The sequence below is a fragment of the Actinacidiphila paucisporea genome, from assembly GCF_900142575.1.
GTDB lineage: Bacteria > Actinomycetota > Actinomycetes > Streptomycetales > Streptomycetaceae > Actinacidiphila > Actinacidiphila paucisporea.
Genome location: NZ_FRBI01000033.1, coordinates 1 through 57671, shown reverse-complemented (window position 1 = coordinate 57671; position 57671 = coordinate 1). Strand labels below are relative to the sequence as shown.

The window sequence follows — 57671 nt, the reverse complement described above, 5'->3', positions numbered from 1 at the left end:
GTGCCGGCCCGCACCTCCTGCCGCGTCCTGGTCTCGGTGATCCAGCTGAGGATCGCCCCGGTGCTCAGCAGACCGCCGGCGTCGTCACTGCACGAGCGCAGCAGCGCGTTGCGGAAGTCCTGCCCCGGGAAGGGGAAGGAGGCCGCGAGCCCGGCACCGGAGAAGGGCAGGCAGGACAGCACCGTTCTGGCGTCCATGTTCACCACCGCGTCCCTGGCCAGCAGCAGATGGATCTGCCCGAGGGTGAACCAGGCGAATCCGTCGAGGACTTCGACGTCCTCCTCGGTCTCCACGACGATGTTGCGGTTGCGCTTCTGGAAGAACCAGGCACCCTGCTCCGACTGCAGCACATCAGCGACGACCCGGTGCCGGCCGGCGGCCCGCCCGGAGCCGCTCCCGGAGTCGCGGAAATACTCCAGGTAGGGCACCGGATTTCCGCGGTGCACCTGCGTGTAGTTGCTGCGGGTCGCCTGCACGGTGGGCGATATCTCGACACCGTCGAAATTCCCCGGTTCGTTCTTCGCCTGCATCAGGAAATGCAGGATGCCGTCGAACTCCTTCGCGAGAATTCCGAGGATTCCGATCTCCGGCTGGTTGACGACCGGCTGGGTCCAGGCCGGCACGGCGGCCCCGCCGACCTGCGCGGAAAGCCCTTCGATGCGGAAGAACTTCCCGGTGTCGTGCACGATGTTCCCGGTGCCGGGATCGGTGTGCCAGCGCTCCAGGTCGTCGAGCGGCACCCGTTCCACGGCTGCCACATCGGTCCTGCGGCGTTCGGCGAGCCAGGCCTGCAACTCCGCGAGGCTCGCCACCCCCGAGGTGGCGAGCGCCGATTCGGTGATCCGCACGGCGGTGAGCCGGTCCGCGGTCGGCGTGGTCAGGATGCCGGACATCGAGCCTCCAAGAGAAGCCGGACAATGTCGCCCACTATGCCTGCGGCGGCATTTCCGAAGTCCGCGGAAAAGTAAACTGAGGGGCCGTTTAGGGGGGTGGCGCCGGGTTTCACCGCAGCCGGGAGGGGGTTGACCTGCCTGGAATTCCCTTCTTACCTTCGATGTCGTCCGGTACACCCCGGACGCATCGGCCAGGGGAAATCCGGAGGTCAAGCAGTGGGCACGGAACGCCTGAGTCTGCAGGAAAGCCGTTCTGCGAGCGGCTCCCCGGCGCGACGCCTGCGGATCGGCGTGGTCGGGTGTGCGGGAATCGCCTGGCGGCGCATGCTGCCGGCGCTGACCGCGAACCCCGACGTGACGCTGGCCGCCGTCGCCAGCAGGGACGCGGACAAGGCACGGGTCTTCACCGACCGCTTCGGCGGCGAGCCGGTCGCCGGCTACGACCGGCTGCTTGCGCGCGACGACCTGGACGCGGTCTACGTACCGCTGCCTGCGCTGCTGCACGCCGAGTGGATCGAGCGGGCGCTGCTGGCCGGCAAGCATGTGCTCTCGGAGAAGCCGCTGGCGGCGACGTACGGGGAAGCCGCCGCGCTGGTCGCGCTCGCCGAGGCGCGCGGCCTGGTGCTGCTGGAGAGCTTCATGTTCCTGTGCCACCCGCAGCACGCCCGGGTGCGGGAACTGGTCGCCGAGGGTGTCATCGGCGAACTGCGCACCCTCACAGCCGAGTTCGCGTTCCCCTCCAAGGGCTACGGCGACATTCGCTGGCGGCCGGACATCGGCGGCGGCGCGCTCACGGACATCGGTGTCTACCCGGTACGCACCGCGCTGCTGCACCTCGGCCCCGAGGTCGAGGTGGTCGGCGCCGCGCTGGACGTCGACCGGGAGCGGGCGGTGGACACCGCGGGCGCCGCGCTGGTCACCGGGCCCGGCGGCGTCACCGGCCAGCTCAGCTGGGGCATGCGGCACGCGTACCGCTCGCAGTACGCCCTGTGGGGCAGCGCGGGCCGGATCTCCGTGCAGTGGGCGTACACCCCGCCGCCCACCCACCAGCCGGTGATCAGAATCGAGCAGCAGAGCCGCGTCGAGGAGCTGACGCTGCCCGCCGAGGACCAGTTCGCCCGGGTGGTGGCGGCGTTCGTCGCCCGGATCCGGCACGGCGAACCCTCGGGACTCGAAGGCGAGTCCGTGCTCCGCCAGGCCCAACTCGTCGACCGGGTACGGGAGCTGGCGCTCCTGCTGCCCGACGGCCGACCCCGTGAGCGGATGGGATCAGTATGAGCGCGACCGACAAGGACCTGATACTCGAACTCGTCCGCAAATACCACCGCGAGGAGGAGGCGCAGCAGGAGTTCGTCCCCGGGCGTACCCCGATCCTGCCCTCCGGCGCCGTCTTCGACGAGGACGACCGGGCGGCGCTGGTGGAGGCCGCGCTGCTGATGCGGATCGCCGCGGGACCGGCCGCGACGCTCTTCGAGCGGAAATTCGGCAAGCTGCTCGGCCGCCGCAAGGCGCATCTGACCAACTCCGGCTCCTCGGCGAACCTGCTGGCGCTGACCGCGCTCACCCAGCCGGAGACCGGCAAGCGGCGGCTGCGGCCGGGGGACGAGATCATCACCGTCGCGGCCGGCTTCCCGACCACCGTGAACCCGATCGTGCAGAACGGCCTCGTGCCCGTCATGGTCGACGTGGACCTGCGCACGTACAACACCACGGCGGACCGGGTGGCCGAGGCCATCGGGCCGCGCACCCGGGGCATCATGATCGCCCACGCGCTGGGCAACCCCTTCCCCGCCGCCGAGGTCAGGCAGCTCGCCGACGAGCACGGTCTGCACTTCGTGGAGGACAACTGCGACGCGGTCGGCTCGACCTACGCCGGCAGGCCCACCGGCAGCTTCGGCGACCTGGCCACCGCCAGCTTCTATCCGGCGCACCACCTCACCATGGGCGAGGGCGGGTGCGTGGTCACCGACAGGGTCGCGCTGGCGAAGATCGTCGAGTCGCTGCGCGACTGGGGCCGGGACTGCTGGTGCGAGCCGGCCGCCAGCGACACCTGCAACAAGCGCTTCGGACACCAGCTGGGCGGACTGCCCTTCGGCTACGACCACAAGTACACGTTCTCCCGGGTGGGTTACAACCTCAAGGGCACCGATCTGCAGGCCGCGCTCGGCCTTTCCCAGCTGGACAAACTCCCCGAGTTCGGGGCGGCGCGGCGGCGCAACTGGCAGCGGCTGCGCGAAGGGCTCGACGGCGTACGCGGGCTGCTGCTGCCCGAGCCGACGCCCGGCAGCGACCCGAGCTGGTTCGGCTTCGTGCTCACCGTCGCCGAGGACGCACCCTTCACCCGGTCGGAGATCATCGCCCACCTGGAGTCACGGAAGATCGGCACCCGGATGCTCTTCTCCGGCAACCTGGTGCGCCAACCGGCGTACCGAGAGGTCAATTTCCGGGTCGTCGGCGATCTGCGGAACAGCGACGCCATCACCGAGCGGACCTTCTGGATCGGCGTCTACCCGGGCATCACCGGTGAGATGACCGACTACATGACGGCGACCATCCGCGACTTCACCGCCGGCCGCCGCTGAGGCCGCCGGCCGCGCACCGCCCGAAGTGAGGGCGGATACAGGGGGGTGCTCAGGGGGTCGCAGCGGCCCCGGCACCGAAAGACTTTTCCGGGATGGCAGGCAGGGCCGGCAGGCAGGCCGTCCGCCACAACCCACCGACCCCGTATCGCACCCGCACCGCATCCCACCGCACCGCACTCGCACCGCACCGCACCGCACCGCACCGCACCGATCAGGAGAGGCCGTGACACTGCGCCCCGATTCCGCGCCGAGCCCGGCGTCCGCGCCGGACGCGGGCACCGGCGCAGAAGGCCGCCCCGCCGCCACCGCGCAGGCGGCCACCGGCGTCCGGGTGCCCGACCTGGCCGACCTGGCCGACCTGCCCGCCCTGCCCGGTGCCGCTCCGGACGCGGGCGGCGAGGACGGTGGCCAGGCCCGGGACCGGGGCGTGTGGCGGCGCGGGTGGAGGGCCGCGGCCGGCGAGCGGGTCGCCTTCGTCGTGCGGCGGCCGGGCCTGGTGGTCGCCGTCGGGTGGCTGCTGGCGGTCGTCGCCGCCGGCGCCGCGCCCCGGCTGTTCAGCTCGCGCGACCCGCTGGGCGTCGATCCGGCGATCAAGCTGCACGGCCCGTCGGGGGCGCATCCGCTCGGCACCGACGCGCTCGGGCGCGACCTCTACACCCGCCTGGTGCACGGCACCGGGATCTCGTTGCTGTCGGCGTTGACCGCGACAGCTGTCGGCCTGCTGGCCGGTTCCGTGCTCGGGCTGCTCGCCGGGTTCCTCCGGGGGGCCGCCGACCTGCTGATCATGCGGATCGTCGACATGCTGCTGTCGATCCCCGCGCTGCTGCTCTCCCTCGCGCTGATCGCCGCGCTCGGCCCCGGCACCCGCAACGCGGCGCTCGCGGTCGGCGTGACCAGCATCGCCACCTGCGCGCGCATCATGCGGTCCGAGGTGTTGCGGATCCGGGAGAGCCGCTACGTGGACGCCGCCCGCTCCAGCGGCGCCCGCTGGCCCCGCGTGCTGCTGCGGCACGTGCTGCCCAACGCTCTCGGCCCGGTGTGGGCACTGGCGGCACTGGAGTTCGCCGGTGCCATCCTCGCGGTCTCCGCGCTGAGCTTCCTCGGCTACGGCGTCCAGCCGCCCACCCCCGAGTGGGGCTCACTGGTCTCCGAGGGCCGTGACTCGCTGCGGGTCGCCTGGTGGCTGACCACCTTCCCGGGGCTGGCCGTGGCCGCGACGGTGGTCGCCGCGAACCGCCTGTCGAGGGCCTTCGACGGTGAACGGAGCATCCAGCGATGAACCTCCCGCCCCCCGAGGGTGCTTCCTACGCCGCCGGCCGCCCGCGCCCCGGCAGCGCGTCGTCCCCGGGATCAGGCTCCCCGGCCGGCGGCGCCCCGCGCCCGGTCACCGCACCGGGCCGGCAGCTGGGCGACGGCGGACCGCTGCTCGTCGTCGACGACCTCGCCGTCGACTACCGGCTGCGGCGTGGCCGGCTCGCCGCGGTGCGCGGAGTGAGCCTGAGCGTCGCCGCGGGCGAGACGGTCGCCGTGGTCGGCGAGTCCGGTTCCGGTAAGTCGACCACCGCGCACGCCGTGCTCGGGCTGCTGCCCGAGGCGGCGCGCATCGGCGGCGGCCGGATCACCTTCGACGGCCGGGAACTGACCGGCCTCGGCGAGCGCCGTAGGCGCGCGCTGCGCGGCCGGGACATCGCACTGGTCCCGCAGGACCCGGGCACCGCGCTGAACCCGGTGTGGCGGGTGGGCAGGCAGGTCGCGGAGGCACTGACCGTGCACGGGCTCGCCGACCGCCGCAGCGCGCCGGCCGCCGCGCTCCGGCTGCTCGCGGACGCGGGCGTACCCGACCCGGAACGGCGGGCCCACCAGTATCCGCACGAGCTGTCCGGCGGGCTGCGCCAACGCGTGCTCATCGCCATCGCGATCGCCGCCAGGCCCCGGCTGATCGTCGCGGACGAGCCGACCAGCGCCCTCGACGTGATCGTGCAGCGCCAGATCCTCGATCACTTCGGCGAGTTGACCCGCGCGTCAGGCGCGGGGGTACTGCTGATCACCCATGACCTGGGCGTCGCGGCGGAACGTGCCGACCGCATCGTGGTGATGGCGCACGGCGAGGTCGTCGAGGAGGGCCCGGCAGAAACTGTGGTGAGTGCCCCGACGCACCCGTACACCCGGCAACTGATCGCCGCGGCACCGTCGTTCGCGACGTCACGGCGTCCGGTGGCGGTCCGGGACCGCACCCCCGCCCCGGACGGTGCGAAGCGGGCGGACACGCCGGTCGCTGCCCGGGCCGTGGAGCTGGTCAAGGACTTCCGCCTGCCGCGCACCGCGGAGGCGCTGCGTGCGGTGGACGGCGTCAGCTTCGATGTGCCGCGGGGCGAGACCTACGCGCTGGTCGGCGAGTCGGGGTCAGGCAAGTCCACCGTCGCCCGGCTGCTGCTGCGGCTCGCCGAGCCCACCGCGGGCCGGGTCCACATCGGTGGCGCGGACGTCACCGACCTGCACGGCCGTGCGCTGCGCCCGCTGCGCAGGCGCGCCCAGCTCGTCTACCAGAACCCGTACGAATCGCTGAACCCGCGGATGACCGTGGCCCGTATCGTCCAGGACCCGCTGGCCGCGCACGGCGTCGGCACCCGGCGGGAACGTGCCGCGAGGGCAGCCGAGCTGGTCGACCTGGTGGCGCTGCCGGCGGCCGTACTCGGCCGCAGGCCCGCGGAGTTGTCCGGCGGGCAGCGGCAGCGGGTCGCGATCGCGCGGGCACTGGCGCTGGGCCCCGACCTGCTGGTGTGCGACGAACCGGTGTCCGCGCTGGATGTCTCCGTCCAGGCGCAGATCCTCGACCTGCTCGCCGATCTGCAGCAACGGCTGGGCCTGAGCTATCTGTTCATCTCCCACGACCTGGCCGTGGTGCGGCAGATCGCGCACCACGTCGGCGTGATGCTCCGGGGGCGGCTCGTGGAGAGCGGCCCCGCGGACGAGGTGCTCGGCTGTCCGAGCCACCCGTACACCCAGGCACTGCTGGCCGCCGTTCCCGGTGCGCCCGCGGGCAGTGCCCGGTCCTGAAGCACGACCCTCCGAACCCTTCTGCACGACCCCCGTTCTTTCGCGCACCCGCATGCGGTGCCACCGCAAGGAGAGACCGAACCATGAATACCAGGGCACACAGATCCCGGACCGCGCTCGCCGCGGCCACCGTCACCGCGGCACTGCTGCTCGCCGCCTGCGGTGGCTCGGGCGACGGCGCGAGCGGGGGCGGCACCGGCGCGAAGGGCGGCGGCAAAGCCCGGCAGGGCGGCACGCTGACCATCGCGCTGCAGTCCCCCGCGCAGAGCGCCAACCCGCGCGCCTTCACCGACACCGCGGCGGTCTACGTCAACCGGCAGATCTTCGACTCCCTGGTCGACCAGGACCCGGCCACCGGCAAGATCCTGCCGTGGCTGGCGAAGTCCTGGGAGGTCAACGCCACCGCGACCCAGTTCACCTTCCACCTGCGCGCCGGTGTGACCTTCTCCGACGGCACCCCGCTGACCGCGCAGGTCGTGAAGGCCAACTTCGACGACATCCTCGCCAACAAGGCCAAGCTCAACCCGGGGATCGTGCCCGCGGTGCAGGCACTCACCGGCGCGAAGGCCACCGACGCGCAGACCGTCACCCTCACCTTCGCCAAGCCGCACGCGTCCTTCCTGGTGGAGGCCGCCCGGGTGGGCCTGTCCATCGAGGCGCCGGCGACGCTGGCGCTGCCGTGGGACAAGCGGGTCGACAAGGTCATCGGCTCGGGTCCCTTCGTGCTGGACTCCTTCGCCCCCGGCCAGATCTCGCTGCACAAGCGCACCGGCTACGCATGGGCCGCCGACAGCCTGCACCACACCGGGGCGGCCTACCTCGACAAGGTCGTCTTCAAGGTGGTGCCGGAGTCCAGCGTCCGCACCGGCAGCCTGCAGTCGGGTCAGGTCAACGCGATCAGCGACGTCCCGGCCGCCGACATCCAGTCGGTGCGCGACGGCGGGCAGCAGGTGATCAGCACCCCCAACCCCGGCCTGGTGTGGGGGCTGGTGCCGATCGAGTCCCGCAACCCGCTGAACGACGCGAACGTCCGCAAGGCGCTCAACCTGGCCATCAACCGCCCCGAGGTGCGTGACGCGGTCCTCACCAAGGACTTCGCGGTCGCCACCAGCGTGCTCGCCCACACCACCCCCGGCTATGTGGACCTCGGTTCATCGCTGGCGTACGACCCCGCGCAGGCCGGCCAGTTGCTGGACGCGGCCGGCTGGACCCGTACCGGCGACGGCGTCCGGCAGAAGGACGGCAAGAAGCTCACTCTGGTCGCCGCGTGGTTCCGGGACTCCAGCTCCAACCAGAAGGCGCTGGAGCTGATCAAGGCGCAGCTCGCCAAGTCCGGGGTGGACCTGCAACTGCTCGAGCAGACGGGGCTGCAGATCCTCGACGGCCTGAAGAAGGAGAAGTACGACTTCTTCTGGACCAACGCCACCTCCGCCGACGGCGACGTCCTGCGCTCGTCCTTCTCCAGTGCACCGCCGAACTACTACCGCGTCCAGGACCAGCCCCTGCAGCCGCTGCTCGAGCAGCAGTTGGCGACCGGCGACCCGGCCGCCCGCAACAAGCTCCTCGCCCAGGCGCAGCAGCGGGTCGTGGCGCAGGCCGACTACCTGCCGGTCTTCGAGCAGACCACGGTGCTGGCCGCGGCCGGCAAGGTGCACGGCCTCTCGCTCGGCGCCGGCGCGGGCCTGGCCCCGCTGGCCGGCGTATGGCTGTCCTGACCGAATCAACCGTATCCACCAGGAGGTGACCACCGCCGTGCCGGTGCCACTCGACGCAGCAACCCGAGCTCTCTTCGACGGGCGCAACTTCCCCGTGGTCTCCACCCTCAGGGCGGACGGCAGCCCGCAGACGTCGGTGGTGTGGATCAAGCGCGACGGTGACACGCTCCTGTTCATCGCCCCCGCGGGTCGCGGCAAGACCGCCAATGTCGCCCGCGACCCGCGGGTCAGCGTGACCGTCTTCGACGCGCAGAACCCCTACCGGTCGGTGGAGTTGCGCGGCACCGCGCACCTGACCGACGACGACGTGAAACTGCTGTCCGACGAACTCTCCGTGAAGTACATCGGCGAGACACACGAGCAGACCGACGGCGTCGTGCGGGTCGTGGTGCGGGTGGTGCCCGACACCGTCATCGCCTTTCCCCGGCAGTGAACCCAAGGAGATCACCCATGCCGTCCCGGATCCTGGTCATCGACATCCCGTCCAACGGGCACCTCTTCCCCAAACTCGCGGTGGTCGCCGAACTGGTGGGCCGCGGCCACCACGTCACCTACGTCACCATCGAGGACTTCGCCGAGAAGGTCCGCGGCACCGGCGCCGAGGTACTCGCGTACGCGTCGGTCGACCCGCTGCGCAGCCTCGCCGGCGGGGACGTCACCCCCACCGAGGCCTTCTTCCGGGAGAACGTCGCGATCCTGCACGCGATCGAGGCGCACTACGGCGACGAGCGGCCGGACCTGATCGCGTACGACGAGGCGGCTTTCCAGGCCGGGCGGATCCTGCGGGAGGTGTGGGGACTGCCGGCCGTCCACCTGGCGCCGAGCTTCGTGTCGAACGCCCACTACTCGTACTTCGAGCGGATCTTCGCCCTCGCCCCCGACTTCCGTCTCACCGACCCGGTCGAGGAGATCAGCGCCTTCCTGGAGGGCTACGGCCTCGCCGAGAAGGTCCAGGACTTCCTGTGGACCAAGCGCGAGCCCGACGAGCTGACCATCGTCTTCATCCCGCGGCGGCTGCAGCCCGCCCACGAGACGTTCGGCGACCGCTTCGTCTTCATCGGGTCGAGCGTGGGCGAGCGCTCCTTCCTCGACGGCTGGCAGCCGTCGGGCGACGGCCTGCCCGTCGTGCTGATCTCGCTGGGCACCGTCAACAACCAGCACCTGGACTTCTTCAGGACCGCCGTCGAGGCCTTCCGCGACCAGCCGCTGCACGCGGTCATCTCGGTCGGCGACGGCGTCGACCCCGCGGATCTCGCCCCGCTGCCGCCCAACGTCGAGGTCCACCGCTGGGTGCGCCATCTCCACGTGCTCGAACACGCGGCCGCGTTCGTCACCCACGGCGGAACCGGCAGCCTGGCCGAGGCCCTGCACACTGGCACGCCCCTCGTCGTCGTGCCGCAGGGCGTCGACATCCTCCCCTACACCGAGCGGATCACCGAACTGGGCCTCGGCACTGTCCTGCCCCCCGGTGAGGTGACCGTGGACAGCCTGCGGGCCGCACTGCTCACCGTGACGCAGGACCAGGCGCTCGCCGCCACGGTCGCCGGATTCCGGCAGCACACCCATGAGTCGGGCGGTCCCCGCCGCGCGGCCGACGCGATCGAGAACTACCTCACACAGGAACAGCGATGAAATTCCTTCTGCTCCCCCACCTGCCCCGGCAGGACAAGCCCGACCACGTCCAGATCAGGGAGTTGGTGGACTACGCCGTCTTCGCCGAGGAACTGGGCTTCGACGGCTACGGCATCGGCGAGCGCCACGACCGGCCCGCGGTGTCCTCCGCGCCGCCGGTCATCCTCGCCCACATCGCCGCGAAGACCTCCGGCATTCGGCTGTTCACCGCCGTCACGACCCTCGGCATGCTCGACCCGCTACGCGCCTTCGAGGACTACTCGACGCTGGACAACATCTCCGGCGGCCGACTCGAACTGATCATCGGCAAGGGCGGATACCCCCGCTCAGCCCAGCTGTTCGACGTGACCCCCGAGACCCAGTGGGCCCGGCTGCAGGAGAACTACGCGATCTTCCGCCGGCTGTGGACAGAGGACAAGGTCACCTGGCAGGGCACGCTCTCCCGGCCGCTGACCGACGCCGAGCCGCTGCCGCGCCCGTACCAGAGGAACCTCCGGATCTGGCACGGCAGCGGCAGCAGCCTGGACTCCGCGGACTTCGCCGCCAGGAACGGCGACCCGATCTTCTCCTCCAACGGCAGCGGCCCGCTGAAGCGTTACGCCAAACTGATCCACCACTACCGCGAACGCTTCGCGGCCTACGGCCACGACCCGGCCGCCGCACTCGTCGGCGCCGGCACCGCGGGTTACTTCGCGGCCCGCACCTCGCAGGAGGCGGTCGCCAAATACACCCCGGCCTTCGAGGCGCGGCTCGCGATCAACAAGCGCTACGACGCCGGGTCGATCAGGTACGAGACGGTCGAGGAGTGGATCGAGCACAGCTCGGTGCTGGTGGGCAGCCCGCAACAGGTCATCGACAAGGTCCTGACCCAGCACGCCCAGTTCGGGCACGAGCTGCTGCACATCCACGTCGACGGCGACATCCTGGACCGAGCCGACTACCTGGACACGCTGGAGCTCTTCTTCGCCGAGATCGCCCCGGTCCTGCGCAGGGAACTGCCCAGCAGGCCGCTCGACGCGAACGGGAGCGCGTGACGGTATGAACGGCGTGAGCGGCATGCCGCGTTATCTGCTGTGGCGGGTCGGCCAGGCGCTGTTCGTGGTCTGGGCCGCGTTCACCATCTCCTTCGCGGTGCTCTACACCCTGCCGAGCGACCCGGTGGCGGTGATGGCGGGGCCCAACTCCGAACTCACCCCGGCCGAACTGGCTGCCATGCGGCACGACCTCGGCCTGGACCGGCCGGTGCTCACGCAGTATCTCTCCCAGCTCGGGCATCTGCTGCGCGGCGACCTCGGGCAGTCGATCCAGAGCCGGGAGCAGGTCTCGCACCTGATCGGGCAGGCCCTCCCCCCGACCGCGGCGATCACCGCCGCGGGCCTGGGGGCGGGCCTGCTGTGCGGCACCGCGCTCGCGCTGGCCACCTCACTGGTGCGGCAGCGGTGGGCTCGCGGCCTGCTGGACAGCCTGCCGCCGCTGGGAGTGTCGGTGCCGTCGTACTGGGTCGGACTGCTGCTGCTCCAGCAGTTCTCCTTCCACTGGCACCTCTTCCCGGCCATCGGCAACGAGGGCGCAGGCTCCATGGTGCTGCCGACCATCACCCTGGCGCTGCCCGTCGCCGCCGTCATCGCCCAACTCCTGGGCCGCAGCCTGGACGCGGCGCTGCGGGAGGGCTACGCCGACACCGCGCGCGCCAAGGGGGTGAGCCGGCTCGCGGTGCACGTCAGGCATGGACTGCGCAATGCGGTGCTGCCCGCGATGACGATGGTCGGCCTGCTGGTCGGCGGCATGCTGTCGGGGTCCGTGGTGGTCGAGACGGTCTTCTCCCGCGACGGGCTCGGCCGGCTGGCGACCACCGCGGTCAGCCAGCAGGACCTCCCGGTCGTCCAGGGGCTGGTGCTGCTGGGCGCGGCGGTCTTCGCGGCCGTCAACCTACTGGTGGACCTGCTCTACCCGGTGATCGACCCGCGGATCGTCCGGCAGTAGCGCCGGCTCGCCGCGCCGCTCAGTCGGCGGAGCAGCTGCCCGCGGCGCTGTCGTCCTGATCGGGGTCCTGGCACCGCTCCGGGGCCCGGTCCTGGTCGGGGTCCTCGTCCTGCTCCGTGGTGTCGTCGGTACGCAGCTTGTCGAGGATCGCGTCGGAGATCTCGGTGAGCGCGGCCAGTTGGCCGGCGTCCAGCGGCTCGATCAGCCAGTCGCGGATGTGCGCGGTCCTGCGGGGCAGTGCGGCGGTGATGGCGGAGCGGCCGTGATCGGTGAGGGCGATGATCGCGGCCCTGGCGTCATCCGGACATCGCTCGCGGGTGATCAGTCCCCGGCCGACCATCCGGGTCAGCTGATGGTGCAGGCGGCTCTTCTCGAACTGCGTGACCCCGCTCAGCTCAAAAGGCCGCAACTGCCCGCCCGGCGCCTGGTGCAGCGCGCTGAGGATCGCGAAGTCCGGCTCCGACAGGCCGGTGTCCTGCTGGAGCAGCTGCGCGAGCTTGCGCCAGAACCGCACCTGCGTCTCGAAGAAGGCCTGCCACGCGCGGTCCTCGTCCTTGTCGAGCAGGCTCTCACCTGCGTCGAGCAGGCTCTCACCTGCGTCGGGCAGGCTCTTACCCGTGTCGGGCCGGGCTTCGGCGTGGTCCATGGCGGCTGTCCTCGGTGGTCGCTGTTCGACGGGCCGACGCGGCGCGCCAGCGGTCGATGGAGGTTGACACATCAACTGTAGTTGACGGCCCGCCGGTGCGACACCGTACGCCTCACCGTGCCGCGCGCTCCCGGGTGGCGGCCCCCCACGACGGGGGGCCGCCACCTCCTGTTCCCACCTGCGACCGGGGTTCGCTACGCCACCCGCACCGTCCGCAGCGCATTGGACCAGGACTCGACCTGGTCCAGCACCCGGGTCAGCTCGTCGGCGCGCGACTCGGCCGGCGTGAAGGCCGGGTAGGACGGGAAGTCGGTCGCCACGGGCAGCGCCAACTGCGCCTGGACGGTGGCGATGTGCAGCTCCGCGACCACCCCGCGCAGGTGCTCGGCGGCCCGCACGCCACCGGACGAGCCGAAGCTGACCAATCCCGCCGCCTTGTCGTGCCACTCGGCGTAGATGAAGTCCAGCGCGTTCTTCAGCGCGGCGGTGATGCTGTGGTTGTACTCCGGCGTCACGAACACGAAGCCGTCGAACTCCGCGATCTTCGCCGCCCACCGCTTGGTGTGGTCCTTGGCGTACTGGCCGTAGTGCGGCGGCAGTTCCTCGTCGTACTGCGGCAGGTTGTAGTCGGCGATGTCCACGAGCTCGTAGTCGGCGTCGGGCCGCTTGTCGGCGACCGTGTACACCCACTCGGCCACTTCGCGTGCCACGCGTCCCGGGCGCACGCTGCCGACGATGACGGCGATCTTGGGCATGACTGTTTCCCCTCCACGGAGTTGATGTGTCAACTCCAGGATGCGACCCCGCAGGGTGATGCGTCAACTCAATGCCGTCACCGCGGTCCGTCCAGCACCAGCACCGACCGCAACCGGCGCGCGCTGTCCTGGAGGTGACGGGCGATCGCGCCGGTTCTCGCGGCGGCGTTCCGGGTCCAGGTCGTACCCACGCCCAACGCGAGATAGCTGCCGCCGTGCTCGTCGAGGATCGGCACCGCCACCGACAACTGCAGGGGCCGCAGTTCGCGGCTGGAGACCGTGTAGCCGCGCGCCACGGCCGCGTCCAGTTCGGCGCGCAGCCTGGCCGGCGTGGTGAGGGTGCGCTCGGTGAACCGCTCGAAGGGCCCGAGAGCCGCGAGCTCCTCGTCGGAGGGGCGCGGCCACGCCAGCAACGCCTTGCCGAAGGCCGATGCGTGCAGCGGGACGGAGTTGGTCACCCGGGTGTCCCACGCGTCGGGCGCCCACTCGGCAGGCAGGTCCGCGACGACCAGCGCCTCGCGGCCGTCCCGCAGCGCCAGCACGGCGGAACCCGACGTCAGTTCCGACAGCCGGCGCAACTCGGGGCGGGCCAGGTCGAAGCGGCGCTGATGGTGCAGCGCCCGGTTGAGCCCGGCGATGGCGGTGCCGAGCCGGTAGCGGCGGGTCGCCGGGTCCTGCTCCAGGAAGCCGGCGTGCTCCATGGCGCGGGCCATCCGGTGAACGGCGCTGACGTTGAGGTCCATCCGGCGGGCGATGTCGGCGGCCGTGGCGGGTCCCGGCAACTCCCTGAGCACCCGGAGCACGTCGAAGGCCCGCTCGACGGTCTGGGCGCCGGGCGGCCGGGAGCGGGTGTCAGGGGCGTCGGCTTCCGTGTCTGCACGGGCGCCGCGCCGAGCGTCCCGGGTGTCCTGCTCGGTCATGCGCGATGCGCTCCTTCTGGCCTCGACTCAGGTGCGGACGGGGGGTCAGGCCGGGTGCCGGCAGCCTGCCGACACGGCCGGACGGTTGCCGATCCTAGCAACGGGGCGCCATTCATTGCCATTATGTGAAGTAGCTCGTCACTATTTGACATGCCGTCCGCTGCCCTTGAATGCTGTGCGCATGACGGCTTACGACTACGTCGTGGTCGGCGCGGGCGTCGCGGGTTCACTGGTCGCGGCCCGGCTGTCCCGGCGTCCTGGCACGACCGTCCTGCTCCTCGAAGCCGGCGAGCGGGTCCCGGAAGGCGCGTCCGCCCGCGACCCGGCACTCGCCGCCGGGCTGTGGGGGACGGACGCCGACTGGTCGGACGAGACCGTCCCGCAGCCCGGCCTCGGCGGCCGCACCGTACGGTGGCCGGCTGGTCGCGCACTCGGCGGTTCCTCCGCGATCAACGCCGCGCTGTGGGTACGCGGCAATCCCGCCGACTACGACGCCTGGGCCGCGTACGGCGGCGCCGGCTGGAACCACCGTGCCGCGCTGGACGCCTTCCGCCGACTGGAGCGCAACGACCGCGCCCCCGCGTCCTGGGCCGGCGCCGACGGCCCGCTGCCGGTGGAGTCCGCCGCCCCCGATCCGTGGTCGGTGGCGCTCACCGGTGCCGCCCGCGAGCTGGGCTTCGCACCGACCGACGCCAACGGGCCCCGGCAGGAGGGCGTAGACACCCTCCGGATGACCTCGCGCGCCGGGCGCCGCGTCACCTTCGCGGACGCCTTCCTGCCTGGCCCTGACACGGGAACGGAGACGGCCGCTGAGCCGCTCGCGGGTTCGGTCGCGGAAGCCGGCGCGGGCCTGCGGGTCGTCACCGGCGCCCGGGTCACCGGCGTGGCCGTCGACAACGGCCGGGCAGCCGGTGTCACCTACCACCGCGGCGGCGGCCCCGCCCTGCGTGCGACCGCCCGCCGCGAAGTGCTGCTCGCCGCGGGCGCGGTGCGCACCGCGCAACTGCTGCTGCTCTCCGGCATCGGACCGGCCCGCGACCTCGCGGCGCACGGCATCGCAGGCGTCGCCGACCTGCCGGGCGTCGGCCGCGGCCTGCGCGACCATGTCGCGGTGGGCGGCGCGGTCCCGGCGCCGGCCGCGGCGCCGCCGCTGCCCGCGGGCGGCGGCGCGGTCGCGGTCTTCACCCGCGCCGACGGGCAGCCGGGGCCGCCGGACCTGGAGATCGTCCTGGCGCCCGGGGTGCCGGGTACGGACGGCGGCGACCCTGCCCCCGGGGTGCGGTTCGGGGTGGTCGCGCTGCAGCCGCGCAGCAGCGGCTCGGTCCGGCTGGCCGGCCCCGATCCGTTCGCGCCGCCGCTGATCGACCCCGGCTACCTCTCCGACCCGGACGGCTCCGACCTCGCCACGCTGCTGGCCGGTTGGGACCTCGTACGGCGGCTGCTGGGCACACGGGCCGCGGCCCGGATCGCGGCGGCGCCGCCCGAGCCACGGGACGGGGCGGGCGTCCGCGCCACGGCGGGCCCGATGTTCCATCCGGTGGCCACCGCCCGCTTCGGCACGGACGGCGACCCCTGGGCCGTACTCGACGGCGACCTCAGGGTCCGCGGCGTCCGCGGGCTGCGGGTGGTGGACGCGGCGGCCGTGCCGCTGCCGACCCGCGGACACACGATGGCCCCGACCGCGGTGATCGCCGACCGTGCGGCATCGCTGCTCACCGCCGCACCCTCCTCTTCCCGCACCACCCCGTGACACCCGACCCGCTCGCCAAGGAGTCCGACCATGCCGGTGAAAATCCTCTGGTACGTCCAGTCGGCGGACGGCCCCGTGCCCTGGACCGAGGACGGGGTGTGGGCCAACGACCTGCCGCGGTTGCGGGCCCTCGCCCAGGGCATCGACCGGGCCGGCTTCTACGGGGCGCTGCTGCCGACCGGACCGCACGAGCCGCTGGCCCTCGCCGCCGCACTCGCCCCGCTCACCGAGCACATGCGCTTCCTGGTGGCGCTCTACCCCGGCCTGCTCTCCCCCGCGAAGCTGGTCGACATCGCCTCGGTCATCGACAACTTCAGCGGCGGCCGGCTGCTCTTCAACGTCGTCAACGGGCATGACGCGTGGCTTCCCGAGTACGGCATGTTCCTGCCGCACGACGAGCGGTACGCCTACAGCGCCGAATACTGGGACGCCTTCGCCCGCCGCTGGGCGGACCCCGGGGAGGGCTACGAGGGCAAGCACATCAAGCTGGCCGCCCGTACCTTCGACATCCCGCTGACCTACTTCCCCGAGAAGGTGCAGCCCCGGGTGCCGCTGTGGGGCGCGGGCGGGTCGCCGGCCGGGGTGGCGCACGCCGCCCAAGTGGTCGACAGCTACCTGGCGTTCGCCGACCTGCCGGACCGCCTCGGCGGGAAGTTCCGCGAGGTGGCCGGCATAGCGGCCGGGCTCGGCAGGTCGCTGAGCTTCGGCACCCGCTTCCAGGTGATCGTCCGTGACACCGAGGAGGAGGCCTGGGCGTACGCGCAGTCGCTGCTGGAGCGGACCCCGTACGCCAAGGCCGTCGAGCTGTCCGCGTACAAGGCCGGCCCCGGCTGGCTGGACCGCGACCAGGACACCGACGACCCGCGTGCGCTGCGCTGCGTCGACGCGCTGCGGGCCGGCCGGCTGCCCGACGTGCAGGACCTCGTCGTCCACCCGAACGTCTGGCTCGGCCCGTCGGTCTTCGGCTTCGACGTCTTCGGGCCCGGCGCCGGCACCTGGCTGGTCGGCACCCCGGCCCAGGTCGCCGAGCGCATCAACGAGTACGCGGCGCACGGGACCGAGTCCTTCATCCTGTCCGGCTGGCCACTGCTCCAGGAGGCCCTGCGGTTCGGCCGCGACGTACTGCCCCTGCTCGACGTGGACCACGGGTTCGAGGTGCGGCCCTACGACGGGAGCAGCGACGCCGAACTGCTCGCCGCCTTCCCCGAGGTGGACGACCCCTCCGTGCCGGGTGGCCGCCGGACCCCGGCCGCGCACCGGTGAACGCCACGGCGTCCGCCGGCGGTCTCGACACCGTATGGCTGACCCGCTGCCCGGTCCCGACCGCGAGCGGCATCGCCTACCGACAGGGCTGGCTGGCCGAGGAGTTCGGGCGCGAGGGCGTCGCCGTCGCCGAACTGCGCGACGCCGGCCCGCAGTCGGCAGGGCGCCACCTGGACCACGGGCTGCCCGGGCTCTTCCGCGAGGGCGGCAGCATCCCCGCGCTGACGGCCCGCGCGGCGGGCGCCCCGACCCGGCTGATAGGCCTGACCTGGATAGAAGAACGCCAGGTCATCCTGGTCAGGCCGGACTCCGGGATCACCGGGGCCGCCGCGCTCGCCGGGCGCCGCGCCGCCCTGCCGGTGCACGGCCCCGAGCCCGGCGCGGGTGTGATGCGCGCGATGGCGCTGCACGGCTTCCGCGGGGCGCTGGGCCTGGCAGGACTCGGCCTGGACGCGGTCGACTTCGTGGAGGTGCCCGACGCCCGCGACCGCGAGCCGGGCTGGACCGTCAACGGCCCGCTCACCCGGCCGTGGACCGGCATCGAGGCGCTCGCCCGCGGCGAGGTCGACGCCGTCTACGCCAAGGGGCCGGCCGCACTCGACCACGCCGTCCTGGCCGGCGCCGTCATCGGTGTCGACCTCGACGACCACCCCGACCCCGCGTGCCGGGTCAACAACGGCACCCCCCGGCCGATCACCGTCCACGAGCGGACGCTGGCCGAACACCCGTGGGCGGTCGCCCTCTTCCTCGCCCAGACGCTGCGCGCCGCGACATGGGCGGCGGACCACCGCGACGACGTCCTGCGGCTGCTGGCCGTGGAGAGCGGCGGCAGTGCGCAGGCGGCGGCTCGCGCCCACCGTGGTGACTTCCACCGGCGCCTGCGCCCCGACCTGTCCGAGACCCGACTGCAACTGCTGGACCGACAAAAGGAGTTCCTGGTGTCCCACGGTTTCGTCCCGCGCGACTTCCCGCTCGCCGACTGGATCGCCCCGCAACCGCTGCGCGCCGCAGAGGCATTGGCGGCCGCCCGATGAGCGCCGACGACTTCACGAGCGCCCTGCTCGCCGACGCGGCCGTCGCCTTCCGTGTGCTGCACGGCACCGGCACGCTCACCCCGAGCGCCACCTTGAGCTTCGTGGTGCGGGTCCCCGGCGGGGACCAGGTGGTGAACGTCAAGCACCCCGACCCGTTCCGCCCGGACGAGCCCCCGAAGGCGGTGCCGACCAGCATCCTGGACGGCCCCGGCGCGCTGCGACCGTGGGGCGACGGCATCCGCTACACCGCGGTCTTCGCCGCGCACCCGTGGCTCGGCTCCATCGCCCATGTGCACACCCCGCACCTGGCGGCCTGGGCCCAGGCGCACCGCCCGTTCCCGCTGCGCTACGTACCGGCGCAGCGCGAGACGACCGCGGAAGAGCTGCCCGTCTACCTCGACCGCCACGAGGGCGAGGACGAGTTCATCCTGCGCACCCTGGCGGAGGACCCGGACGTCCCAGGCATCCTGGAGGCCAACGGCGGCGCCACCTTGTGGAGTCGGGGCGGCCTGCTCGACCTGGCCCGCCTCATCCTCATCGTGGAGGAGGGCGCCCGCGCCCAGACCCTCGCGGAACCCCTCGGCGGGGCCCGGGAGTTCGGCCCCGGCGTGCTGGCCCAGCAGTGGAACGCGATGGGCCGGGGCGACTCCGAGCGGGCCAGAGAGCGGATCAGCCGGACAGAGGCGCTGTACGCCGGCGCCTGACGCGCGGGGCCGCGCTGCCGGTGCCCGTCCGGCGGCGCGGCCGGCCCGCGCCGAGGGCCGGTGGCCGGGCGCCGACGCGGCCCCCTGGCGGGGCGCCCGCGGCGTCGGACGCGTGCGTCCGCCGCCGCCACACGGCGATTCCGTGGCCTGGCCGCGGTGCTGGTCCTGTATGACAGGGAGATCAACCACCGGCCCGCACTCGCGGATCGGTCCCGGCCGGGGACCGACGTCGGGCCGGCGAAGGGTGATGCCCCGTGCGCCTGCTGCTGACCACCGACACCCACGTGCCCAAGCGGGCCCGCAGCCTGCCCGACGAGCTGCTGGCCGCCGTCGAGGCGGCCGACGTCGTCTTCCACGCGGGCGACTGGGTGGACGAGGCGACGCTCGATCTCCTGGAGGCTCGGGCACGGCGACTGGTCGCGGTCCACGGCAACAACGACGGTCCGGCGCTGCGAGCCCGGCTGCCGGAAGTGGCCGGCGTCGAGGTGGCGGGTGTGCGGTTCGCTGTGGTGCACGAGACCGGCCCGGCACAGGGGCGCGAGGAACGCTGCGAGCGACGGTTCCCGGATGCCGATGTCCTGGTGTTCGGGCACAGCCACATTCCCTGGGACACCACATCGGGCCGCCTGCGGCTGCTCAACCCCGGTTCGCCCACCGACCGGCGCCGCCAGCCGTACCGCACGTACATGACCGCGACAGCGGACGCGGGCGTGCTCTCGGACGTCGCACTGCACCGGCTGCCGCCCCGCAGCCCGGCCTGACCAGGAGGGCGTCCCGGGCGGACGTTTCTCGGAGGCCACGCGTACAGGCGGCGGCACGGCCCGGTCCGCGGCGCCGTCCGTGGCCGCCGCGTCGGTCGGTGCCCGGGTGCCACCCTGAGCAGCTGCACACACGGATGAACCGCCGGGACTGCCCTGGCTTCGGCCCAGGGCAGTCCCGGCGGCGTGACGGCTATTTCTTCAGCGAGGTCGTGGACGAACGCGACCGCTTCTACCTGGCGATGCTCCACCAGCTCGGCATCACCAAGGGCGAGCCGTTCGCGCCCGACGAGCGGACGGCACGGATCTTGGAGCAGGGCGCGGCGGCGGGCGAGCTGATGGCGCAGGCCAGATGCCCCCGGGCCGGGCTGCTCGTCCCGCGCCCGGACGGCGCGCTCTTCTTCGGCGACGGCGGTCACCCGTGCGGAGGTCCCTGCCTGGCCGGGGCGTCTTGCGCCATGGACCTGAAACCATGGTGGTCAGGAGGGCCGGGTGTGGGTGACGCGATCGGGCAGATGCTGGCATCCGCGGTGGGCATCGCCATCAGCAGTTCACCGGCCGGCCCCGCGAGGGCCACGAGGCCCCCGCCCCGAAGTGTGCACCCTGGCCCCACCGCAGGTGGGCAGGCTACCCCGCCTCGCGCAGGGTCGAAACGAGCGCTCGGGTGATCCGCATCGAACGGACCAGCATGGTGCCGACCGCGTCGAACCACTGCTCCCCGCACGGCGCTTGAGCAGAGCACACGGGATCCGGCGTCTGCGCTGTCGCGGCGATCACGGCCGCCACCAGCATTACCGCCGGCCAGGTCGGCCGCAGCCACCAAGGCGGCCGCGCCTCCACCCACCGCTGAGCATCGGCTTGCCGCCACGGGCGGGCGGTCACCTCGGTGCAGGGGGACGCACTGTCCGACATGCGGGAATTATGAAGCCCCGCGTGCCGGAGCCCCGCCCGGGGCCGAGCACGTACAACCGAGCCGATCCGCGCTGACGGCTCTCGGGTCCGTGGTACCGCGAGCGGTACCACGACGACCGGCGGAGCCCGCAGCCGGCCGCTGCAGGCTCCGCCGGCGTGCTCGGACTCAGGCCAGCTCGGTGGCGGCGAACTCCTTCAGCCACGCCCGGAACGCCGGGCCGAGATCCGCGCGCTCGCAGGCCAGCCGGACGGTCGCGCGCAGGTAGGCGCCGCGGTCGCCGGTGTCGTACCGGCGCCCGGAGAAGACCACGCCGTGCACCGGACCGCCGTCGTTCTGCCGCTGGGCGAGTTCGCCGAGGGCGTCGGTGAGCTGGATCTCGCCGCGTTGGTCCGGCCTGGTCTTGGCGAGCGCGGGGAAGATCTCGGGGCTGAGCACGTACCGCCCGATCACCGCGTACGAGGAGGGTGCCTGTCCCGTCTCCGGCTTCTCGACCAGGCCGGTGACGCGGACGATGTCGCCGTCCTCGCCGGCCACCGGGACGATGTCGGCGCACCCGTAGAGGTGGATGAGGGCCGGTTCGACCTCCATCAGGGCGACGACGCTGCCGCCGTACCGCTGCTGGACCTCCGCCATCCGGGGCAGCAGCGGGTCGCGGGGGTCGATGAGGTCGTCGCCCAGGAGCACGGCGAAGGGCTGGTCGCCGACGTGCGGCTCCGCGCAGAGCACCGCGTGCCCGAGGCCCTTGGGGTCGCCCTGGCGGACGTAGTGCATCATCGCCAGCCGGCTGGAGGCCCGCACCTTCTCCAGGAGTTCGTCGTCGCCGCGCCGGCCGAGCAGTTCCTCGAGTTCGTAGTTCCGGTCGAAGTGGTCCTCAAGGGCCCGCTTGTTGCGTCCGGTCACCATCAGGACGTCCGTGAGGCCGGCAGCCACGGCTTCCTCGACGACGTATTCGATCGCCGGCTTGTCGACGATCGGGAGCATCTCCTTGGGAGTCGCCTTCGACGCCGGAAGAAATCGGGTTCCCAGGCCTGCGGCGGGTATGACGGCCTTGGAGACGTGCGAAATGTGCGGTGATCTCTGGTGAGTTGACATGCGCGATACGCCGCCGTAATCCGGCGGCAATTCCCCCCCTGGGTATCAGTGGTAAGTGCACATCATAAGCACATGTCCCAGGGGGTTTTCGGGCGGAAGGGCGGAAGGGCGCAATAACGGAAGGATGGCATCCGCATCTGGTGCCCCAACGCCCCCTGTCGTCACGGCATTTCCAGCAGCCTTGAGAGCGCGTAGCCCGCGATTCCCCGGCCGGCCGCGATGGCATGCGCGTCCTTGTTGCCGGCGGCACCGGAATTCGGCCCGGCGATCGTGGTGTACAGGTAGCGCCCGTGCACCGCGTGCGTCACCGCGCACGCCACCTTGCTGGTGCAGAAGCTGGGGATGCCGGCCCCGGTCACGGGCGTCAGGTTGCCCTTGAAGTCCGTGTTCACCGCCTCGGCGTCGGCAGGCGTCGGGAAGACCATCACGCCCACGGTCACCGCGTCCTTGCCGGAGACGTACGTCGCCAGCACGATCTGCGAGCAGTGGTGCGGGTCCAGTTGCGGGCCGAGACCCCCCTGGGTGCCCTGCCAGCAGGGGGCCTTGTGCGCGGTGATCTTCCGGGCGAACGACTGGCCGTCGACGGCGAGCTTCGGGGCGGTGAACAGGTCACTGCCTCGCAGCGTGGGTGTCGGCTGGCCGCTGGGCCCGGCGGAGGAGCTGCTCGGCGAAGGACCGGCCGACGTGCTCGTGGACGCGCTCGCCGATGTCGACGGGCTGTGCTTGGGGCCGTCGGCGACCTTGTCGTCGCCCTTCTTCCCCATGCTCAGGGCGACCACCGTGCCGGCCGCGGCCACCGCCAGGACGACGACGGAGACGATGCCGATCCTCAGCCGCCGCTTGCGCCTGCGCTCCGCCTCCTGGTCGTCCGCCAGCGCCGACCAGTCCGGTTGGTTGGGGTCGGGCACGTACGGCTGCGGGAGGCCGGGACGCACCCCGTACGGGTAGCCGGCCTGCAGCGGGGGCTCGCCCTGGTGCGGCGGCGGCTGCTGGGCGGCCGGGGCGAACTGGCCCTGCTGGAAGTTACTGAACGGGATGTGCGGTTGCTGCGGCGCCTGCGGTTGGGCCGGTTGCTGCGGCGCCTGCGGTTGAGCGGGCTGGGGGTGCTGCGGCGCCGATGGGCGCTGCTGCGACCCGGCGGGGGCTGTGGGGGCGCCCTGGTGCGGGATACGGGGGTCCTGAGGCCCCTGCGGTGTACTCATAGCCTCGGGACTTCACCTTTCCGATCACCCATGTGAGTGAATCTTAGCGTCAGTGGCGGGCCAGGGAGTCAGGGCCAGCGCATCCAGGCCCTCACGGAAGGCCGCTTTTGTCCGCGGATCTATGTCGAACCGGTAGTCGTAGCGGCCGCCCTCGTCCTCGCTGTGCTGGAACCACACGAAGCCGATGACGTTCGGCGTGCTCTTGAGCCAGCGGAAGAGGTCCGCGGTCCACTGGGCCTGCTGCGGCCCGGGCGAACTGCCGGTCTCCGCCAGCAGGATCGGCTTGCCGGAGAAGCTCTCGACGGCGTCGACCGTGGGCTGCAGCACCTCCCGGGCGGACTTCTCCCCGGTGCCGTAGCCGTCGATGCCGATCCAGTCCACGTACTGGTCGCCGGGGTACAGCGGCTGCAACTGCACCCCGTTGGTGCCGCGGAGGATGTTGGGGCTCCAGACCCAGATCACCTGGGTCGCACCGACGGCGTCGAAGAGGTCGTGGATGTGCCGCCACGCCTTGACGTAGTCGCCGGGGGCGTTGCCGCTGTTCCGCTCCGCCCAGGGGTACCAGTCGCCGTTCATCTCGTGCGCGAAGCGCAGCAGGATCGGCCGCCCGGTGGCCTTGACCTGGCGGGCGAAGGTGATGACGTACTGGTCGAAGGACCCCGACGCGATCTTCTTCAGCGCGTACTGCGGCTGATCCGCGGCCCGCGACGTCCCGTACGGCTCCCAGGTGAGGAGCGGCAGCGCGCCCTGCTGGTAGCTGAGGTCGAAGTCGCTCGGTGAGAAGGACTTGTTCCAGCTCTGGTAGTACTCCAGGATCCGCGGGTGCAGGCCGGCGGCGGCGGTCGCCGCGTCGGTGGTCGCCCGGGCCGGGCCGTGGAAGGTGGCCACGCCGAAGTACTGGCCCTTCGGGTGCAGGTAGTCCGCCTTGGTCAGCCCCTTGGGGGCGGGTTCCGGCGCCTCCCGCGGCGGGATGCCGCGGCCGGTGGCGGACTGGTCAGGGGCGCGGGGGTAGTCGGAGGAGGACGAGCAGGCGGCCAGCACGGCCGTCAGCACGCCCACCAGCAGGCCGACGAGGACGCGCCGGGGCAGCAGCGCCGGACACGCCGGCGCTTGCGGGTGGACGTGCGTATGGACGTGGGCGTGGACGTGGGAGTACGGCACTCTGCGTGGATTGCGCATCGGACGGCGGCGGTCCTACTGCCGGCCCAGTGAACGGAAGGTCCAGCCGGCGGCGCGCCAGCCGTCGCGGTCCAGGACGTTGCGGCCGTCGATGATCTGCGGCCGGGCGACGACCTCGGCCACCGCCCGCGGGTCGAGGTCCCGGAAGTCCCGCCACTCGGTGAGGTGCACGATCAGCTCCGCGCCCTGCGCCGACTCCAACGGGCCGGTGGCGTAGTCCAGTTCGGGTCGCATCTTGCGCGCGTTGTCCATGGCCTTAGGGTCGTAGACGCTCACCGAGGCGCCCGCCCGGTGCAGCCGGCCCGCCAGTGCCAGCGCCGGCGAGTCACGGATGTCGTCGGAGTCGGGCTTGAACGCCGCGCCCCACACCGCGATCCGGCGCCCCGACAGCCCGTCCGGCAGCAGTTCCGCGGCCAGTTCCATGACCCGGTCCCTGCGGCGCAGGTTGATCGCGTCGACCTCCTCCAGGAAGGCGAGCGCCCGCCCGACGCCGAGTTCCTCCGCCCGGGCCCGGAAGGCGCGGATGTCCTTGGGCAGGCAGCCGCCGCCGAAGCCGACGCCGGCGTGCAGGAACCGCCCCCCGATCCGGTCGTCGTACGACAGCGCGGCGCTCAGCTGCGTCACGTCCGCACCCGCCACCTCGCAGACCTCGGCCATGGCATTGATGAAGGAGATCTTGGTGGCCAGGAACGCGTTCGCGGACGTCTTGACCAGTTCCGCGGTCGGGAAGTCGGTGACGACCAGCGGCACCCCGGCGTCCAGCAGCGGACGGTAGACCTCGCGCAGCAGCGGCTCGGACGCGGTGTCGCCGCCGTCGAAGCCGATGACCAGCCGGTCGGGCCGCAGGGTGTCCTCGATGGCGAAGCCCTCGCGCAGGAACTCCGGGTTCCACGCGAGCCGCACCTGCGCGCCGGCCGGGGCGAGTTCGGCGAGCCGGCCGGCCAAGCGCCCCGCGGTGCCCACCGGGACCGTGGACTTGCCGACCACCAGGGCGGGCCGGTCCAGATGCGGGGCCAGCGACTCGATCACCGCGTCGACGTACCGGAGGTCGGCGCCCTGGCCGCCGGGCTGCTGCGGGGTGCCCACGCACGAGAAGTGCACCTCGGCGAACTCGGCGGCCTCGCGGTAGGAGGTCGTGAACCGCAGCCGGCCCGAGGCGACGTGCTTGGCCAGGAGTTCGGCCAGCCCCGGCTCGTAGAACGGGACGCTGCCGGACTGCAGTGCAGTGATCTTGTCCGGGTCGACGTCGACGCCCAGGACGTCATGGCCGAGTTCGGCCATGCACGCGGCGTGGGTGGCGCCGAGGTAGCCGGTGCCGATGACAGTGAGCCGCATGTTACGGGTGCCCTTCCGGTACGTGGGGATCAAGCGTGAATGGGGCGGAGCGGGCCCCACGACGCAGGGGCCGCTCCGCCGCTCCCCGAGCCGGATCCGATGTCGTTGCGCACGGCAATGGCACAGGTTGAGCGGCCTTCCGAACCCCCTTGTGGAGAGAGGGGGCGCGGAACGCGCAGCGATGCTACGGCAATCGCCGGGCTGCGCGAGGATGCCGTGCAGATCATATGGTAAACATTCCCTTCGAAGACAGCTTCTCTGCGGCATACCGCGTCGTCAGGGGCCTGGGGGAAAATCGGCGCGATGGGGAAGGCATGCTGGCGTTCTTGCTGGAGATCCGCGAGCTGCGGATCAGCGGGGTGGTGTACCCATTTGCGGCGTTCATGGCGCTCATCTGGTTGCTGTGGGTGATCAAAATCGTGCTCGCCCGGCGTTACAAGCCGTGGAAGCGCCCATTCCACGCGACCACTTCCGTGATCATTCCGGTGGTCGACGAACCTGAGGAGCTGTTCCGGGAAGTCGTCGGCCGGATCACCGACCAGCGACCGACCGAGATCATCGTGGTGATCAACGGCCGCCGCAACGAGAACCTCGAAGCGATCTGCGACGACCTCGGCGTGCTCTGGTACTGGACGGAGATCCCCGGCAAGCGCAACGCCCTGAAGGTCGGCCTGGAGGCGTCCACCGGCGAGATCGCCGTGCTGGTCGACTCCGACACCATCTGGACCACCAACACCCTCAGTGAGCTGATCAAGCCGTTCCGCGACCCGAAGATCGGCGGCGTGACGACCCGCCAGCGGATCCTGCAGCCCAGCCGCACCGTGCTCACCCGCTGGGCGGACTGGCTGGAGAGCGTGCGCTGCCAGTACTCCATGCCGGCCATGAGCGTGCTCGGCACGGTCGGCTGCCTGCCCGGCCGCACCATAGCCTTCCGCAGCTCGATCCTCTTCGACTGCATGGACGACTTCCTGGGCGAGAAGTTCCTCGGCGTCTTCCTGGAGGTCAGCGACGACCGCACGCTGACCAACTACACGCTGAAGGCCGGGTACCGCACGGTCTACCAGTCGACGTCGCTGGTCTACACCGACGCGCCGCTGGAGCTGAAGAAGCTCGCCAAGCAGCAGTACCGCTGGGCCCGCGGCTCGCAGTACAACACGCTGCGGATGATGCCGTGGATGCTGAAGAACGCGAAGATGCTGGCGCTGTTCTACTTCGCCGACGTCGCCGTACCGTTCGTGCTCCTCGGCACCTTCGCGTCCTGGGTCGTCGCCGCGTTCCACAAGGGCCGTCCCGGCATCTACACGGACCTTCCGCTGCCGTCCGACCCCACCAAGTCCCTGGTGCTGCTGGTGAGCCTGGCCGCGGTGATGTCGCTGTTCTCGCTCATGGTCCGGTTCGGCCGGCACTTCGCCTACCGGCCGCAGGACCTGCTCTTCCTGCCCACGTTCATGGTCATCAACACGCTGCTGCTCCTGCCGGTGCGGCTGCTCGGCTTCTTCCGGTGCGCGCACAACGCGAGTTGGGGAACCCGCGCGGACAGCTTCGCCGGCGAGAAGACCCACAGCCCGCTGGTGCTCGTGCCGTACCTGATCGGCGCAGTGATGCTGGGGGGATCGGTGATGATGAGTGTCTGAGCCGCGAAGCAGCCGTCGCCGCAAGCCGGTCCGCTGGTGGAGCCGCGGTTCCGGCATTCGCCTGCGCGTGTGGATGGCCGTCAACGCCGTACTGCTGTCCGCACTTTCCTACGCCGTCTATGCGGCGGTGGTCTCCAACGCGCAGAACACCGGCTACTCCGGCCTGGGCGGCCCCCCGAGCAGCCCCGGCGTGCTCGAGCGGCTCAAGGGCAAGGACGGGCCGACCGTCCCCAGCAAGGACCAGTTCCTGCACCCGGACGGCATCTACTACGGTGCGGCCACCAAGCTGGCGCCCTACGACGCCCGGGAAGTCGAGCAGTTGACCACCGACGCCGGTGGCATCCGGCCGACCATGGCCTCGTACTTCCTGTCCTGGAACCAGAAGTTCAACCCCGCCTCGATCACCGCTGCCTACGCGCACGGCACCCTGCCGGTCCTGACCTGGGAGCCGTGGCAGGGCGGCAGCATGAACCCGAAGCCGGACGAGATCCTCAAGTCCAACATCGACCAGCCCGCGTACCGGCTCGCGAACATCACCGCCGGCCGCTTCGACACCTACATCACGCAGACCGCCGAGGCGATCGCCGCCGCCAAGTGGCCGGTGGTGCTGCGCTTCGCGCACGAGATGAACGGCGTCTGGTACCCGTGGTCCGAGCGTGTCAACGGCAACCACGCCGGCGACTACGTGAAGGCGTGGCGACATGTTCACGACCTGTTCCAGCAGGCCGGTGCCACCAACGTGATCTGGGCCTGGGCACCGAACATCATCCGTCCCGCGCCCGGCGTCAAGCTCTCGCCCCTCTACCCGGGCGACGCCTACGTGGACTGGGTCGGCATGACGGGGTACGGCGTACGCGAGAAGACGCCGGAGACCACCTTCGGGCCGACGATCAAGCGGATCCAGGCCTTCACCGACAAGCCCATCGTCATCATGGAGACCGGGGCCCAGATCGACAGCAGCCAGCTGAGCTGGGTCACCAGCTTCTTCCCCTGGCTCACGCGCAACCCTGAAGTCATCGGCTTCATCTGGACGGAGAAGGACCGCACCACCGGTGCCAACGCCGACTGGCGCTTCACCTCCAGTGCGGCGGAGAAAGAGGCGTACCAAGCCGGCCTGGCCACCCTGCACCTGACCACCGGCCAGCCCGCCACCACGACGAGCACGGCCCCGACTTCCCCCGCCGGCTCAGCGGCGAGCCCGTCCGCCTCCAGCACAGGGAGCACGCCGTGAGCGAGAGGGAAGTCCTCGACTCCCCGGAAACCATCCCGATCGCGATCATCCCGCAGCCCGGGACCGAGCGGGCCGAGGCGCGGCCCAGCCGCCGCGAGGAGCGCGAGCAGCGGGAGCGCGAGCGCAGGCGCGGCCTGAGCCGCGCCACCACCATGCTGCCGCCGGCCCTGGTCGCCCTCGCCCTCGGCGCCTACCAGATCGGCACCCCGCAGGTCCGCGAGGACGAGTCGGCCACCTGGTGGGCCGCCCACCTGTCGTGGAGCGACCTGGGGCGCCTGCTGGACAACACCGACGTGGTGCTGGCTCCGTACTACGTGCTGATGCACCTGTGGGTGACGGTGGCCGGCTCCTCGCCGGTGGTGCTGCGGCTGCCCTCACTGCTGGCGATGACGGCGACCGCCGCCGCCCTCGCCCTGCTGGGCCGCCGGATGTTCGACGGGCCGACCGGCCTGATCGGCGGGCTGATCTTCGCCGTACTGCCGGCCACCACCCGCTATGCCCAGGATGCCCGCCCCTACGCGCTGTCGGCGCTCGCCGTGGTCGTCGGGGCGCTGTTGCTGTACCGGGCGCTGGACCACGAAGGCGCCGACCGGTGGGGCGGCTACGCCCTGGGCATGCTGGGCACCGGGCTGTTCCATCCGGTCGCCGCCACCGTTGTGGTCGCCTACCTGCTGATCGTCTTCGCCACCGACCGCCAGCGCGCCGGCGCCTGGTTCTCGGTGACGGTGGTCCCGGTGGCTCCGCTGCTCGCGGTCCTGATGCTGGCCCGCGGCCAGAACCACCAGCACCCCAAGGGCGGCACCGGCCTCGACGCGCTGCGGCATCTGCCGCAGGACCTGCTCGGCTCCGTCCACGTCGCACTGGCCGTCGGGGTGCTGGCGGTGCTCGGAGTGCTGCTCGGCCGAAGGAACGGCGTCGCGTTGCTGGTCTGGGCCGTCCTGCCGCCGGTCGCGGTCTTCGCGCTGCGCTCCTACGGCAACCTGTTCACGCCGTCGTACTTCGTCTTCACCCTGCCCGCGATCGCCCTGCTCGCCGCGGCAGGCGTGTGCGGACTCGGCCGCGCACTGCCGGGCAGGGCCACGTCGATCGTGCCCCGGCAGCTCGTGGCAGGACTGGTCGCCTTCGCCGCGGTCGCCGCCGTCTCCGTGACGGTCCTGCCGTCCCTGCGCGACGACCCGCAGCCCGGCGCATACGACTTCCACGCGGCCGCCCGCTTCGTCGCCCTGCAGCAGAAGCCCGGCGACGGCATCGTCTACAGCGGTCAACTCGACGTCGCCACGCGCGCCATGGCCTACCAGTTGCGCGACGCCCCGCAGCCGCTCGCCGACGTGTACGCGATGGTCTCTCCGCAGCGCGGCGGCACCTACACCGGCAAGCCCTGCGCGGCCCCGGTGGTGTGCACCAAGGGCGTCGACCGGATCTGGCTGGTGTCGACCGCGCCCGCCGCCACCCCGTACGCCGGGATGACCGCGGACGAGGGCACGTTCCTCCGGACCGAGTACAAGGCCTCCCCCGCCCGGGAGTTCGACGGAGGGCTGCGCGTAGTCCTGTTCCAGCGGGCCGCCAAGGCGGGAGGGCGTGGCTGAGGGCGGCCGCCCCGTGCGCACGCGGCGGCGCGGCGCGCGCCGGCTGGTGCTCGCGGTCATCGCCGCGGTGGCTGTCGGCGCGGGCGCTCTCGCGTGCGGCGGCGGCACGCCGTCCGGCAACCCCGGCACGAAGGACGCCGAGCACGGCGTCGCCCTTCCCTCCGCGACGACGCCCGAGTTCGTTCCCGACAGGTCGCGTTTCCTCCACCCTCCCGGCGGCACCACGTACGTCGGCGTCGCCGCACCCGGCGCACCCTGGAAGTCCGCGGTGCTCTCCGGCATCGCCGAGGACGCCGGCGTCCGGCCGAACATGGTCGAGTACTTCGTCAACTGGGCCAAGGACTTCGACGAGGGCGCCGTCCGGTCCGCGTACTCCCAGCACGCCTTCCCGGTGATCACCTGGGAGCCGTGGGCCGGGGCAGGCAAGGGCACGAAGCAGCCGTCGTATGCGTTGTCCACCATCATCGACGGCCACCACGACGCTTACATCACCGCGTTCGCCAAGGCCGTCAAAGCGAACCGCTGGCCCGTCGCGATCCGCTTCGGCCACGAGATGAACGGCCACTGGTACCCCTGGGCCGAACGCAACGGCGTCAACAAACCGGGGCAGTTCGCGGCCGCCTGGAAGCACGTGCACGCGATCTTCGACAAGGTCGGCGCACGCAACGTGATCTGGGTGTGGGCGCCGAACACGCTGCGCGGCGCGGACCCGGTCAGCCTCAAGTCGCTCTACCCGGGGGACGCCTACGTCGACTGGATCGGCATGTCCGCCTACGACGTCTCGGAACCCACGGCGGGCGACGTGCTGGACCCGACCCTGCGGGCCGTCCGGAAGTTCACCCGGCGCCCGCTGCTGATCACCGAGACCGGCTCCCAGCCGGGTGCCGGCAAGGCACGCTGGATCACCACGTTCTTCCCGTGGCTGCGGAAGCACCCCGATGTGATCGGCTTCGTCTGGTTCCAGTACACGCGCGAGCAGGGCGCCGGCGCCGACTGGACGTTCACCTCCGGCAAGGCGGCGCGGAACGCGTACCGCACGGGGGTCCGCCTGCTGAAGCCCGCGCCGATCCCGGCTCCGTCCTGACCTGGCCGCGCACGGGTGCCGGCAGCGGCGGACCGGTGCGCACGTGCTTGTACAGTGTCCCCGCTGTGTGGAGGTGGTGAACGATCGTGACCCCGCCTCCTCACCCGAAATCTCATCGGAGGGGACTTTCATGACCGAACGGGGCGATGCGCAGGAGCCCACGCCGAGATTCACCCGGCGCCATGCCATGGAACTGCTGGGGACCGCCGGGGTGGGAGCGGCGGCGGGCCAGCTGTGGAATGCGGCCCCCGCGTCCGCCGCCCCGCTGGACGAGGCCGCAGCGGTGCAGCCTGCCGCGGTCCCGCCGACGGAGGCCGTGGACGCGTCGGCCCTTGACTCGTCGGGTGGTGTCGTGTACGGGTCGCTGGAGGTCGAGGCGGTGCCCGGCACCGTCGACCCCGACCTCCCGGTGGGCCGCGGCAACTCGCTCACGCAGACCGGCATCGCGATCGCCTCGACCTACCCCGCGGACGACGTCCCCACCGGGCAGGACGGCACCGGGCGGCTGAGTCTGTACAGCTACCAGCGGGCGCACACCAACGGATACGGCGAGACCGTCCGCAACTTCCTGATGCGCAAGGACGCCAAGGCGATGACGGCCTGGTACATGCCGTCATCCGGGTACGACACGGACCGTGACGCCGTCAACGGAGCGTGGTCGGCGGTCGCCTGGACCGGTGCGCACTACGAGGCCGACGACCACAGCGGCCTGCACGCGCACTGGGAACTGGAGATACCCGACGCCAACGGAGCCCTGCAGGGCCGGTTCGAGGCACCCTTCGCGGACCAGACCACCGGCAAGATCGGTGTCGACAAGACGAACCTCATGACCAACCTGGCGGACTTCACGGTCCGGACCCACGGCACCGACACCACGGGCGCGGACATCCAGCAGGCGCTGCGGCTGTCGGGCCCGGCCGGCTGGGAGAAGCCGATCGAGTTCGGCAACACGACGGACGGCACGGCGAAGCGGTGGAAGATCCGGGCCACCAACGGCGCCGAGTCGGGCAGCAACGCGGGAACCGACCTGGAGGTCCAGCGGTACAACGATGCCGGCACGGCCATCGACCAGCCGCTGCGGATCATCCGCTCCACCGGCCAGGTGGCGGTCGGCGGCCTGAGCGGCACCTCCGCGGGTCTGACGGTGACCCGCGCGTCGACCAGCCCCGCGGTCACCGTGACGAGCACGACCGCGAACGGTCAGGCCGTCCTCGCGGTCACCGCGGATTCGGCGTCGGCGGCCTATCAGGCCCGCATGAGCAGCGACACGATCAACCGGTTCCGGATCGGCGCCGACGGCCGCATGGAGTGGGGCAGCGGCACCGCGACCCGGGACGTGACCCTGTACCGCTCCTCCGCGGACACCCTCCGCACCGACGACAGCCTCCGCGTCGACGGGAACGTGTACCTCTCCACCACGAGCCTGGGTGGCGGGTCCGGGGTCATCGCCGTCGCGAACGCGAAGGTGGTGCCCAACGCGGCTCCCAGCGGCGGCGGTGTCCTCTTCGTCCAGAACGGCGCACTGAAGTACGTCGGCTCCTCCGGCACCGTCACCACCATCGCCCCTGCGTGACCCGGCTGCGGGACGACGCAGCCGGTGGACGCTCGGCCCGCCGAACGGGACGCCCCGTTCGACGGGCCGGCCGGCCCATCTGCCGGGCCACGGACCGAATGGCGCCGCGCGGGGCTCAGACCGTCTCGTTCAGCTTTCCGGTGGCCACGTCGAAGACGAAGCCGCGGATCGCGTCCTTGTGCGGGACGAAGGGGTCCGCCTTGATGCGGGCGATCGACTGGCGGACGTCGTCGTCGAGATCGGAGAACGCCTCCGCCGCCCACGGCGGGCGGATCCCGGTGTCCTTCCGCACCGCGTCCTTGAAGCCGTCGTCGGTGAAGGTGAGCATCCCGCAGTCGGTGTGGTGGATGAGGATGATCTCCCGCGTACCCAGCAGCCGCTGGCTGATGGCCAGCGAGCGGATCTCGTCGGAGGTCACGACACCGCCGGCGTTGCGGATGACGTGCGCCTCGCCTTCCTTCAGGCCGAGGATCGCGTAGACGTTCAGGCGGGCGTCCATGCACGCCACCACCGCGAGCCGGCGGGACGGCGGCAGCGGAAGCGGACCGTCGAAGGTCTCGGCGTAGGCGGCGTTGTTGGCGAGCAGTTCATCGGTCACAGACATGCGGACTTCCTTTGCAGCACTCCGGAGACGGCGGACGGACGACGAGCGTGGAAGGGCCGCGCCGGGGCTCAGACCCCGGACATGGCCTGCCGACACCACTCGTCGAACATCCCGGTCCGACGGGACGGCCAGAAGTCCTCGATCACCGCGAGACGATGTGCCATGTCCCCCAGTGAAGCAGCTGTCCCGTCACGCACAAGACCACAGACGTTCGATCTCACCCCTTCGGCCGTGCGGCCGCCGGTGGGGCAAGCCCGTGGTCAGCGCAGGTGGACCAGGATCCGCCCGGGGTTGTCCGGGTCGACTTCCACCCGGGCGTAGAGCTTTTTCAGGTGCGTCTGCGCCAGCGTGGTCAGCACCCGCTGCCTGAGCGCGCCCGTCCCCTTTCCCGGGATGACCTGCAGCACGTCGACCCCGGTGGCGGCGGCCCTGAAAAGCGCCTGACGCAGCGCGACGTCGAGGTCGCGGTTGCTGCGGAAGATCGGGTGCAGATCGAGCGTGAGCAATATGACCGCCTCCCACGGGTAGCCGTACGGTCGCAGCGTACGGCAGGCTCCGCGCATCGAGACCGTGCCCGCGTCCGCTGATGCCGCAGGACGGCACTCCCCCATCGCCCGCCCGGCCACCACCGCCTTGCGTTCGCCGGCATCGCCCGCACCGTCACTGCTACCGCAGGCTCACCAGCGGCTCCCGCACCTGGACGCGCTGCACCGCGACAGCGCGGACGGGACCGGGGCGGCGATCGAGAGGTGTCGGCGGATTCCGGGTGCCGCGCGTTCCGATTCGGGATCGGTCGAGGCGTATTTCGCCGTCTACGTGCGCCGCATCCCTGGCCGTACCCCGCGCCGTATATCGCGGCGGCTTCCTTCATCGCGCTCGGCCAGGCCATGACCGATACGGACTGGTCAGACCCCGGATCGGCTCAGGTCTGCCGTTGGTGCGGACCTTGATGGGCGGCGCCCGTAGTCAGAGGTGGTTCCGAAGCGATCCGGGCGGAGGCCGTTCGGCGCGATAATGCTGAACTCCGCAGCTCGGGCGGCCTTCGACCGTCCGGCAGGCGAGGGAATGTCGGCCGCGAGCATTTCGCCCGGGAATTCACTCGACTGCGGCTGCGGGCCGGCTTCACCATGCGCGCCCTGGCGCGCGCGACCCAATTGCCCTCCAGCACCATTGGCGACTACTCGTCGGGCCGTTCCTTCCCGTTGCCCACCGACATGGAGAAGCTGCGCGTCCTCCTGATCGAGCTGGGGGTCACGCGGGAAGCCGACATCAAGGCCTGGACCGATGCCGCGCTGCGCGCCAGGGGGCCGGTCGGCCACCAGCGCCGTACGGCGTCACTGCCCTACCGGGGGCTGGCGAGTTTCGGCGTGGAGGACGCGCGCTGGTTCCACGGCCGGGAGGAGGCGACCGCGGAACTGCTCGCCGCCGTCTCGGAGGACCAGGACCTCGACGTCCCGGTGATCGTGGTCGGCGCCTCCGGGTCCGGGAAGACCTCGCTGCTGCACGCCGGCCTTCTCGCCGCCCTCGCCGGGTCGCTGCTGACCTGCACGCCGGGCGACAGCCCACTGGCCGAGCTGTCGGCGGGGATCGCCCGTGCCACCGGCCGTCCCGCGCTCGCCCCCGACCTGCTGCGGGAGCGGCCGGGCGCGGTCGCCGACGAGGTGGCCGGCCTGGGAGAGGCGGGTCTGACCGTCGCGGTGGACCAGTTGGAGGAGATCTTCACCCTTTGTGACGACGAGGAGGAGCGGAGCGGGTTCCTCTCCGCTCTCGCTGCCCTGGCCGCGGTGCACACCGGTTCCGGGGGCCGCGTACTCGTCGTTCTGGCCCTGCGCGCGGACTTCTACGGTCAGGCGCTGTCCTATCCGGTCCTCGCCGCGGCCCTGCGTGGCCGGCAGGTCGTTGTGCGGCCGATGACGACCGAGGAGCTGCGCCGCTCCGTCACCGGGCCTGCCCGCGAGGCGTCCATGGAGGTCGACGACGGCCTGGTCCCACTGCTGTTGGCCGACCTGTCGCCGGGCGGCGGAAACGGTGCCGCGCACAACCCCGGCGCCCTGCCGCTCCTGTCGCACGCTCTGCTGACCACGGCGGAGCGCTCCGGCGGCAGGCGTCTGACGGTCGCTGACTACCTCGCGACCGGAGGAATCGAGCACGCCATCGGGAATTCCGCCGAGCGGGTCTACGGCGACCTCGGGGAGTCACGGCAGGAGGCCGCACGCCGGCTCTTCCTGCGCCTGGTCCACCTGGGCCAGGACACCGCCGACACCCGCCGCCGGGCCCGGTGGGCGGAGTTGACCGGGTCGGACGGCACGGTGCCGCCCGACGTGGACGAGGCGCTGACCGCCTTCGTGGCGGAGAGGCTGCTGACCGTCGACTCCACGTCGGTGGAGATCACCCATGAGGCGCTGCTGGGCGGCTGGCCACGGCTGCGGGAGTGGACGGAGGCCAACCGGGCCAGGATGCTCCAGCATCGGCGGCTGGCCGACAGCGCCTTCGGCTGGCAGGAAGGCGGCCGGGACACGGGCGCGTTGTCTCGGGGCGGCCGCCTCGCGCTCTTCCGGGAGTTGGCCGCCGACGCCACGTACGGCGCCGTGCTCAGCAGGCTGGAGCACGAGTTCCTCGACGCTTCGGCGGCCCAGGAGGAGCGTGCCCACGCCGCGGACCGCCTGCGGGTGCGCCGGCTGCGGCGGCTCTCGGCCGCACTGGTGATCGCCCTGGTGGCAGCGCTGGCGCTCGGCGGCGTCGCATTCCGGCAGCGGTCGCAGGTGAACATCGAGCGCGACCAGGCACTGTCCCGGCAGATCGCCGGGCGGGGCGAGTTGCTGCGCCAGCAGGACGTGTCACTGGCGGCTGGCCTGGGGGTGGAGGCCTACCGGATCAGCCCGACGACCGAGGCCCGGACCCTCCTGCTGGAGGCGTCGGACACCCCGAGCGCCGTTCGCCTGGAGCGGGCGCGGGGAGTTGTACAGGCGGTGCCGGTCAGTTCCCGGCATGTCCTGGCGTCGGCTGCCGCGGACGGGACCGTGCGGCTGTGGGATGTGGCCGGCGCCGGGCCGCGGCTGCTGCGGCTGATCAAGTTGCCGGCCCGAACCGCCGTGTACGCGGCGGCTTTCACCCCTGACGGCAGGCAATTGGCCGCGGCCGGCCAAGACGGCGAAGTGCGGCGGTGGGACGTCACCGACCCCGCCCGTCCGGTGTCGCTGGGCTCGGTCGCGGCCGGCGCCGGCACACTCTACGCGCTCGCCTACAGCCCGGACGGGCGGACGCTCGCCGTGGGCGGGCAGGACGGCACGGTGCGCAGATACCAGGTGGGTACGCCGGGCACGCCGGTCGGCCTGCGACCGCTGACCGGGCCCAGGAAATCCGTCCAGTCGCTGGCCTTCGCGCCGGACGGTCGGACGCTGGCAGCCGGAAGCGCGGACGGCGGCACCTACCTCTGGCGGCCCGGCGGGTCGACCGCTCCGGTGTGGGCCAGCGGGGCTGCCCGCACGCCGGAGATCGTCTTCTCCGTGTGCTTCAGCCCCGACGGCACGGTCCTTGCCGCAGGCAGCAGGGACGGGTCCGTCCGGCTGCGGCGCATCGGGCCCGGCGGACTGCCGGGGCCGTCCCTCACCCCGCCCACGCCGGCCACCAGTTGGGTCAACTCCCTCGCGTTCAGCCCGGACGGGCACCTGCTGGCGATGGGCAGCAGCGACTCTTCGGCCAGGCTCTGGGACATGGGCACCGGACAGGTCTCCGCCGTTCTGCCGCACCCCGGGCCGGTTGCCGCCGTGGCGTGGGACAGCTCGCAAACCCTGGTCACCGGGGCGGGCGACGGAGCGGCCCGCCTGTGGCACCTCCCCGTCCCCTACCTGCCCGGCAGCGGCCTGGTCGCCAGCGTCGCCTATCGTCCGGACGGACGGGTGCTGGCCGTCGGCAGCGGGGCGGTACGCCTGTGGGACACCGCCCGGCATCGGTCGCTGGGCGCGGCGCTGGCCGGCCCGACCCCTGCCAACGCGGTGGCCTTCAGCCCGGACGGTGACACGCTGGCCGTCGGGTACAACGACGGCTCGATCCGTCTGTGGGGCGTCCGGGACCCGAGCCGTCCGGTGCCGCTGGGCGGCCCGGTCCAGGGCGGAGGCGGCCAGGTGATCGAGACGCTCGCCTTCCGCCCGGGCGGTGGCATGCTCGTCTCCGGCGGGGACGACCATACGATCAGGCTCTGGCGCCTGTCGCCGGGGCGGCCCTTGTCGCGGGCGACGGAACTGCACGGTCCGCAGAACTACGTCTTCTCGGTCGCCTTCAGCCCGGACGGGCGCACCCTGGCGGTAGGCACCCGACCACGACCGCGACACCTTCTTCCGAACCCTGCGGGAGGCGTCGCGCCCCGACGCAACCGGCACGCCCGCGGCGCTGGTGGTCGCCGCGGTCCGCGACGACTTCAGGGAGGCGGTCCTGAAGCGGTTCGAGGACGTGCCGCTGGAGGTGGTGGCGCTGCAACCCATGACCCTCGAGGACCTGCGCGAGGTCGTCGAGGAGTCCGCCAGGGCGGCCGGCGTCCGAGCGGACCCAGGACTGGTCAGCCTGGTCCTCAGAGACGCCGGCGCGAGCGAGTTCTCCGCTGCCGATCCGGGCGTCCTGCCGCTGATCTCCCACGCGCTGAGCGCCAGTTGGTCCCATCGTGAGGGCGGCGGCGTCTGGCTGACCGCGGCGTCCTACGAGGAGGCCGGAGGCATCCGGGGCGCGATCTCCAAGACCGCTCACGACACCTTCGGCGAGTCCGCGTCACCTGAGGTCAGGGCGATCCTGCTGTCCCTGGTCGCGGTCGACCGCGAACGCCTTGCGCCCGTCAGGCGCAGGGTGCGCAGCGACCTGCTGTTCCCCGACGACCCGTCCGTCGCCGGCGACGCGAAGACCGCCTGGGCCGGCCTCGCCGAGGCGCGGCTGATCGTCGTGGAGGGGGAGTACTCGGAGATCGCCCACGAGTCGCTCTTCACCTACTGGCCGGAGCTGCGGGGCTGGATCACCGAGGCGCGCGACCGCCTGCTGGAACGCCAGGAGATCGACGAGGCCGCCCGGCATTGGCGCGGCAGCGGGCGGCTGCCCGGCGAGTACCGGCGTTCCGGCCGCGCGGCCGACCGGCGCAAGCCGTGGCCCGCGGACAGCGACGTCCGCCTGGACCGCGACCAGCGGCAGTTCCTCGACGTCAGCGTCAGGACGGCGCGCCGCCGCCGGCTGGTCTCCGTCGGAGCGATAAGCGTGATCATCACCCTGCTGGCCGCCAGCACCGTCTCGCTCCTTGTGGCACGCCACCAGTCGGAGAAGAAGGCAAAGGCCCAAAGCGCTGCGAATGCGCAGCAGTTGGTCACCGTCGCCGACTCCATGCGCGGCGACGATCCCCGTACGGCACTGCTGCTGGCGGTGGCCGGCTCGCGTGCGGGCGCGTCGGAGCAGGCCGACACCGTGCTGCAGCGCATCTTCCAGGCGACGGCGTTCGACGGCGAGTTCACGGCGCCGCCCACCGCGGGGAGCCTGGCACCCGCCGTCAACAGCATCAGCTACGGCGACGACGGCCACCAACTGGCCGTCGGGACCGATGCGGGCAGCACCGTCCTCCTCGATCCCACCCGCAGACCGATGCGGGAACTCGCCTCGGTCCCCTACGGACACGGCGGGAAGGTCACCGCGGTCTCCTACGCGCCAACCGCCGGCCTGCTCGCAGAGGGCGGTTCGGACGGGAACGTGCGCCTGGTCTCCACCACGGACCCTGGCCACCGCAGGGTGGCGACGCTCGACGCCGGAGGCAGCCCGGTGAGTTCCGTGGCGTGGTCATCAGACAGCCGGCTGGTGGCGGTCGGGACACACACCCGTGGCACGCTGCTGTGGGACGTCTCCGACGCCCCGCACCCGACCCCGCTCCCTCCCCTGCCGTCACCGGTCGCCGTCGACGCGGTGGCCTTCGCACCGGCGGGCCGCCTGGTGGCCACGGCCGGCGACGACGCCCAGGTGACGCTGTGGGACCTCTCCCACCAGGACCGACCGGTCGTCCACCGGCTGGCCGCCGGGGTGACGAGCCCGCTGGACGCCCTGGCCTTCTCGCCGGACGGCACCATGCTCGCCTCGGGTTCCAAGGACGGCAGCGCCCAGCTGTGGACCGCGGCCGGCTCGGGTCGGTGGCGCCGGCCGGCCTCGCTGGGCGGCCACACCGCGGCCGTCCTGGCCCTCGCCTTCTCCCCGGACAGCCGCACGCTCGCCACGGCTTCGGCCGACGCGAGCACCGTGCTGTGGCAAGTCGAGGACAGGGGCGGGGCGAGTCAGTCGGGCACCCTGCTCGGACACCACGCTGCCGTGACGTCGGTCGCCTTCTCGCCGGACGGCCACACCCTTGCCACCGGGTCGAGCGACGGAAGCGCCGTCCGGTGGGACCTCTACCACCACCAGAACGCCGCCGCGCAGCCCGTCTCCGTCGGCTCGCCTAGGCGCGCCGAGGCCCTGACGACCTCCACGTCCGGAGCCGAAGCGGCCGTCGCCCACGACGACGGAACGGTGGACCTGATCGATCTCGCCCACCCGGCCGGTGCCGCCGCTTCGCGCAGGCTGGACGTGACGGCCGGCGATCCGCTCACCGCCGCCGCCTTCGCAGCGCAGGACACCGTTCTGGTCACCGGCGCCGCGTCCGGCGCGATCACCGTGACGGGACTAGGTCCGCGTCCGCTTCCCGTCTCCCACTGGCAGGCGGGAACCGCCGACGTACGCGCGCTGGCCGCGGCCCCGCGGGCCGTCCTCGGTACCCGGCTGCTGGCCGTCGCGGACGGCGGCACCCTCACCGTGTGGGACCTCGCCGACCCCGCTCACCCGCGCCCACTGCACACGCTGCCGGAAGGACGCTCGTCGGTCTCCTGCCTGTCCTTCTCCGGGGACGGCCGGCGGTTGGCGGTGGGCCACGACGACGGCGGCACCACCCTGTGGAACCTCGCATCGCCCCAGCACCCCGCGGTGGAGGGCTCCTTCACCACGCCCCGGGGGTCCGCCGTCCTCGGCACGGCGTTCTCGCCGGACGGCACACGGCTCGCCGTGGCGGCCAGCGACGAGAACACGTATCTGCTCGCGACGGCCGCCGCGGGCACCCCGCGGCGCCTGGCGACACTGCCGGACGCCACCACGGCGGTCGGGTTCGTCCCGGGTACGGACATGCTCATCTGCCTCACCAAGGACGGTACTCCCGTCGTGTGGGACCTGTCCGACCCGACGGCGGCCACCCGTCTGTTCATCGTCCGCGGCGGGACCGGAGACACCACGTCGCTCTCTGTCACCGCTGACGGCGGCATGCTCCTCAGCGTCGGCGCCCAGGGCGGTATCAGGGCCTGGCACCTGTCGGACCTGATCCCACTGACCCAGCTCATGCGGCACGCGTGCGTACTGGCCGGCGGGCCCCTCACACCGGCGCAATGGAGCCGCTACGCCCCCAGCCTGCGCTATCAGGCGGACTGCGGCTGAAACCCGCCGGGGCGCGAAACAGCGGCACAACAAGTCCCGCAGGCAAGTACGGGCGCGCCTCGCCGTGTCGAAGCCGAGGCCGAACAGCAGCCCGACCGGGAACGTCTGGCCCGGCCCGGTGATGGACTTCGTCAGCCGCCCCAGGACGCGGTTCATGAACCCCCGCGAGTCCAGGTGCGCCTCCAGCGCGGCCTCGTCGTAGGTGCCGGCCCGCATCGCCGTGAAGACGCGCAGGATCCCCAGCAGCGCGACCAGGTTGAGCGCGGCGATCACGTAGAGGAAGATCCCCGAGACGCTGGTGCCGATCACGCCGAGCGTCTGGTGGGTCCCGGAGTCGTCGTTCATCAGCGTTCCGGCCAGCCGGGCGCCGCCGGCCACCAGCGCGGCCATGACGACCACCACGCCCGCGCCCGTCCCTGCCTTCCCGGCCTTGCGGCCAGTGACACCGCCGGTGGCGGATGGGACGGGCACTCCCCGATCACAGTGGTGAGGGCCGCTCCGGCCTGTGCCTCCGTGCGGAGGCGGGTCACCGGTCTTCCCGAACACCACGACCCCATCACCCCAGGAGCGGCAGGTGGCGGTCACAAGAGGCACACCAGCGGTGTGATCTCTCCCGCCCGATGCCGCGCGGGCACGGATCGCGCCACCCGCGCGGGGCCCAGGCGTCGGGAACTCGCCCGGGCCCGGCCGACGTTGCCGTGGTGGTCGTGGACCTGCTCCACGATCAGGGGTCGGCCGAACCGTCCCGTCTACGGGCGACGGTGGCGGTGTGCCCCGCCGCTGGGGGCGGGCCGAGCGGTCGGCTCGGGGTGCCGGTCGGCGTTGACGACGAGTGCGGCCAGCACCGTGGTGAGCGGCACGGCGGCGACCAGGCCGATGCTGCCGACGAGGGTACGGACGATCTCCTCGGCGACGAGCTCACTGCTGGCGACCTGCCAGACGCCGGCATCGGCGATGGAGAAGAGCAGCAGCAGCGGGAGGGCGGCGCCGGCGTAGGCCATGACCAGGGTGTTGACGACCGAGGCGATGTGGTCGCGGCCGATCCGCATGCCGGAGGCGTACAGGGTGCGCCAGTTCGCGTTCGGGTCGGCGTCCTTCAACTCCCACACCGCGGAGGTCTGCGTGACGGTGACGTCGTTGAGGACGCCGAGGGAGCCGATGACGATGCCGGCCAGCAGGATGCCCTTGAGCTGGATGTGCGGGTAGAGGGTGTGGATGGTCCCGGTCTCGTCGGAGGTGTTGCCGGTCAGGTGCGTCCAGTCGACGAACACCGAGCCCAGGACGGCGATCAGGAACATCGAGCACAGGGTGCCGATGACGGCGACCGAGGTGCGCGCGTTGAGGCCGTGGCACAGGTACAGCGAGGCCAGCAGGATCGCCGAGCCGCCGATCACCGCGACCAGCAGCGGATTGTGGCCGCGCAGGATCGCCGGGAGGATGAAGAGCGTCAGAACGCCGAAGGACACCACCAGCGCCACCAGCGCCATGACCCCGCGCAGCCGCCCGACGACGACCACCGCTGCCGCGAAGACCACGGCCAGGACGGCAAGCGGGAAGCCGCGCTGGACATCGCTGACCGAATAGCGCAGGCCCGGCGGGGCGTTGGGGGCGTACGCCAGGATCAGCGCCTCGCCCTCGCGGTAGCGGCGCGTCTGGTCCGGTTGGACGATCTCGGTGAAGGTCGTGCCCTTGTCGGGGCCTGAGGTGACCTCGATGGTCGCCTTCTGGCAGGAGTCACTGGCCTTGCCGCCGGAGGGCGGCTGCTGCGGCACGGCGTTGACCGCCCTGCACGAGACGTCGACGAGCCGGGCGACCTTGCCGGACCGGGTCTGCTGGTCGAAGCCGATGCCGGTACGTGCGTGGCCGGGCGCGCCTCCTGGCCACAGCACGATCAGCCCGACGACCACCGCGACGCCGAACGGCACCAGGATCGCGGCGATCACCCTGCGCAGATGTCGCGAGACCGGAGGCACCGGGCCATGGGCGTGACTGTGTCCGTGGGGCGGGGAGGATTCCACCGGCCGATTGTCGCGCAGGCACGCCGACGCCCTTGCTACGGGACCCGCCCATGGCCGCTGTTGCGGCTTCTCCACGGTCGGCGACTCGTCCGACGGCATCCGCCGGGGCAGCGGACGAGACTACGAGGCGCGCAACTACTGGGTCTGGGCGATCAGGAGAATCTGGTTCGGGGCTCGTTGGTCCGGGCTGGGGTAGTGGGTTGCCAGGCTTCGCCAGGTCAGGTGCAGGAGCCGGGTCACCTCCTCCTGTGAAGGGGCGTCGGTCAGGGCCGCGGTGGCGGCGAGAAGAGCGGTGCGGACGCAGGCGAGCGTGCACGTGTCGGAGGGCGCCGTACGGTCGCGTATCGCGGTCATGACGTCCGCGGTGCGGTCGATCAGCTGTAACTGATCCGGGGGCACGGTCACTCGGGAGGCCTGGAGCAGGTGGTGTACGTGACGCAGGGTAGCGGCTGGATCCTCGGGAGGGTTCTGTGCCGGGGCAGTTGGTGTGGCCGCTGCCCGGCTCAGGATGTCGTCAAGTCTTGTGAAATCCCTTGCAGGTTCTTCGCCGAAGGGAGCTGTCCCTGTTGCGGTCATGCATCGGAAGGCGTTGACAGCGAGCAGTCCGATACGGAGAAGGTGATCAGGGCCGGGGCTCGCGTCGAAGTCGGAACCAAGGGCGCGGGCGAGGTGACGGACGCCGGCCAGGTCACTCGCGAGGTCGCTGGCGGGGCCGGGGGTGGGGCCGAGGTCGTGCGCGAGGACCAGGGCGTGAGCACGGGCGAGGTCGAGGGCGAGGGAGTGGGCACGGGCGAGGTCGCCGGGGCGGGCAAGGTCGCGGGCTAGGGCGCTGGCGCGGTCGCCGGCGAGGTCGCGGGCAAGGTCACGGGCAAGGTCAAGGGCGCTGCCGAGGTCGACGATGCGGAGAAGGTCGAGGTCGCGGGCAAGGTCGAGGGAACGGGCGAGGTCGCGGGCGCGGGCGCGGGCGCGGTCGAGATCGAGCGCGAGGTCGAGGTCGCGGTCGCGGGCGGCGGCGCGGGCGCTGGCGCTGGCGAGATCACGGGCGAGGTCGCTGACGCCGGCGCCGGCGCCGGCGAGAGTGAGGTCGCGGGTGCTGGCGAGGTCGAGGGCGCCGCCGAAGGCGAGGGCGAGGTCGAGGGCGCGGTCGAGGGCGCTCGCGAGGTCGAGAGCGTCGACGCGGTCGCGGTCGCGGGCACGGACGACGGTGAGAGCGAGGTCGAGGGCAAGGGCGGTGGCGAGGTCGATGACCAGGGCGCTGGCGAGGTTGAGGTCGCCCGCGAGGTCGAGGTCGGGGACGCCGGCAACGTCGCGGGCGAGGTCGAGATCGCCGGCGCCGGCAAGGTCGCGGGCGAGGTCGAGATCGCGGACGAGGTCGCCGGCGCGGGCGCGCGCGAGGTCGCCGGCGCGGGTGAAGTCGCGGGCGAGGTCGCGGGCGCGGTCGCGGGCGAGGTCGGGGTCTCGGGCGCGGGCGCGGGCGCGGGCGCGGTCCAGGTCGAGGTCGAGGTTGCGCGCTTGGGGACGAGGCGTGCGTAGGAGGGCGGTGGCGAAGATGCTGATCCGGTTCCCCGCCCCGATGTCCTGCGGAGTTGAGGTGGTGAGGGCCCGTAGGTAGCTAGTGGTCTGCTGGCGGTCGTGGACGGGGGCGGCGTGGAGCTGTCGGGGTGTGGGGGTGTAGGGCCAGGGCACACCGTGCGGTTGGTGGAGGAGGATTCGGACGCCGTTGTGGGCCCAGACGGTGTGGTGGTCAGGGCCGATGACCAAGGTGGCGGCCGGGTCGGTGAGTTCCTCCGGGGTGGGCAGGCGGTAGAGGATGTCCGTGCCGGTGAGGTCGTTGAGCCAGGTGATGAAGCGCTCGGCGTCTGCGGCGTGCATGCCGATTGCCGGGCTGTCTCGGTCGTGGGCTGGGCCAGATGTTCGCCTGTGGTAACGGCCCGCCTGTTCCTCGTCGTGGATGAACTGGTCGTACAGGGCGTTCGGGACGGGGTGTGCCGACAGCGCGGTGGTGTCGTTGAGGGTGATGGTCTCGCGCAGGGTACGGGTGGCCTGGACGCCGGCGAGCAGGCGCCGCCTGGTCGGCTCGTCGGGCCGGTCTGGCGGGATAGGGGTGAGGAGGGCGTTGAGATTGTCCCGTACGGTGGGGTCGAGGGTCCTGGCCTGTTCGTCGCAGTCGAAGGCCAGGGCGAGGGCGGAGACGTTGTTGGCCCGCAGGCAGGCGGTGACGATGTCGGTGGCGTCGTTGCCGGCGGACCACAGCAGGATGGTCTCGCGCCACCAGGAATCGTCCACACTGCCGGTGAGAACGCCGGTGTCGGCGCGGGGAGTGCTGAGCTGGGCGGAGGCGAGGTACTCCTGCAGGCTCAGATGGGCGAATCCGTAGACGCCGTGTTCGCGTTCGACCAGCAGGCCGCTCTTGCGGGCTTCGTCCAGAAACACCTCGGCGGTCACATCGCCGGGGACCTGTCGCAGTGGCCGTCGGATCGCCCTGGCGGCGTCGGGCGCGGGCCAGTCGCGGACTTTTGCTTTCATCATGGCCAGCGCCAGATGCCGTACGATGTCCTGTTTCTGCGGGCCGGTGAGTCCGGTCGCGTCACTCAGTCCGCGGGCTTCGGAACGGCGGTGGAGCAGGACGTCGCACATTTCCGCGTAGAGTTCGGCGCGGCTGCCGGGCAGGGCGCCGCGGTAGCGGTGCACATTGGCGGTCATCGTCAGGAGCAGCGGGTTGGCCGCGAGGCCGTACAGTGCCGGCTTGGCGCGTAGCCGGCGCATCAGATCCTGCGCGTACTGGTCGGCCGCCCTCCGCACCGCGGGCCCGGTGCTGTCCTGTGCGCGGCTCTCGACGGCGTAGGACCACAAGTGCAGGAACCGTTCGATCTGCTCGGGGGTGAAACGCCGTACCTGCAGTACCTCGGCGGCCGTCAGCGGGTTGGCCTGGTAGCCGTGCGGCCGGGAGGTCACCACGTAGATGTTCCGGGGGTGACGCGCGATCTGTCGTTCTACCCAGGCCACCACGCGGCTGCGGTCGGCGGGATCGGCGACTTCGTCCAGGCCGTCCAGCAGAACCACGCATCCGCCACGGTTGAGCCTGCGCTCCAGCCAGTCCGCCGGCACTTTCCCGCCCAGCCAGACGGCGGACGCGGTCACTTCCGCCAGCCCGGGCGGCTGTTCGGCCAGTAGCCCTTGGGCGTGGTCGCGCAGATACAGCAGGACGGGAAGCCGGCGCCTGCTCCAGCGCCACCGGCGTTCGCACAGCGCCAGGGCCGTGTCCCGTGCCAGGGTGGTCTTGCCGGATCCTGGGCCGCCGATCACCGCAAGTACCTGTGCGAACTTCTCGCGGTCCGCTTTCTGCAGCACCGACTCGAGGCTGTGCCGCTGCCTCATGCCTGCGGCGGCCTCGCTCCCGGGCACCGTGCCCAGATACGGTTCGCCGGCCGTCGCGTGGGGCACCTGCCGTGCGAGGCTGACGTCCACGTACACCTGATGCATCCTCAGCACGAACTCGCCCGGCGTGCCGACGCCCACTGTCTCCATGGTCTGCACACTGGTCCGTAACTGGCCCAGATATACCTGCTGCAAGCGGGAGAACCGCCATGCCAGGCGTCGGTCGACGTTCTCGACGGCCCGCTCCACCCACTTGGCCTGCAGGCCGGCGAACACCTTCCCCGCGAAGCCCACGGCGACGAGCACCACTTCGTAGCCCACGAGCAGCCCAGCGGCCAGGACACGGTGGTGCGCCACCGACGAGTGGTATCTGACTGCTGCCGTGCTCGGTACCACGGCAGCGACGGTCAGCAGACCGAAGCGCGAGACCAGTTGTAACGCTCTGCCTGCCACGTACGTTCTCCCGCCCCTGTGGGCTCGGTCGCGAGCCGGCCTATGAGCAAGGTTCATACCGGCAACGGCGGATTAATGAAGGCGAGTTGGTCGAATTCGCGCCCCCGGACGCGCCGCCGGCGACCGGCGGCCCGCGCGGATGTCACGGCAGCACTGGTTACGGGCGCGGTGCCACTCGCCTACAGTTGTGCGCGATCTTGGACCAACGGGGAGGACGAGGGAAATGACGGACGGTTTTGCACTGCTCGCCGGGGCGCAGGCGTATCTGCTGGAAGCGGTCAAGGGGGTCCCCGCGGACGGCTGGTCGAGTGCCACCCCGTGCAGCGAGTGGACGGTGGGGCAGGTCTACAACCACGCCCGCCTGGACCAGTCGGCACTGACGATGCAGATCACCGGCGTGGTACCGATCGGCGATCCGTTCGTGCCGGAGCCGGCCGTCGGCGCCGACCCGGTGGCGGAACTGGAGTCGGTGCTCAAGCGTGCGACGGCGGCCTGGGAGTCGGTGCGCGAGTCGGAGGTCGCGCCGACCCCGATGGGCCCGATGCCGCCTTCCGCCGCGACCGCGGTGGCAGCCCTCGACGCGGCGCTGCACGCCTGGGACATCGCCCGGAGCACCGGCCAGGACCTGCCGCTGGACGACGAGTTGGCGGCCGGCATCAGCGAGGCCGCCGGGCACGTCGTGACCTTCGTCCGCGACTCCTTCGGCAAGTTCGGCCCCGAGGTCCCGGCGACGGGCGACGCGGGAGCGGCGGCCCGGCTGCTGGCCTTCTCCGGCCGCGACCCGCAGTGGCGGCCGAAGGCCTGACGTAGCCTGCCCCCTGCCTGCGGACGGGCGCCGGACGGGCGCCGGACGGTCCGCGGGTCCGCCGTACACGGCGCCGGCGTGCCGCCCTGAAGTGCGTCACCCTCGGCAGCAGTACCGCGGCTGGGCGCGGTACCTTGCTCGGATGAGTCTCCTCGATGACGTGGCCGAGCGCGACGGCTGGCGGTGCTGGGTCTGCGACGAACCGGTCGATCCCGAGATGTCGGTGAACGACCCGCGGGGGCCCAGCGTGGACAGCCGGACCACCGACCGGAGGGCCAAGGTCGCCGAGCGGCTGGCGCACCGCGGGTGCAACACCCGCAAGGGCGCCGTCGAGGTGGTCATCGCCTGGCCGGACCGCCTGTACGTGGTCGAACCCGCGCCGCTGATCACCGTCGCCGGGAGACTGGAGCGCAAGGGGGGTCGCGAGATGGTGGGCCGATGTCCGACCCGGCGGGACGCCCAAGACGCGGCGGACTGGCTGTTGGACCGGTTCTCCCGACTCGTACCGGGACTGCCGGTGACCGCCGACATCGAGCCGGGCGGCGGCCAGTTCCTCGTCATCCTGGCCACCGGCCGCCGCTGACCGGAAAGCTCACCCGTGCACACACGGCGCCCGCCGGTGGTGTCCGTCAGAGCGAGGCAAACGTGACCCCGCCCACGGTGAGCCGAGGGTCGCCCGCCGTTCGCTTCGTCACCATTCGGACCATGGCCATTCGGGTAAGCTCGGTCGACCTTCCATGGACGCTGTTGCTCCGCTGAGCGTACGGGCGACAGTCGCCGGGACGATGCCGTGCGCGCACCGGTCCTGGTCGCTTGTGGCGAGTTGAGAGGAATGTGCTATGGGTGAGCCGACGGCGGACGTCGTTCCCGACACGGGGCGAGGCCGCACCGCCGGGACGGGGGCGGTGGGCGAGCCGGAGCTGCGACAGCTGCTGGCCGGGCTCACCGCGGTGCGGGACGGTGACTTCGGCACCCGGTTGCCGGACGACGCGGACGGTCTGCTGGGTGAGATCGCGGGCGTCTTCAACGGCATGGCCGATCAGCTGTCCCTGTTCACCTCCGAGGTGACCCGGGTGGCCCGCGAGGTCGGCACGGAGGGGCGGCTCGGCGGCCAGGCAGAGGTTCCCGGGGTCTCGGGCACCTGGAAGGATCTCACCGATTCGGTCAACGCGATGGCCGGGAACCTGACCACGCAGGTGCGCGACATCGCCCAGGTGGCGACCGCGGTGGCCAAGGGCGACCTCTCGCAGAAGATCGACGTCGACGCCCAGGGCGAGATCCTGGAGCTGAAGAACACCGTCAACACGATGGTCGACCAGCTCTCCTCCTTCGCCGACGAGGTCACCCGCGTCGCCCGCGAGGTCGGCAGCGAGGGGCGGCTCGGCGGCCAGGCCCAGGTGGCCGGGGTCGCCGGGGTGTGGCGGGACCTGACGGACTCGGTCAACTTCATGGCCGGCAACCTCACCGACCAGGTGCGGAACATCGCCCAGGTCACGACCGCGGTCGCCAAGGGCGACCTCTCGCAGAAGATCACCGTCGATGCCCGGGGCGAGATCCTGGAGCTCAAGAGCACCATCAACACGATGGTCGACCAGCTCTCCTCCTTCGCCGACGAGGTCACCCGGATGGCCCGCGAGGTCGGCACCGAAGGACGCCTGGGCGGCCAGGCCGACGTGAAGGGTGTGTCCGGTACCTGGCGCGACCTGACGGACTCGGTCAATTTCATGGCCGGCAACCTCACCGACCAGGTGCGGTCCATCGCCCAGGTGGCGACCGCGGTGGCCAAGGGCGACCTCTCGCAGAAGATCACCGTGAACGCCCGGGGCGAGATCCTGGAACTCAAGAGCACCATCAACACGATGGTCGACCAGCTCTCCTCCTTCGCCGACGAGGTCACCCGCGTCGCCCGCGAGGTCGGCACCGAAGGACGCCTGGGCGGCCAGGCCGACGTCGAAGGCATCTCTGGTACCTGGAAGAACCTGACCGAGTCGGTCAACGTCATGGCGGACAACCTCACCGACCAGGTGCGGTCCATCGCCGAGGTGACGACCGCGGTGGCCAAGGGCGACCTCTCGCAGAAGATCCGGGTGGACGCCCGAGGCGAGATCCTGGAGCTCAAGGAGACCATCAACACGATGGTCGACCAGCTCTCCTCCTTCGCCGACGAGGTCACCCGCGTCGCCCGCGAAGTCGGGACCGAGGGCAACCTGGGTGGTCAGGCCACGGTCCGCGGGGTGTCCGGGACCTGGAAGAACCTCACCGACAACGTGAACGTCATGGCCTCCAACCTGACCGGCCAGGTGCGGTCCATCGCCCAGGTCGCGACGGCGGTGGCCCGCGGCGACCTGTCGCAGAAGATCACCGTGGAAGCGAAGGGCGAGGTGGCCGCTCTCGCCGATGTGATCAACACGATGGTCGACACCCTGTCCGCGTTCGCCGACGAGGTCACCCGCGTCGCCCGCGAGGTCGGCACGGAGGGGATGCTCGGCGGGCAGGCGCGGGTCCCGAACGTCGCGGGGACGTGGAAGGACCTGACCGACAACGTCAACTCCATGGCCAACAACCTGACCGGCCAGGTCCGCAACATCGCCCAGGTGACCACCGCCGTCGCCAACGGCGACCTGACCCGCAAGATCGATGTCGATGCCCGGGGCGAGATCCTGGAGCTCAAGACGACCATCAACACGATGGTCGACCAGCTGTCCTCCTTCGCCGCCGAGGTCACCCGCGTCGCCCGCGAGGTCGGCAGCGAAGGCCGGCTGGGCGGCCAGGCCGAGGTGGAAGGCGTGTCGGGCACCTGGAAGCGCCTGACCGAGAATGTGAACGGCCTGGCCGGCAACCTGACCCGGCAGGTCCGGGCCATCGCAGAGGTGACCAGCGCGGTCGCGGAGGGTGACCTGACCCGGTCGATCACCGTGGAGGCGTCCGGTGAGGTCGCCGACCTCAAGGACAACATCAACGCCATGGTGGGATCGCTGCGCGAGTCCACCCGCGCCAACCAGGAGCAGGACTGGCTGAAGTCCAACCTGGCCCGTATCTCCGGCATGATGCAGGGCCACCGGGACCTGCCGCTGGTGGCGGGGCTGATCATGCAGGAGCTCACTCCGCTGGTCGCCGCGCAGTTCGGTGCGTTCTACCTCGCGGACGAGGCGGCGGACCGGCCCGAACTGGTGCAGATCGGCGGCTACGGGTCGCCGGCCCAGTCCGCCGAGGTGGGGACGCGGCGCTTCGCCTTCGGCCAGTCGCTGGTCGGCCAGGCCGCGGTGAGCCGGCAGACCATCACGGTCGAGGACGTGCCAGCCGGCTACGCGACCATCTCCTCGGGGTTCGGGCAGAGCGACCCGGCGGCGCTGGTGGTGCTGCCCATCGTGGTCGAGGACCAGGTGCTTGGCATCATCGAGCTCGCCTCCCTGCACCGGTTCACCGCTGTGCAGCGGGACTTCCTGGAGCAGTTGCGGGAGACCATCGGTGTCAACGTCAACACCATCATCGCCAACGCCAGGACCGACGAGCTGCTGGAGGAGTCGCAGCGGCTCACCGCGGAGTTGCAGGCTCGCTCCGAGGAACTCCAGGTCCGCCAGGAGGAGCTCCAGTCCTCCAACGCGGAACTGGAGGAGAAGGCGGCGCTGCTGGCGACGCAGAACCGCGACATCGAGACCAAGAACCTGGAGATCGAGCAGGCCCGGCAGGAGCTGGAGACCCGTGCCCAGGAGCTCTCGCTCGCCTCGAAGTACAAGTCGGAGTTCCTGGCCAACATGAGCCACGAGCTGCGCACCCCGCTCAACAGCCTGCTGATCCTCGCGCAGTTGCTCGCGCAGAACCCGACCGGCAACCTCAGCGTCAAGCAGGTGGAGTTCGCCGAGATCATCCACTCCGCCGGCTCGGACCTGCTGCAACTGATCAACGACATCCTCGACCTGTCCAAGGTGGAGGCCGGGAAGATGGACCTGGCGCCCGAACGGGTGCCGCTGCGCCGGCTGCTGGACTACGTCGAGGCCACCTTCCGGCCGATGACCACCCAGGAAGGTCTCGGCTTCCAGATCGTCACCGCCCCCGGCGTGCCCACCGAGCTGGTCACCGACGACTCCCGGCTGCGCCAGGTACTGCGCAACCTGCTCTCCAACGCGGTGAAGTTCACCGAGTCCGGCAGTGTCCAGCTGCGGATCGAGCCGGCCGCCGAGGCCGACCTGCCGGTTACGGTGCGCCGCCACGGTCCGGCCATCGCCCTGCGGGTGGTCGACACCGGCATCGGGATCGCCCCGGCCCAACTGGAAGCCATCTTCGGGGCGTTCCAGCAAGCCGACGGCACGACCAGCCGCAAGTACGGCGGTACGGGCCTGGGACTGTCCATCAGCCGCGAGATCGCCTTCATGCTCGGCGGTTCGATCAGCGTCGACAGCACACCCGGCGTGGGCAGTACCTTCAGTCTCTATCTGCCCGTCGCCCGCCCGGACTTCGAGGAGTCGGCCGCGGGCACCCAGATCGTGTCCGCTGAGGAGGCGTCGGCAGGTGCGCCGGCGCAGATGTCCGGCGGCGCCGTCCCCACGGCAGCGGCGCAGCGCCGCCTGCTGGTGATAGAGGACCACCAGCGCGGGCTGCTGTCGATGGTGGCCGACAGCGCCAGGACCGACCTTGTCGACAGCCGCGATGCGGCGAATTCCGCCAGCACGGTCCACATCGTGACCGCCACGGGCGCGGAGGAGGCCGCCGCCGCACTGGCGGCCGAGCCCTGCCACTGCATCGTGCTCGACCTCGGCATGGCCGCCGACGGAGCGCTCGCCTTTCTCCAGGCCATGGACGCCGACCCCGCGGTACACGGCGTGCCCGTACTGGCGCACAACAGCCGACGGCTGGACCCCGCCCAGTGGCAGGAACTGCAGCTACGCTCCACCACCAGGCCGTTGGAGCTTCTTTCCAGCCTGGACGAACTGCGCGAACGCATCGCGCTGCACCTGTCCGCGGAGCGGCCGGCCGACGTGCCCTCACTGGTCCGCACCGAGCAGGGGGCCCGGACCGCCGCCGCGGCGAGGTTGGGCGACACCGCTCTCGGCGGGCGCACCGCGCTCGTCATCGACGACGATGCCCGCAATCTCTACGCCCTCACCGGGATCCTCGAACTGCACGGCATGCGGGTCCTGCACGCGGACAACGGCAGGACCGGCATCGACGTCCTCACCCGGCACCCGGACATCGACGTGGTGCTGATGGATGTGATGATGCCGGAGATGGACGGCTACACCGCCACCACGGCGATCCGGAGGATCCCCCGGTACGCGGACCTGCCCATCATCGCGGTGACGGCCAAGGCCATGCCCGGTGACCAGGAGAAGAGCATGGCGGCGGGAGCGAGCGACTACGTCACCAAACCCGTGGACGCCAACGACCTGATCGCGCGCATCCACCAGCGGCTCAACCCGTGAACCGAGACCGGTCCGGTGGGCTCGCCGACGAGCGCACCGGTGAGGACGAACCCCAGCCCCGCCCCAGCACTCCGATGGCCGGCGTCGAGAACGGCGCACGACTGGAACGACTTGCCGGCACGGTGGCGCGTCTACGGGAACAGGTGCAGCAGGCCCATGCCACCGCGGACGGCCGGGCCCTGATCGAGATGGCCAAAGGCATACTGGTCGAGCGGTTGCACTGCGGCCCTCAGCAGGCGGCGACGCAGATCGCCGATCTGGCCGCCGCGGCTGGCGTCTCATCGATAGAACTGGCGGCCGACATCGTCAACCAGGCCGCACACGACCGCCTCGCCGCCGTGGCCCGCGAGTTCCTCGAGCGGGTCGGCGCCGACCGGGGGCGCCGACCCGGTGCGGACGATCCGGCCGCGAAAGCCGCCGACGCGGCCGCCGGCTCCCTTGCCGTACGCCTGCGTACGGCCGAGAGCGGAGCGCTCGCCGCCTTCACCAGCCAGGCGGTGGCGCAGTCGGTGCTCGACCACGCGCTGCGGCCCCTGGGCGCCACGGCGGTGGCCGTGTGGTCGGCCGAGCAGGGCGCTTCCCTGCGCCTGGTCGGGCACGCCGGGTTCGCACCGGGGGAAGCCGAGCTGTGGCACCACGTGCCACCGGGGGTGGTGACCCCGGCCCGCCGGGCGCTCACCGTCAGGGGCCCGGTATGGCTGCGCTCCCTGTCCGAAGCGGCGCTGCCCACCATCGGTCAGCTCCAGGCACCGCACGGCGGCCGGGTCGCGCTGCCGACCGAGTCCGGCGGCCGGCTCCTGGGGGTGCTGGAGATCGCCTGGCCCGATGTGCTCGGCCCTCAGCCACCGGCTGTCCACCGCCAGATCGAGGCGCTGGCGGAGCTGGTGGCCCACACCATCGACACGGGGACGCCCACCGAGGCAGTACGGTCGCCCGGCACCGGCACCGGCACCGACCTGGCCGGACTGCGGGAACTCGTCGACGGCCTGCTCGACCCCGCGATGCTGCTGCGTCCCCGAACCGACGCCGGGGGCCGGCTGATCGATTTCCGGATCGAGTACGTCAATGCCCGTTTCGCCGATCCCGACGGCCGCCCGCGGAACCTGGTGACCGGTTCCTACCTGCTGGAGTCGTATCCCTTCGCGGCGGAGCAGGGCAACCTCTTCGACATGGTCGAGCACGTCCACGCCACCGGCGAGCCCTTCCGCGCCACCGGCGTATCCCTGATCGCCGTGGTCGGCCAGGTGCAGGTCCCGACCACGGCGGACGTCAGCATCAGCCGGTACGACCAGCACGTGGTCCTCATCTGGCGGGTGGAGGACGAGACAGCCCGCCTGACCAACTTGCTGCGGCACGCGCAACGCCTGGGCCGTATCGGGGGGTTCGAGGAGAACCTGCTCTCCGGGCAGATCACCTGGAACAGCCAGCTCTACGCCCTGTACGGTCTGCCCGCCACCGCGGACCCGGTACCGCTGGACCACTTGACCGCGCACTCCCATCCGGACGACGCGGGCAACGCCCGCCGTTTTCTGCGCGGTCTGCTCCACCATCGCCGACCGGCCGACACCGCGGTACGCCTGCAGCGGCCGGACGGGGTGGTGCGCCACGTCCGCGTCGTCGCCGAACCCGTCCTCGACGCCGACCAGCGCCTGATCGCCGTCAGAGGCGCCTACCAGGACATCTCCGCCCAGCACTGGGCGGAGGTCGCGCTGGCCGCGACCCGCGACCAGCTGGCTCACAGCGAGCAGCGGACCGCCGACCGCAACCGGCTGGCCAAGCAGCTCCAGCAGGCCATCATGCCCCCGGTGCACGGCCCGATCGACACCTCGCAGCTGGCTGTCGCCGTACGCTACCGGCCCGCCGAGAACGAACATCTGGTCGGCGGCGACTGGTACGACGCCGTCGTCCTGCCGTCCCAGCAGGTCCTGATCTCGGTGGGGGACGTCGCCGGTCACGGCATCAAGGCGGCCACCGGCATGGTCGCGCTGCGCCACGCTCTGCGCGGCCTGGCCACCACGGGCGCGGGCCCCGGCCAGATCCTGTCCTGGCTCAACCTCGTCGCGCACCACCTCACCGACCAGGTCATGGCCACGGCGATCTGCGGCCTCTACGATCCCCCCACCCGCACCCTGCGATGGGCGCGGGCCGGGCATCTGCCTCCCCTGCTGCTCCACGGCGGTCGGGCGATCAACCTGCCGATGATCCGCGGCATACTGCTGGGCGCCGTCGACAATGGGGTCTACGAGGAAGCACAGGTCCAACTGCAGCCGGGCGACACCCTGCTGATGTACACGGACGGCCTGATCGAGCGCAAGGACCGATCCCTGCGGGAGAGCCTGGAGCAGCTCCTCGCCACCGCCGAACACCCTGCCACCGGCCTCGACCAGCGCCTCGACCACCTGCTGATCCACAGCAACTCCGACACCGACGACGACACCTGCATCGTGGGGATCCAGGTCCGCGACCCGTCGTGACGCCGGACGGGGGCGGACCGCCTGGCCTGCCTGCGCTGGGGCGGGTGAGCGCCCCAGCGCTGGTGCGGCTACTCCCGCAGATACGTTTCGCTGAAGCTGGTGCCGCCGGAGCCGAGCGCGCCGGTCCTGGCCTCGTAGGCACCGTTGGACGGGTCGAGCGCAACCGGGCCGAAGGACCCGAGAGAGCTTCCGTTGACGGTGGCGGAGGTGAAGTTGAGGGTGCCGAAGTTCGGGTAGGCCCCGGTCGGCGACTCGATGATGACCTCGGCGCTGGCACGTTGGGAGGAGAGGGTCTTACTCGTGGTGTAGGTCCAGCCACGCGAGGAGTCGGTCAGCTTGAGGGTGTACTTGCTGCTTCCGGCGTAGGTCACCGAGGCGGTTATGTGGTCGCCGGCCGAGACCGGGTACGAACTGCGGCTCAGGTAGACCGGGTTCGCCGGGTACATCTCGTACCAGGCCTGGTGCACGGGACTGCCGCTGGAGCAGTCGGTCGCCACCCCGGTCTGCTCCACCGTGGACGAGCCGTACCCGTCGATGCCGACCCAGGGAGCGTAGAGGTCGTTGGTGGAGTTGCAGGTCGCGTTCGCTTCGGTCCAGGTCGCCGCGACCGAGGTGAAGCCGCTGCCCGTGGCGGCGTACCCGCCCCAGTTGTAGCCGTTGATGTTGTAGTGCAAAGGGCGGAAGGACAGTTCCGGTGCGGCCGCCGCGGTGGCCGGCAGGGCGGGAGCGGCAAGGGCGGCAGCCGCTACCGCAACGGGGACGACGCGTGACAGGAATCTGCGCATGCTGGCTCCTTCGTGGGGCAATCAGGATGCTCAAAACGCCGACCCGTGGGCCGTGTGGGGAACGTGGGGCGGCAATACAGAATCGCTGAGCGCCATGCACCTGTCAATGAGTGCCTTGCGCGCGCCGGAACTGCCCTGCCCGAAAAGGGCCTTGACAGCGCCCTTCAAGGAGATGAGGGGGCCGGGCGGCCGGGAGCGCGCAGGACCGGGACGTGACCTTCCACGTCCCGGTGAGGGTCGTGCCCGTCCCTCACTCCATGAGCCCGGTCCGGTAGATCGTTGTCGACCGGTAAGGATGCCCAGGACGCAGCCATGCAGGCGGATAGTCGGGCCGGTTGGGCGAGTTGGGGAAATGCTGGCTCTCCAGGGCCACACCGCTGTGCCGGAAGAGCGGCCGGCCCGCCGTGGTCTCGTCGGCTGCCGTGTCCCCGCCATGGGGGTCATGCGGGGTGTTGGCCGTGTACACCTGAAGCCCCGGCTCGGTGGTGAGGCACTCGATCACCCGGCCGGTCGGTGGATGACCCAGCACTGCCGCGAGACGGAGTCGTCCTGCCTGCCCACGCAGGACCCAGTTGTGGTCGTATCCGCCTCCGGCGAGGGCTAGTTGCCCGTCATCGAAACGGTCGAGCACATCAGCCAGCGGTCGCGCGGTGGTGAGGTCGAAGGGCGTGCCCGCCACCGGCCGCGGCGGTCCCGGCAGGGGGACCAGGTCGGTGTCCACCGGCGTATAGCAGTCGGCCGAGACGTACAGCTCGTGGTCCCCGACACTCCCCCGGGTGTTGCCCGAGAGGTTCCAATACGCGTGGTTGGTGAGGTTGAACGGTGTCGACGCGTCCGTGGAGGCCGAGTAGTCGATCCGCAGTTCCCCTGCGTCGCTCAGGCTGTAGCGCACCGTGACGTCCACGGTTCCGGGAAACCCCTGGTCGCCCGCCGGGCTGACCAGGCTCAGCGCAACACCCGCGACACCCGCGTCCTCGGCGGAACGGAACGGGTCGGCGTTCCACACCTGAAGGTCGAAGCCTTCGGGGCCGCCGTGCAGGGTGTGGCCGTTCTCGTTGACGCTCAGTCGGACGGGGCCTTCGGGGCCGGGCACCCGGCCGTGGGCGATGCGGTTGGCGTAACGGCCCACGGTGGCACCGAGATAACGCGCCGAGGTGAGCTTGTCCTCGATCGCGTGCGGAGTCACCACGACGTCGGCCTGCCGGCCGGTGCGATCCGGGAAAGCCAGTGCGTGCAGGCTCGCCCCGAGGGTGAGTATGTCGGCGCGGACTCCGCCTGCCACCAGTCGCCAGCGGTGGACGGTGCGGCCGTCCCCGAGGGTCCCGGCGAGTGAGCAGGATACGTCGGGCATGAGGGGTCTCCGGAAAGGTCGGGGCGTTGGGTACTCTCGCCCGAACCCCGGCAGGGTGCCCGGGGTGCCGGCCGTCGGGCAGAGCAGGTCGCGGTCTGGAGGCCGCGGGCTAGAGGCCGCGGGCGAGGTGGTAGTAGGCCTGGTTCCAGCGGATCTCCTTGGCGAACTGGCGGATGTCGGTGTCGGTGTCGATCATGAGCAGTTCGGTGCCGAGGAGGTCGGCGAGGTCGGTGAGTTCTTCCGCGCCGATCGCGGTGGACAGCACCGTGTGGTGCGGGCCGCCGGCTGTCAGCCAGGCCTCGGTGGAGGTGCGCAGGTCGGGTTCGGGGCGCCAGACCGCGCGGGCGACGGGCAGCGCGGGCAGCGGTTCGAGCGGGGGGACGATCTCG

39 protein-coding genes and 3 pseudogenes (1 of these 42 running past the window's edge) are annotated in these 57671 nt (G+C 71.7%); 25 read left to right on the top strand and 17 right to left on the bottom strand.

The features are described 5' to 3' along the window. On the bottom strand, positions 1-893 hold the 5' portion of the coding sequence (locus BUE44_RS31695; protein ID WP_073502466.1) for an NDP-hexose 2,3-dehydratase family protein. Its footprint begins 577 nt before the window's first position; 893 of the gene's 1470 nt are visible here — the first part of the coding sequence; its start codon is at positions 891-893; its stop codon lies beyond the left edge, outside the window. A gap of 216 nt (positions 894-1109) precedes the next feature. On the opposite strand from BUE44_RS31695, the gene BUE44_RS31690 reads away from it, so the two are divergent. The 9 genes from BUE44_RS31690 (at position 1110) to BUE44_RS31650 (ending at position 11862) form a co-directional block, all read left to right on the top strand. Further along, positions 1110-2171, top strand: coding sequence for a Gfo/Idh/MocA family protein (locus BUE44_RS31690; protein ID WP_322940900.1), 1062 nt, complete (start codon positions 1110-1112; stop codon positions 2169-2171). After that, complete coding sequence (gene rfbH / locus BUE44_RS31685) at positions 2168-3475, top strand: lipopolysaccharide biosynthesis protein RfbH (RefSeq protein ID WP_073502465.1); 1308 nt, start codon at positions 2168-2170, stop codon at positions 3473-3475. Before BUE44_RS31690 ends, rfbH begins: the two co-directional genes overlap by 4 nt. Before the next feature lie 223 nt (positions 3476-3698). Further along, on the top strand, positions 3699-4754 hold the full coding sequence (locus BUE44_RS31680; RefSeq protein WP_235002662.1) for an ABC transporter permease: 1056 nt from the start codon (positions 3699-3701) through the stop codon (positions 4752-4754). Beyond that, positions 4751-6532, top strand: a complete 1782-nt coding sequence (locus BUE44_RS31675) for a dipeptide ABC transporter ATP-binding protein (protein WP_079190264.1) — start codon at positions 4751-4753, stop codon at positions 6530-6532. Before BUE44_RS31680 ends, BUE44_RS31675 begins: the two co-directional genes overlap by 4 nt. A gap of 83 nt (positions 6533-6615) precedes the next feature. Further along, the gene (locus BUE44_RS31670; protein WP_073502464.1) at positions 6616-8247 is read left to right on the top strand and encodes an ABC transporter substrate-binding protein; all 1632 of its coding nucleotides are present in this window, start codon (positions 6616-6618) and stop codon (positions 8245-8247) included. Between the two features lie 25 nt (positions 8248-8272). Further along, positions 8273-8680, top strand: a complete 408-nt coding sequence (locus BUE44_RS31665; protein ID WP_235002661.1) for a PPOX class F420-dependent oxidoreductase — start codon at positions 8273-8275, stop codon at positions 8678-8680. A gap of 17 nt (positions 8681-8697) precedes the next feature. Next, positions 8698-9879 (top strand): macrolide family glycosyltransferase, encoded by a 1182-nt coding sequence (locus BUE44_RS31660; RefSeq protein ID WP_073502463.1) that lies wholly within the window; start codon positions 8698-8700, stop codon positions 9877-9879. Beyond that, positions 9876-10913 (top strand): LLM class flavin-dependent oxidoreductase, encoded by a 1038-nt coding sequence (locus tag BUE44_RS31655; RefSeq protein WP_073502462.1) that lies wholly within the window; start codon positions 9876-9878, stop codon positions 10911-10913. Before BUE44_RS31660 ends, BUE44_RS31655 begins: the two co-directional genes overlap by 4 nt. 4 nt (positions 10914-10917) lie before the next feature. Next, positions 10918-11862, top strand: a complete 945-nt coding sequence (locus tag BUE44_RS31650; protein WP_235002659.1) for an ABC transporter permease — start codon at positions 10918-10920, stop codon at positions 11860-11862. A gap of 19 nt (positions 11863-11881) precedes the next feature. Here BUE44_RS31650 and BUE44_RS31645 read toward each other — a convergent pair whose 3' ends face one another. The 3 genes from BUE44_RS31645 to BUE44_RS31635 all read right to left on the bottom strand — a co-directional run bounded on the left by BUE44_RS31645 (position 11882) and on the right by BUE44_RS31635 (position 14183). Beyond that, positions 11882-12508, bottom strand: coding sequence for a MarR family winged helix-turn-helix transcriptional regulator (locus BUE44_RS31645; protein WP_073502461.1), 627 nt, complete (start codon positions 12506-12508; stop codon positions 11882-11884). A 194-nt stretch (positions 12509-12702) separates the two neighbouring features. Continuing rightward, entirely contained in the window at positions 12703-13263 is a 561-nt protein-coding gene (locus BUE44_RS31640; RefSeq protein ID WP_073502460.1) for an NADPH-dependent FMN reductase, read from the bottom strand. Positions 13264-13340: 77 nt separating this feature from the next. Then, positions 13341-14183, bottom strand: coding sequence for an IclR family transcriptional regulator (locus tag BUE44_RS31635; RefSeq protein ID WP_079190262.1), 843 nt, complete (start codon positions 14181-14183; stop codon positions 13341-13343). Between the two features lie 181 nt (positions 14184-14364). Here BUE44_RS31635 and BUE44_RS31630 point away from each other — a divergent pair, with 181 nt between their 5' ends. From BUE44_RS31630 to BUE44_RS31610, 5 genes are all read left to right on the top strand, one after another. Then, positions 14365-15933, top strand: a complete 1569-nt coding sequence (locus BUE44_RS31630; RefSeq protein ID WP_073502459.1) for a GMC family oxidoreductase — start codon at positions 14365-14367, stop codon at positions 15931-15933. A gap of 30 nt (positions 15934-15963) precedes the next feature. Then, positions 15964-17196 carry an LLM class flavin-dependent oxidoreductase gene (locus BUE44_RS31625; RefSeq protein WP_073502458.1) on the top strand — a complete coding sequence of 411 codons (1233 nt, stop codon included), beginning with the start codon at positions 15964-15966 and terminating at the stop codon, positions 17194-17196. Further along, on the top strand, positions 17193-18230 hold the full coding sequence (locus BUE44_RS31620; RefSeq protein ID WP_073502457.1) for an ABC transporter substrate-binding protein: 1038 nt from the start codon (positions 17193-17195) through the stop codon (positions 18228-18230). The genes BUE44_RS31625 and BUE44_RS31620 overlap by 4 nt, the downstream gene beginning before the upstream one ends. Then, on the top strand, positions 18227-18934 hold the full coding sequence (locus BUE44_RS31615; protein ID WP_073502456.1) for a class II aldolase/adducin family protein: 708 nt from the start codon (positions 18227-18229) through the stop codon (positions 18932-18934). Before BUE44_RS31620 ends, BUE44_RS31615 begins: the two co-directional genes overlap by 4 nt. A gap of 254 nt (positions 18935-19188) precedes the next feature. After that, entirely contained in the window at positions 19189-19695 is a 507-nt protein-coding gene (locus BUE44_RS31610; protein ID WP_073502455.1) for a metallophosphoesterase family protein, read from the top strand. A 624-nt stretch (positions 19696-20319) separates the two neighbouring features. Here the strand turns inward: BUE44_RS31610 and BUE44_RS38100 are convergent. From BUE44_RS38100 to BUE44_RS31585, 5 genes are all read right to left on the bottom strand, one after another. Further along, complete coding sequence (locus BUE44_RS38100; protein ID WP_200804582.1) at positions 20320-20604, bottom strand: hypothetical protein; 285 nt, start codon at positions 20602-20604, stop codon at positions 20320-20322. A 166-nt stretch (positions 20605-20770) separates the two neighbouring features. Then, a complete protein-coding gene (locus BUE44_RS31600) occupies positions 20771-21697 on the bottom strand; it encodes a UTP--glucose-1-phosphate uridylyltransferase (RefSeq protein ID WP_073502453.1) in 927 nt (308 codons plus the stop codon). Between the two features lie 161 nt (positions 21698-21858). Beyond that, positions 21859-22899, bottom strand: coding sequence for a hypothetical protein (locus tag BUE44_RS31595; protein WP_073502452.1), 1041 nt, complete (start codon positions 22897-22899; stop codon positions 21859-21861). Positions 22900-22923: 24 nt separating this feature from the next. Continuing rightward, complete coding sequence (locus BUE44_RS31590) at positions 22924-24078, bottom strand: glycoside hydrolase family 26 protein (RefSeq protein WP_079190261.1); 1155 nt, start codon at positions 24076-24078, stop codon at positions 22924-22926. Positions 24079-24093: 15 nt separating this feature from the next. Then, the gene (locus BUE44_RS31585; protein ID WP_073502450.1) at positions 24094-25413 is read right to left on the bottom strand and encodes a UDP-glucose dehydrogenase family protein; all 1320 of its coding nucleotides are present in this window, start codon (positions 25411-25413) and stop codon (positions 24094-24096) included. Between the two features lie 314 nt (positions 25414-25727). On the opposite strand from BUE44_RS31585, the gene BUE44_RS31580 reads away from it, so the two are divergent. The 5 genes from BUE44_RS31580 to BUE44_RS31560 all read left to right on the top strand — a co-directional run bounded on the left by BUE44_RS31580 (position 25728) and on the right by BUE44_RS31560 (position 32521). Then, positions 25728-27047, top strand: a complete 1320-nt coding sequence (locus tag BUE44_RS31580; RefSeq protein ID WP_073502449.1) for a glycosyltransferase family 2 protein — start codon at positions 25728-25730, stop codon at positions 27045-27047. Beyond that, entirely contained in the window at positions 27040-28278 is a 1239-nt protein-coding gene (locus tag BUE44_RS31575) for a glycoside hydrolase family 26 protein (protein WP_143172628.1), read from the top strand. Before BUE44_RS31580 ends, BUE44_RS31575 begins: the two co-directional genes overlap by 8 nt. Then, positions 28275-29864: a glycosyltransferase family 39 protein gene (locus tag BUE44_RS31570; RefSeq protein WP_073502447.1), complete on the top strand. Its 1590-nt coding sequence runs from the start codon at positions 28275-28277 to the stop codon at positions 29862-29864. The genes BUE44_RS31575 and BUE44_RS31570 overlap by 4 nt, the downstream gene beginning before the upstream one ends. Continuing rightward, positions 29857-30948, top strand: a complete 1092-nt coding sequence (locus tag BUE44_RS31565; RefSeq protein WP_073502446.1) for a glycoside hydrolase family 26 protein — start codon at positions 29857-29859, stop codon at positions 30946-30948. Before BUE44_RS31570 ends, BUE44_RS31565 begins: the two co-directional genes overlap by 8 nt. 130 nt (positions 30949-31078) lie before the next feature. Continuing rightward, positions 31079-32521: a hypothetical protein gene (locus tag BUE44_RS31560; RefSeq protein ID WP_143172627.1), complete on the top strand. Its 1443-nt coding sequence runs from the start codon at positions 31079-31081 to the stop codon at positions 32519-32521. Between the two features lie 115 nt (positions 32522-32636). On the opposite strand, the gene BUE44_RS31555 is transcribed toward BUE44_RS31560, so the two are convergent. Both BUE44_RS31555 and BUE44_RS31550 read right to left on the bottom strand, forming a co-directional pair. Further along, positions 32637-33125, bottom strand: coding sequence for a beta-class carbonic anhydrase (locus tag BUE44_RS31555; protein ID WP_073502444.1), 489 nt, complete (start codon positions 33123-33125; stop codon positions 32637-32639). 260 nt (positions 33126-33385) lie between these two features. Then, positions 33386-33688, bottom strand: coding sequence for a Smr/MutS family protein (locus tag BUE44_RS31550; RefSeq protein ID WP_079190260.1), 303 nt, complete (start codon positions 33686-33688; stop codon positions 33386-33388). Between the two features lie 564 nt (positions 33689-34252). Between BUE44_RS31550 and BUE44_RS31545 the strand changes: the two are divergent. Next, positions 34253-37318: pseudogene (locus tag BUE44_RS31545) on the top strand (nSTAND1 domain-containing NTPase); the annotation flags it as partial. Between the two features lie 151 nt (positions 37319-37469). Then, positions 37470-40598 (top strand): WD40 repeat domain-containing protein, encoded by a 3129-nt coding sequence (locus BUE44_RS39650; RefSeq protein WP_322940903.1) that lies wholly within the window; start codon positions 37470-37472, stop codon positions 40596-40598. A 60-nt stretch (positions 40599-40658) separates the two neighbouring features. Here BUE44_RS39650 and BUE44_RS31535 read toward each other — a convergent pair. From BUE44_RS31535 to BUE44_RS38085, 3 genes and pseudogenes are all read right to left on the bottom strand, one after another. Beyond that, positions 40659-41006: pseudogene (locus BUE44_RS31535) on the bottom strand (HoxN/HupN/NixA family nickel/cobalt transporter); the annotation flags it as partial. Positions 41007-41347: 341 nt separating this feature from the next. Then, a complete protein-coding gene (locus BUE44_RS31530) occupies positions 41348-42715 on the bottom strand; it encodes a YibE/F family protein (RefSeq protein ID WP_079190259.1) in 1368 nt (455 codons plus the stop codon). A 36-nt stretch (positions 42716-42751) separates the two neighbouring features. Next, positions 42752-46447 carry an NACHT domain-containing protein gene (locus BUE44_RS38085; RefSeq protein ID WP_200804581.1) on the bottom strand — a complete coding sequence of 1232 codons (3696 nt, stop codon included), beginning with the start codon at positions 46445-46447 and terminating at the stop codon, positions 42752-42754. 223 nt (positions 46448-46670) lie between these two features. On the opposite strand from BUE44_RS38085, the gene BUE44_RS31505 reads away from it, so the two are divergent. The 4 genes from BUE44_RS31505 to BUE44_RS31490 all read left to right on the top strand — a co-directional run bounded on the left by BUE44_RS31505 (position 46671) and on the right by BUE44_RS31490 (position 55146). Then, the gene (locus BUE44_RS31505; RefSeq protein ID WP_073502440.1) at positions 46671-47252 is read left to right on the top strand and encodes a TIGR03086 family metal-binding protein; all 582 of its coding nucleotides are present in this window, start codon (positions 46671-46673) and stop codon (positions 47250-47252) included. Between the two features lie 142 nt (positions 47253-47394). Continuing rightward, entirely contained in the window at positions 47395-47835 is a 441-nt protein-coding gene (locus BUE44_RS31500; RefSeq protein ID WP_073502439.1) for a hypothetical protein, read from the top strand. 256 nt (positions 47836-48091) lie between these two features. Beyond that, positions 48092-52672, top strand: a complete 4581-nt coding sequence (locus tag BUE44_RS31495; protein ID WP_073502438.1) for a HAMP domain-containing protein — start codon at positions 48092-48094, stop codon at positions 52670-52672. Next, positions 52669-55146 (top strand): SpoIIE family protein phosphatase, encoded by a 2478-nt coding sequence (locus tag BUE44_RS31490; RefSeq protein ID WP_407640081.1) that lies wholly within the window; start codon positions 52669-52671, stop codon positions 55144-55146. Before BUE44_RS31495 ends, BUE44_RS31490 begins: the two co-directional genes overlap by 4 nt. Positions 55147-55214: 68 nt before the next feature. Here BUE44_RS31490 and BUE44_RS31485 read toward each other — a convergent pair whose 3' ends face one another. The 3 genes and pseudogenes from BUE44_RS31485 to BUE44_RS31475 form a co-directional block, all read right to left on the bottom strand. Then, a complete protein-coding gene (locus BUE44_RS31485) occupies positions 55215-55931 on the bottom strand; it encodes a G1 family glutamic endopeptidase (protein ID WP_107415907.1) in 717 nt (238 codons plus the stop codon). Positions 55932-56181: 250 nt separating this feature from the next. After that, positions 56182-57282 (bottom strand): aldose epimerase family protein, encoded by a 1101-nt coding sequence (locus BUE44_RS31480; RefSeq protein WP_073502436.1) that lies wholly within the window; start codon positions 57280-57282, stop codon positions 56182-56184. Positions 57283-57391: 109 nt separating this feature from the next. Next, positions 57392-57671: pseudogene (locus tag BUE44_RS31475) on the bottom strand (L-arabinose isomerase); the annotation flags it as partial.

Bases quoted from the DNA above. Each gene is read 5' to 3' on its own strand.
- BUE44_RS31625 (WP_073502458.1), top strand. From the start codon at position 15,964: ATGCCGGTGAAAATCCTCTGGTACGTCCAGTCGGCGGACGGCCCCGTG.
- BUE44_RS31650 (WP_235002659.1), top strand. From the start codon at position 10,918: ATGAACGGCGTGAGCGGCATGCCGCGTTATCTGCTGTGGCGGGTCGGC.
- BUE44_RS31675 (WP_079190264.1), top strand. From the start codon at position 4,751: ATGAACCTCCCGCCCCCCGAGGGTGCTTCCTACGCCGCCGGCCGCCCG.
- BUE44_RS31530 (WP_079190259.1), bottom strand. From the start codon at position 42,715: ATGCCGTCGGACGAGTCGCCGACCGTGGAGAAGCCGCAACAGCGGCCA.
- BUE44_RS31630 (WP_073502459.1), top strand. From the start codon at position 14,365: ATGACGGCTTACGACTACGTCGTGGTCGGCGCGGGCGTCGCGGGTTCA.
- BUE44_RS31585 (WP_073502450.1), bottom strand. From the start codon at position 25,413: ATGCGGCTCACTGTCATCGGCACCGGCTACCTCGGCGCCACCCACGCC.
- BUE44_RS31660 (WP_073502463.1), top strand. From the start codon at position 8,698: ATGCCGTCCCGGATCCTGGTCATCGACATCCCGTCCAACGGGCACCTC.
- BUE44_RS31555 (WP_073502444.1), bottom strand. From the start codon at position 33,125: ATGTCTGTGACCGATGAACTGCTCGCCAACAACGCCGCCTACGCCGAG.
- BUE44_RS31640 (WP_073502460.1), bottom strand. From the start codon at position 13,263: ATGCCCAAGATCGCCGTCATCGTCGGCAGCGTGCGCCCGGGACGCGTG.
- BUE44_RS38100 (WP_200804582.1), bottom strand. From the start codon at position 20,604: ATGTCGGACAGTGCGTCCCCCTGCACCGAGGTGACCGCCCGCCCGTGG.
- BUE44_RS31600 (WP_073502453.1), bottom strand. From the start codon at position 21,697: ATGTCAACTCACCAGAGATCACCGCACATTTCGCACGTCTCCAAGGCC.
- BUE44_RS31480 (WP_073502436.1), bottom strand. From the start codon at position 57,282: ATGCCCGACGTATCCTGCTCACTCGCCGGGACCCTCGGGGACGGCCGC.
- BUE44_RS31590 (WP_079190261.1), bottom strand. From the start codon at position 24,078: ATGCGCAATCCACGCAGAGTGCCGTACTCCCACGTCCACGCCCACGTC.
- BUE44_RS31505 (WP_073502440.1), top strand. From the start codon at position 46,671: ATGACGGACGGTTTTGCACTGCTCGCCGGGGCGCAGGCGTATCTGCTG.
- BUE44_RS31495 (WP_073502438.1), top strand. From the start codon at position 48,092: ATGGGTGAGCCGACGGCGGACGTCGTTCCCGACACGGGGCGAGGCCGC.
- BUE44_RS31500 (WP_073502439.1), top strand. From the start codon at position 47,395: ATGAGTCTCCTCGATGACGTGGCCGAGCGCGACGGCTGGCGGTGCTGG.
- BUE44_RS31485 (WP_107415907.1), bottom strand. From the start codon at position 55,931: ATGCGCAGATTCCTGTCACGCGTCGTCCCCGTTGCGGTAGCGGCTGCC.
- rfbH (WP_073502465.1), top strand. From the start codon at position 2,168: ATGAGCGCGACCGACAAGGACCTGATACTCGAACTCGTCCGCAAATAC.
- BUE44_RS31655 (WP_073502462.1), top strand. From the start codon at position 9,876: ATGAAATTCCTTCTGCTCCCCCACCTGCCCCGGCAGGACAAGCCCGAC.
- BUE44_RS31615 (WP_073502456.1), top strand. From the start codon at position 18,227: ATGAGCGCCGACGACTTCACGAGCGCCCTGCTCGCCGACGCGGCCGTC.
- BUE44_RS31560 (WP_143172627.1), top strand. From the start codon at position 31,079: ATGACCGAACGGGGCGATGCGCAGGAGCCCACGCCGAGATTCACCCGG.
- BUE44_RS31580 (WP_073502449.1), top strand. From the start codon at position 25,728: ATGCTGGCGTTCTTGCTGGAGATCCGCGAGCTGCGGATCAGCGGGGTG.
- BUE44_RS31670 (WP_073502464.1), top strand. From the start codon at position 6,616: ATGAATACCAGGGCACACAGATCCCGGACCGCGCTCGCCGCGGCCACC.
- BUE44_RS31595 (WP_073502452.1), bottom strand. From the start codon at position 22,899: ATGAGTACACCGCAGGGGCCTCAGGACCCCCGTATCCCGCACCAGGGC.
- BUE44_RS31645 (WP_073502461.1), bottom strand. From the start codon at position 12,508: ATGGACCACGCCGAAGCCCGGCCCGACACGGGTAAGAGCCTGCCCGAC.
- BUE44_RS31550 (WP_079190260.1), bottom strand. From the start codon at position 33,688: ATGCGCGGAGCCTGCCGTACGCTGCGACCGTACGGCTACCCGTGGGAG.
- BUE44_RS31635 (WP_079190262.1), bottom strand. From the start codon at position 14,183: ATGACCGAGCAGGACACCCGGGACGCTCGGCGCGGCGCCCGTGCAGAC.